The organism is Erwinia tracheiphila, from assembly GCF_021365465.1.
Taxonomy (GTDB): Bacteria; Pseudomonadota; Gammaproteobacteria; order Enterobacterales; family Enterobacteriaceae; genus Erwinia; species Erwinia tracheiphila.
In genome coordinates this window covers 4,781,419-4,839,089 of sequence record NZ_CP089932.1, presented here as the reverse complement: position 1 = coordinate 4,839,089, position 57,671 = coordinate 4,781,419, and the positions used below count along the sequence as shown (strand labels likewise).

Below are 57,671 nucleotides of genomic sequence, written 5' to 3'. Positions count from 1 at the left end.
ACCATTGGAAACTGGAAAAACGATCTGATGGACCCGTCGCGCGCGGCGGCCTCGGTTAGCTCTGAACGCGATAAGATCTTTGCACACTGTTATGGCCTTTACGATCGGCATCTGAAATCCTGCAATGTGCTGGATTTCGACGATCTTATCCTGCTACCCACCCTGCTATTTCAACGCAACGAAGAAGCGCGTGAGCGCTGGCAGCAGTGCATTCGTTATCTGCTGGTGGATGAGTATCAGGATACCAATACCAGCCAGTATGAACTGGTTAAGCTGCTGGTTGGAACACGAGCCAGATTTACCGTTGTCGGCGATGACGACCAGTCTATCTACTCCTGGCGCGGTGCCAGACCCCAGAATCTGGTGCTGTTGAAAGAGGATTTCCCTGCATTGCAGGTGATCAAGCTGGAGCAAAATTACCGCTCATCGGAACGTATTCTGAAAGCGGCCAATATTTTGATTGCCAATAATCCTCACGTATTTGAAAAGCGGCTGTTCTCCACGTTGGGCTATGGCGCGGAACTGAAAGTGGTGACGGCCAATCATGAAGAGCATGAAGCTGGGCGGGTTACGGGAGAGCTTATCGCTCATCACTTTATCAATAAAACGCAGTACAAAGATTACGCCATTCTTTATCGTGGTAATCACCAGTCGCGCGTGTTTGAAAAAATGCTGATGCAAAACCGCATTCCATACCGCATCTCAGGTGGCTCTTCTTTCTTCTCACGACCAGAAATCAAAGATTTACTGGCTTACCTACGTGTCCTTACCAATGAGAATGATGACAGTGCGTTTATGCGCATTGTTAACACGCCGAAGCGGGAGATTGGTCCCGCGACGTTACAAAAATTGGGTGAATGGGCGCGACAGCGTAATAACAGTCTGTTCAGCGCCAGTTTTGATTTCGGGTTGCAGCAAACCCTGACCGGACGCGGTCTCGAATCGCTCCAGCGCTTCACGGGCTGGCTGCGTGAAATTGCCGCTCTGGCAGAGCGAGAGCCGGTGAACGCCGTGCGTGATCTTATTTGCGGCATTGATTATGAAAGCTGGCTGTTTGAAACCTCAACCAGCCCGAAGGCCGCTGAAATGCGCATGAAGAACGTTAACACGCTGTTTCAGTGGATGACGGAGATGTTAGAGGGCAGCGATATTGATGAACCGATGACGCTGACGCAGGTCGTTACGCGCTTCACTTTGCGCGACATGATGGAGCGGGGTGAAAGTGATGAAGACGCGGATCAGGTGCAGCTCATGACGCTTCATGCGTCGAAAGGCCTTGAGTTCCCCTACGTGTACCTTGTGGGGATGGAGGAAGGTTTACTGCCGCATCAGAGCAGCATTGATGAGAATAATGTTGAAGAAGAACGCCGTCTGGCCTACGTAGGAATTACGCGGGCGCAAAAGGAGTTGACGTTTACGCTGTGCCGGGAACGTCGGCAGTATGGTGAGCTGGTGCGGCCTGAGCCGAGCCGTTTTTTACTGGAGCTGCCGCAGGACGACCTGCAATGGGAAACTGAACGTAAGGTGGTCAGCCCGGAGCAACGTATGCAAACCGGACAAAGCCGTGTCGCCGGACTACGGGCGATGCTGAATAAGGCAAAGAATAACGCTGTGAGTTAAGCCCGTCGTGCCGTCATACCGGCGCGATATTTGACCCTTTGCAGCAATAACCTGCCACTTTTCACTTTTCTCAATCAGATTCAATAACATTGGAGATTATTGAGACGATTTATTTATTATCTCCTCTGGAACCAGGTTGATTTTTTTACCACCTAAGTCACATTGCGACTCTAATGTGCTGCTTTCCGTCCCAGCATACATCCACAATCTACGTTCAGGACAGATTTCAGCTTCTTATGAGGATTGATCATGATGATACAAAACAGAGTGGTGGATTTGTCTGCGACGACGCTATCCCCTGCTGCGCCCAGTTCGGCTCAGGATCCGCTGAAAAAAAACCTGATCGGTTGTAGCGGTGCTGGTGCTTATTCGCCAGTTCCGAATTTGCCGATTTCGTATGGCAAACCGACATCCGCTTATTCCTTGCAATCGAACTTTGCCGGGATGAGTGGATGTCAGCCAACATTAACAAAGATTGCTGCTTTAGTGCGAGAAATCTTGCTGCAATTTCTTTCACGCCTGTTGCAAAATAACGCCTCTGCTAATGGTGTAGTGCAGCAATCATCTGGTTTGTCCCAGCAGAAAAGAAGTGGGCAAAATATGTCCAGCACAAACAACCCTGTCGATTTTTCCAAATTCTCCTTGATTCCCGTCAGCAGCTCCGGTACTGGAAATGACGCATTAACAGCGGGTGGGGTGAAGGCAACATCGCTGGTGTCGGCACCTGTAAGCAGCCGCTCCCCGGTAGAATATACCTCAGCAGGAACAACGACATCGTTTATCACGACGCCGGACAGCGTGGATGCTTCGGAAAGGGGCACTTCCAAGATTAAAGTAGTCTCTCTGGCGACCTCGACAACTTCTTCGTCCACCACGAAAACTGACACTTCAACAGATAATAAAAGTACCAGCAATAAGGCTCCGATGTTATCAACAACGCAGAGTGTGTCTGGTGCGGTTAACGGGGACGCTTCTTCTGGCTCGACGGATAAAGTGGCCTCGACTACCGCGATCTCTGCGGTTCCGGCCAGTAAGAGTAGCGGCCTTGTCGGTATGACGGGCTTTGCCAAAGCGGCGAATACCACGGGTGGCGCTGGAGGAAAGGTCGTGACCGTCTCTACGGTGGCGGAGCTTCAGAAAAGCCTGGCCGGAGATGAGCCAACCACTATCAAGCTGTCAAAAGATTTGTCCTCTGCCAATAAGGTTGTATTGAAGTTTGGTGCAAATAAGACGCTGGAAGGGACATCGGGAGGGACAGGACTCCACAATATTTATCTTGCCAGTGATAAAACTGCCGGTAACGATATTTTCCAGAATCTTAACTTCACCCATGATGATCGCTATCGTGCTAATGGCGATATCCCACTTTTTATCAGTAATGGGTCAGGTTACTGGATTGACCACAATACGTTTTCAGGTACCAAAGATAAAGATGCGACCGGACTGGATAAATTATTGTATGTAGGCGGTAAGGCAGATAATGTGACATTGAGCAATTCAGTCTTTAAGAATAATGAATATGGCGTGATTCTCGGCCAGCCGGACGATTCAGCTTCTGCAAAAGCCACCTATGGTGGTTATCCACGCATGACGATTGCGAATAATGTCTTTGATAACCTCGATGTGCGTGCGCCAGGGCTGATGCGTCAGGGCAAGTTCGATGTGTATAACAACACCATTAACAATTTCCATCTGGGTTACACTATAGCTTCCAATGCCACTGTGCTTTCACAGGCTAACTACTTCCGGGGGGGCTACGATGTGCATCATAAGAATAGTATCGCTGGGGTGCTGGACGACAAAGGCGATGCGGCGGGCTTTAAGGATATTGGCAGTAACGTCACGTTCAAACAATCCTCGTCCACTACTGACTGGGTGCCGACAGAATACAGTCGCAAGATAAAAACGCCTGAAGCGGCAAATGCTTACAATCTGGCCAATGCTGGGGCGGGTAAGGGCGGCTTCGCATGATAAGCAGGCCCGGGCCTGACAGTATTCAGTGAACGTTTAGCGTCCAGCGCACATAGCTTTGCCAGTGACGCTCCTGTTCAAGCAGTTCCGCTCTTAAAGGATGGGCGGGCAGCCAACCGGCAGGCAGTGTCACATGGAGAGCATCATTATCGGCATGAAGTTGTACGGCGGGTAAGGTGTCATCACGGCGTCGGCTGGCGAGGATAATTGCCAGCCTTAGCAGGCAGCACAGCTTTTCTGCTGTACGTGGCGGCACCGTGTTTTGCTGGCTAAACAGGGCCAGGTCGATGCTGTTTCCCTGATTTTGCAGTAAGGTAGCCAGCAGTTTTTTCTGCGCTGGAGTAAAGCCCGGAAGATCAAGGTGTCGTACAAGGTAGGCTGCATGCTGCGGCGCTTGCCTGAAGTCAACGCTGAGGCCAATTTCATGGAGCAGACAGGCGCTATTGAGCAATTCGCGACAGCGTTCATCCAGTTGCCAGCGCTGGCTCACCTGCCGGAATAGACTTTCAGCCAGCAGACGTACGCGTTCTGCCTGTTCAGCATCGATATTGAAACGCCGCTGGACATTATGCAGTGTGCGATTGCGAATATCATGTTCCGTGGGTAAATTCAGCATCCCGTAAACCATACCTTCACGTAATGCTCCGCCTGCCAGCGTCATGCTGGTAATGTTAAGTTCAACGAAAATAGCAATCAGGATTGACAGGCCGCTGGGAAAAACTAATGCCCGTTCCAGCGTCAGCCCTTCAATTTCCAACTCTTCAAGCTTTCCGCACTGGATAGCACGTTGTTTGAGCTGTTGAAGTTTGTTTAATGTGATTCGCTCGTCCATGCCCTGAGCGATCATGATTTCTTGCAGAGCCTGAACCGTGCCGGATGCGCCAACGCAAACCTGCCAGCCTTGCTCACGCAATGGGTCGACGGTTGGACGGATAATATCGCGCGCGGCCTGTTCGGCCTGGGAAAAATTATCTTTTGTCAGATAGCGGTTGCCAAAATAGCGTTCGAGCCAGGTGACGCAGCCCATTGACAGGCTAAACAGAGACGTGGTCTGTGAACCGCTGCCGGTGACCAGCTCGGTACTGCCACCGCCAATATCCACCACGAGGCGCTTATCTGAACCACCGGTGGTGTGTGCCACGCCTTGATAAATCAGGCGAGCTTCTTCTTCACCGCTGATAACATTCACCGGACAATTAAGAATCTGCTGCGCTTTTTGCAAAAAAATTGCAGCATTTGCCGCCAGACGCAATGTTGCCGTTGCGACCACGCGGATTCGTTCTGGCGGGATATCCTGTAACTGCTCGGAAAACAGGCGTAAGCACTGCCAGCCACGTTCCATCGCCTCATCAGAAAGTTGATTCTCGCTGTTAAGGCCTGCGGCCAGCCGCACTTTACGTTTGATGCGCACCAGAGTCTGGACATTGTCTGCCACTTCGCGCACTACCGACATATGAAAGCTGTTAGATCCTAAATCTATCGCAGCATAAAGCGATGATGCGCTTTGCATGGCAGTTTAACCTGAACGTTGACGATTGGCGTTGCGGGGTGCGCTGCGGCGATTATTGGTTCCACCACGACGTGGACCGTTACCTGAACGATTTCGTGTTAGCCGCTTAGGCGGCGGTAAATCATTCATGAGTGCATCGCTGTTATAACGGCTTACGCTGATACTGTGGCCGATATATTCTTCAATTGCGGGCAGATTCAGCGCGTATTCTTCGCACGCCAGGCTGATAGAGTGGCCATTTGCACCCGCACGTCCGGTACGACCAATGCGGTGAACATAGTCTTCACGGTCATCCGGCAGGTCATAGTTGAAGACGTGAGTAACTGCGGGAATATGCAGACCACGAGCTGCTACGTCAGTTGCCACCAGAATATCTACATCACCCTTGGTAAAATCATCAAGAATACGCAGGCGTTTCTTTTGAGCGACATCGCCGGTCAGCAATCCTACACGGTGACCATCAGCAGCCAGATGGCCCCAGATATCTTCACAGCGATGTCTGGTGTTAGCAAAGATAATGGCGCGTTCCGGCCATTCTTCTTCCAGCAAAGTTTGCAGAAGACGCATTTTTTCTTCGTTGGAAGGGTAAAAAAGCTCTTCTTTAATGCGGTGCCCGGTTTTCTGCTCTGGCTCAACTTCCACGTATTCGGCGTTGTTCATATTTTCAAAAGCCAGCTCGCGAACCCGGAAAGACAGCGTGGCAGAGAAAAGCATGTTGAGGCGCTGTTCAGCAGAAGGCATCAGACGGAACAACCAGCGGATATCTTTTATAAAACCGAGATCAAACATTCGGTCTGCTTCGTCAAGCACCACAACCTGGATAGCGCCTAAGTTGACGTGATTTTGTTTGGTGTAGTCGATAAGTCTGCCCGTGGTGCCAATCAGAATATCAACGCCACTTTCCAGCACTTTTAGTTGCTTATCATAGCCATTGCCGCCATAGGCCAGCCCGCATTTCAGGCCCGTCACCTGTGCCAGCGGCTCGGCGTCAGCATGGATCTGCACCGCCAGTTCACGGGTCGGCGCAAGAATCAGCGCACGTGGCTGGTTGACCTCGCGGTCTGCCACAGCCGGGCGAGAAAGAAGATGATGGAACGTTGACGTCAGAAACGCCATTGTTTTGCCAGTACCGGTTTGCGCCTGTCCCGCTATATCACGTCCTGAGAGCGTGAGAGGGAGTGCCAACGCCTGAATAGGCGTGCAATAATGAAAGCCTTTATTTTCAAGGGCCTCAATAACCTTAGGGTGCAGGGCGAAGTCGGAAAACTTCTGTTCGGTTAAGTGTGTTTTGCTCATAGTGTGGTAGAGTATCAGTTTACTATTGCTTTACGAAAGCGTATCCGGTGAAATAAAATCAAACCAGGTCGGCAAAGTTAACGCCTACCTGCCAGCCCTAATCTTTTGGAGTAAGACATGAGCAGCGATAGAATTGTTCACCTGGCCGACGACAGTTTTGAAACCGACGTATTAAAAGCAGAAGGTTTAACGCTGGTCGACTTCTGGGCAGAATGGTGTGGCCCATGCAAAATGATTGCCCCTATTCTCAATGAAGTTGCTGAAGAATACGATGGCAGACTGACAATCGCAAAACTGAATATCGACGAAAATCCAGGTACAGCACCAAAATATGGTATTCGTGGTATTCCAACCCTGCTGCTTTTCAAAAATGGTAAAGTAGTGGCGACGAAAGTTGGGGCGCTTTCCAAAGGCCAACTGAAAGAATTCCTCAACGCTAATCTGGAATAAGATTCTCTCCGGTGCCTGACAGCGAATCGGACTTGTCAGGTGCCTGCTATATTTTCGACTCACATCTGGACGTTTGTCATCAGGCATGTTAGTTTGAACTTATGTCTTTCGGGCGCGAATAAACTTTCTTGGATTTTTATGTTGAGCGCGATCTTAAAGCAGGTAAGATCAATGAATAGTGCACTTCATGCTTGCGCTTACCTGAATTTTGAATCTTAAAATTACTTCTTGTTGGACGCTGTATCTATCCTTATATTACAAAATTCAGCAACCTGACGGTTAGTATCATTAGTATTTCGGCCTCTTATCCATTACCGTCTCCTCGTTTCGGATGCACGTTTTCTTACACGTCATCGTTGGGAGACAGAATAAGAAAACTATTAGCAGGCATGGATTTTTTGCCATACCACTTACAACAAACATTTCGAGATTTCCCCCGAGTTTAAGAACCCACCATTATGAATCTTACCGAACTAAAGAATACGCCGGTTTCTGACCTGATTACCCTCGGCGAAAACATGGGGCTGGAAAACCTGGCGCGTATGCGTAAGCAGGATATAATTTTCGCCATCCTTAAACAGCATGCTAAGAGTGGCGAAGATATCTTCGGCGATGGTGTGTTGGAGATATTGCAGGATGGATTTGGATTCCTCCGTTCTGCAGACAGCTCCTACCTTGCCGGTCCAGATGATATTTACGTTTCTCCCAGCCAAATTCGCCGCTTCAACCTCCGCACTGGTGACACCATTTCCGGTAAAATTCGTCCACCGAAAGAAGGTGAGCGCTATTTTGCTTTGCTGAAGGTTAATGAAGTTAACTACGACAAACCGGAAAACGCCCGTAGCAAAATCCTGTTTGAAAACCTGACGCCACTGCATGCTAATTCACGCTTGCGTATGGAGCGTGGGAATGGTTCAACAGAAGATTTAACCGCTCGCGTGCTGGATCTGGCTTCGCCAATCGGTCGCGGTCAACGTGGACTGATCGTCGCCCCGCCAAAAGCGGGTAAAACCATGCTGCTGCAGAACATTGCACAAAGCATTGCCTACAACCATCCAGACTGTGTACTAATGGTATTGCTGATTGACGAGCGCCCGGAAGAAGTAACCGAGATGCAACGTCTGGTGAAAGGTGAAGTTATCGCCTCTACCTTTGATGAGCCGGCTTCCCGCCATGTGCAAGTTGCTGAGATGGTAATAGAAAAGGCTAAACGTCTGGTGGAGCACAAAAAAGATGTGATCATCCTGCTCGACTCCATTACCCGTCTTGCCCGTGCTTACAACACCGTTGTACCCGCTTCCGGTAAAGTTCTGACCGGTGGTGTGGATGCCAATGCCTTACACCGTCCAAAACGTTTCTTTGGTGCTGCGCGTAACGTGGAAGAGGGCGGTAGCCTGACCATCATCGCAACAGCGCTGGTTGATACCGGCTCGAAAATGGATGAAGTCATCTACGAAGAGTTTAAAGGTACGGGTAACATGGAACTGCATCTGGCGCGTAAAATCGCTGAGAAGCGTGTATTCCCGGCGATTGATTACAACCGTTCTGGTACCCGTAAAGAAGAGTTGCTCACCAGCTCGGAAGAACTGCAAAAAATGTGGATCCTTCGTAAAATCATCCACCCGATGGGCGAAATCGATGCGATGGAGTTCCTCATTAACAAGCTGGCCATGACAAAAACCAACGATGAGTTTTTTGACATGATGAAGCGTTCCTGAGGCTTTCAGTACGATCAGAAAATGGGGAAAAAGGGGGGCACCTCCTTCCATCTTCTGGGCTTTTTATCTGGAAATACTCAGAGCAACAGCAGAAAAAGCAATAAAACCCAATGAACGCCACGCACAGACGTGGTGTTTTTCTTTGGTGAGCTATACGATTACGCGACTGGAGAACAACAAGGTGCAACTCAGCATAAAAGACAGTCAGGGGCTGTTTTCATACTGAAGCACTATGGAAATCAGATTTGAGCAGATGTTAATGGCATGTAAATTGCCTAAAATTGTGCGAGATTCTTAGCAGAGAGCTGGTTAATGTGAATTTACTCAATATGAGTACGGAGCTTGCTTTAATTTTTTTGTTTTCACTCGTTTTTCTTTTCTTCGCCCGTAAAGTAGCAAAACGTATTGGCCTGGTAGATAAACCAAACTACCGCAAGCGCCACCAGGGCGTCATTCCTCTGGTGGGGGGCATCTCTGTTTTTGCTGGAATCTGTTTTGGTTTTATCATTACTAACTACTATATTCCCCATTTCCTGCTGTATCTGAGCTGTGCAGGTGTGCTTGTTCTGGTTGGCGCGCTGGATGATCGCTTTGATATCAGCGTAAAGATTCGCGCCTTCGTTCAGGCGGCAATTGCCGTGGTGATGATGAGTGTGGGCAAACTCTATTTGCTGAGTCTCGGTTATATCTTTGGTCCCTGGGAACTGGTGGTGGGGCCGTTCGGCTACGTATTAACGCTGTTTGCGGTCTGGGCCGCCATTAACGCATTTAACATGGTAGATGGCATTGACGGTCTGCTGGGTGGACTTTCCTGTGTGACCTTCCTTGCGATGGGCATCATCCTTTTGCTGGGTGGACAACAAAGTCTGGCAATGTGGTGCTTTGCCATGATCGCCGCGATTGTGCCCTATATCCTGCTAAATCTTGGCGCATTTGGTGGCCGTTACAAAGTATTTATGGGTGATGCGGGCAGTACGCTGATTGGTTTCACCATTATCTGGATCCTGCTTGAAGCAACCCAGGGTCAATATCATCCTATTACGCCGGTCACTGCGCTGTGGCTGATAGCCATTCCGCTCATGGATATGGTGGCCATCATGTACCGTCGATTAAGCAAAGGGATGAGTCCTTTTTCTGCCGATCGCCAGCATATCCATCACCTGATTATGCGGGCAGGCTTTACCTCAAAACAGGCCTGTTTTTTGATAACCCTTGCGGCAGCATTGTTGGCTGGAATTGGTGTGCTGTGCGAATCCCTGAGCTTTGTACCTGAATGGTTAATGCTGGCGTTTTACCTGGTCGCTTTTATGCTTTATGGCTACTGCATCAAACGGGCATGGCGAGTGGCGAGATTGATAAAAAGAGTAAAACGGCGATTGCGCCGGGTAAATTAGCCCCCATCGCGAGTCTGAAAAAACTCATTACCCTGAAAACAAGGAATACCAAGTATGATGCATCCTGACGTTGCAGATAACGAGCTGGATATCCGTGGGCTTTGTTGCGCGCTGTGGCACGGTAAGCGTTGGATCATCGGTGTGGCGCTCATATTTGCGCTATTGGCTTACATCTGGTCGCTGCTGGTCACGCCGCAATGGAGCACCACTGCCATCACTGATCGGCCAACGGTTAATATGATGAGTGGTTTCTATTCGCAGCAGCAATTTCTGAATAATCTTGATTCCCGAAATAACAACAATACCTTTATTGCGCCCTCGGTCAGCGATGGAGTTTATCGAGAGTTTGTCATGCAACTCTCGTCGTACGATACCCGTCGTGACTTCTGGTTGCAGTCGGATTATTACAAAAAACACCAAACTGGCAACGCCAGTAAGGACGCTATGTTACTGGATGAGCTGATTGCTGACATACAATTTCAGCCTGCTGACTCGGCCAAAAACCTCAATGATACCGTCAGGCTGGTGGCTGAAACGGCCCCTGATGCTAACAACCTGCTGCGTCAATATGTCGTTTTTGCCAACCAACGTGCCGCTGCCCATCTCAATGAAGAACTGGCGGGCGCATGGTCGGCTCGCACGGTGCAGCTGAAAGCGCAGGTTAAGCGGCAGGAGGCGGTGGCAAAAGCCATCTACGGTCGCCAGGTCAACAGTGTGCAGCAGGCATTGAAAATTTTGCAGCAACAAGGGCTTGAACAGGCGAAAAGCAATATGCCTTCTGAACAGCTACCAGACTCTGAACTGTTTTTACTGGGGCGAGCCGTGCTCCAGGCCCGGCTTGAGAATTTACAGGCCAGCGGGCCGGATTACGATATCGACTATGATCAAAATAAAGCCATGCTGAATACCCTGAATGTCGGACCGACGCTGGTGAACACGTTCAAGACCTGGCGCTATCTGCGTACGCCGGAAGAACCTGCAAAGCGCGACAGCCCGCGCTGCGTATTTTTGATGGTGATGTGGGGTGCGGTGGGTGCCTTGACTGGCGCAGGGACTGCGCTGGTGCGTCGGCGTCGCGCTTGAACGTTGGTAAATCAGGCATGACTAAACAGACGCGTGAAAGAGAGCAACAGTGAAAGTATTGACGGTATTTGGCACGCGCCCGGAAGCGATAAAAATGGCACCTCTGGTTCACGCACTCGCCCAGGACGACAAGATAGAAGCGCGGCTGTGCGTGACGGCACAGCACCGCGAGATGTTGGATCAGGTATTGCAGCTGTTTGCCATCGTGCCTGACTACGATCTCAACATTATGCGCCCCGGACAGGGCCTGACTGAGATCGCCAGCCGTATTCTCGAAGGGTTAAAAGCGGTATTTAACGAGTTTACCCCGGACGTGGTGCTGGTTCATGGCGACACCACCACCACCTTTGCTGCCGGCCTGGCCGCTTTCTATCACCGGATTCCGGTCGGCCATGTTGAGGCGGGTTTGCGCACTGGCAATCTTTATTCCCCGTGGCCGGAAGAGGCAAATCGTACACTGACCGGGCATCTTGCCTCTTATCATTTCACTCCGACCGAAACCGCAAGGCAGAATCTGCTGCGGGAGAACCTGCCGGCGGCCCGTATGTTTGTTACCGGCAATACGGTGATCGATGCCTTGTTTTGGGTACGTGACCGGGTATTAAGCGATAATGCCCTGCGAAACAGCCTGGCGGCGCGTTACCCTTTCCTCGACGCAAGCAAAAAAATGATTCTGGTCACCGGACACCGACGCGAAAGCTTTGGCGGTGGATTTGAGCGCATTTGCAGCGCCCTGGCGGAAATTGCGCATCGCCACCCTGATGCTCAGATTGTTTACCCGGTACACCTCAATCCAAATGTCAGCGAGCCAGTTAATCGTATTTTGCGGGACATCGACAACATCGTGCTTATTGAACCGCAGGAATACCTGTCGTTTGTTTACCTGATGCTACGTTCTTGGATGATCCTCACCGACTCAGGTGGTATCCAGGAAGAAGCGCCCTCGCTGGGCAAGCCGGTGCTGGTGATGCGGGACACCACTGAAAGGCCCGAAGCCGTTGAAGCAGGAACGGTCCGGCTGGTTGGCACCGACGTTAAGAAAATTGTCAGCGAGGTCACGCGCCTGCTGATGGATGAAGAAGCATATCAATCCATGAACCGTGCCCATAACCCCTATGGCGACGGACTTGCCTGCCAGCGCATTGTGCAGGCACTTAAAGATAATCGGGTTTCTTTATGAATTTCAGAACCATATCAGTAATTGGGCTGGGTTACATCGGCCTGCCTACCGCAGCAGCTTTCGCCTCACGGCAAAAAACGGTGATCGGCATCGATATCAACGCACTGGCGGTTGATACTATCAATCGCGGCGATATTCACATCATTGAACCTGACCTTGATCGGGTTGTGAAAGCAGCCGTGGAACAGGGTTGGCTGTGCGCGGCAACGCGTCCTGTGTCGGCCGACGCGTTTTTGATTGCGGTGCCAACGCCTTTTCAGGAAGGCCACCAGCCTGATTTAGCCTTTGTGAAAGCCGCTGCTGAGTCGATTGCACCCGTGCTGAAAAAAGGAGATTTGGTGATCCTTGAATCCACCTCACCCGTGGGCACCACCGAGCAGATGGCAGACTGGCTGGCGGCGGCGCGTCCTGATTTAAGCTTTCCTCAGCAGGTGGGTGAGCAGGCCGATGTCCATATTGCCTACTGTCCTGAACGCGTACTGCCGGGACGAATCATGATTGAGCTGTTCAAAAATGATCGGGTGATTGGTGGCATGAGTGATACCAGCGCAAAACTGGCCTGTGCGCTTTACAACATTTTCCTTGAAGGTGAATGTGTGGTGACCAACGCGCGTACAGCTGAGATGTGCAAGCTGACGGAAAACAGCTTTCGCGATGTCAATATCGCGTTTGCCAATGAACTGTCGCTGATTTGTGCCGAACAGCAAATCAATGTATGGGAACTGATCGCGCTGGCGAACCGCCATCCCCGTGTCAATATTCTCCAGCCGGGGCCCGGTGTGGGGGGGCACTGTATCGCGGTGGACCCGTGGTTTATCGTGGCTCAGAACCCTGCGGAAGCCCGTTTGATCCGCACCGCCCGAGAAGTTAACAATGCCAAACCGCACTGGGTGCTGGAACAGGTGAAAAACACCGTCGCGGCGTGCCTGGTTGCCAGTGATAAGCGCGCCAGCGAGCTGACCATTGCCTGCTTTGGGCTGGCATTTAAACCGAATATTGGCGATGTGCGCGAGAGCCCGGCGATGGAGGTGGCAGCAATGATTGCTGACTGGCATCCGGGCAGTACGCTGGTGGTCGAACCGAATATCCATCAGCTGCCGCAAGCGTTAATGGATAAAGCCACACTGGTGCCGCTGGACGATGCGCTTCAGCAGGCGGATGTGCTGGTGATGCTGGTGGATCATGCGCAGTTTAAAGCAACCGCCCGTGACCGCATTACCTCCCCGTGGCTGGTTGATACCAAAGGCGTCTGGCAGTGAGCCAGACATTTCCGGCACTAAAGGGGAAGTTAACGCTGCTCGACTGGGAAAATGCCTTCTTTGGCATCCATAGCGCCCTGCTGAGTCTGGACACGCACCAGCCCGCGATTGAGATGGCGCAGCTGCAGACGTATCCGCTGGTACAGGTGAAAGTGCTTTCCCAGCAGACAGCCGAGCTGGATGCGTTGAGCCGTCTGGGATTTCGCCTGATTGAGGGTGAAGCCGAGCTGGTGCTGGCAACGGGTGCTGGCGGCAGGCCGGAAGGGATACGCATCGCCAGAAAAGAGCATATCGCGGCCCTGCGCAGTGCGGCCAGTGAAGCCTTTGCCTGGAGCCGTTTTCGTGCGCCCTGGTATCAGCCCGGCGACAGCGGGCGATTTTACGCGCAGTGGGTCGATAATGCCGTGTTGGGTACTTTTGATGATCAGTGTCTTCTCGCGGTCGATGGACAGGGCGACCTGCAGGGCTTCGTGTCCCTGCGTGAATTGCCGGATGGCAGCGCGCGTGTCGGTCTGCTGGCCACGTTGCCGCATGCACAGGGGCTGGGTGTGGGACAACGTATGATAGAAGCGGCGACAGACTGGTGCCGCATCCGGCGTCTCAGCCGCCTGCATGTGGCCACCCAACTGGCCAACCTGCCAGCGCTACGACTCTACCTTCGCTGCGGTGGCGTCATTGAGCGCACCGCTTACTGGTTTTACAGGTAACCTTATGATCCCGTTTAATGCGCCACCGATCATTGGCACCGAGCTTGAATATATGCAATCTGCCATGAGCAGTGGCAAATTGTGTGGTGATGGTGGTTTCACCCGTCGCTGCCAGCAGTGGATGGAAAATAAATTTGGCAGCAATAAAGTGCTGTTGACGCCGTCCTGCACTGCCTCGCTGGAAATGGCGGCCATCCTGATCAATATTCAGCCGGGCGATGAAGTGATCATGCCCAGCTATACCTTTGTTTCCACCGCAAATGCCTTTGTACTGCGTGGAGCAACCATTGTGTTTGTCGATATCCGCCCGGACACACTCAACATTGACGAGCGACTGATTGAGGCAGCGATCACGGATAAAACCCGTGCTATCGTACCGGTTCACTATGCGGGCGTGGCATGTGAAATGGACGCAATCATGGCGCTCGCAGACAAGTATTCGCTGTGGGTGGTTGAGGATGCTGCGCAGGGCGTGATGTCCACTTACCAGGGCAAAGCGCTGGGCACGATTGGGCACATTGGCTGCTTCAGCTTTCATGAAACCAAGAACTATACGGCAGGCGGCGAAGGCGGCGCGACCCTGATTAACGCCCCGGCGCTGGTTGAGCGGGCGGAAATCATTCGTGAAAAAGGCACCAACCGCAGTCAGTTTTTCCGTGGGCAGGTGGATAAATACACCTGGCGGGATATTGGTTCAAGCTACCTGATGGCGGACCTGCAGGCTGCCTATCTGTGGGCGCAGCTGGAAGCGGCAAAGCCTGTTAATGAGCAACGTCTGCGGCTGTGGCAGAACTATTTCAATGCGCTGGAACCCATTGCTGCGACTGGCAGAATAACCTTGCCTTCGCTGCCGCCCGCGTGTCAGCACAATGCGCATATGTTCTACATAAAATTGCGCGACAATGAGGACCGTACGGCACTGATTAACTGGCTAAAGGAAGCTGAAATTCTTGCGGTGTTCCACTATATCCCGCTGCACGCGTCGCCTGCAGGTCAGCGTTTCGGTCGTTTCCACGGCACCGATCGCCACACCGGGTCTGAAAGCGAGCGTCTGCTTCGCCTGCCGCTGTTTTATAACCTTTATGACAACAATCAGAAGACGGTAATCAATTCCTTGTTGAGCTATTTTTCCTGATATGTCGCTGGCAAAAGCGTCAGTGTGGACGGCAACCTCCACGCTGGTAAAAATCGCGGCCGGACTGCTGGTGGTGAAAATGCTGGCGCTGGCCTTTGGCCCCGATGGTGTTGGCAGGGCGGGCAACTTTCGCCAGTTAATCACCGTACTGGGCGTGCTGGCGGGGGCCGGAATTTTCAACGGCGTCACCAAATACATCGCGGAATATCAGCAGCAGCCGCAGCGTTTAAGGGCTGCAACCGGTACGGCGTCGACAATAGTGTTGGTTTTTTCCTGCGTGCTGGCGGTGATTTTCCTGCTTTTCGCCGAACCCATCAGTATCGCGTTGTTTGCGCTCGGTGATTATCAGGACGTGGTGCGTATTGTTGCCTTTCTTCAGATGGGAATTGCCTGGGCTAACCTGCTGCTGGCTATCGTAAAGGGATTTCGCGATGCGCAAGGCAACGCGCTGGTGTTGATTTCCGGCAGTCTGGCGGGTGTGGCGGCATGGTTTGCCTGTTACTGGCTTGGCGGCTACGGTGGTGCGCTGGTGGGAATGGCGTTGGTGCCGGCGCTGGTGGTTATGCCTGCGGGAGTTATGCTGGTCAGGCGTGAACATTTACCGTTGCGCTTTCTTATGCCTGCGTGGGATGCAGAGGTTGCCCGTAACCTCAGTAAATTTACCCTGATGGCGCTCATTACCTCGGTGACGCTACCGGTGGCGTGGATTATGATGCGCAACCTGCTGGCCGAGCATAACGGCTGGGAGCAGGTTGGGTTCTGGCAAGGTGTGACCAGTATTTCCGATGCCTACCTGCAATTTATTACTGCCTCTTTCAGCGTTTACCTGTTACCAACATTGTCCCGGCTGACCACCAGACAGTCAATTTCGCAGGAAATCTTTCGGGCGCTGCGCTTTGTGCTGCCTGCGGTGGCGACGGTAAGCCTGGCCGTCTGGCTACTGCGCGATCTGGCGATCTGGCTGCTGTTTTCCAGCAAATTTACGGGGATGCGTGACCTCTTCATCTGGCAACTAACTGGCGATGTGTTCAAGGTAGGATCGTACGTTTTTGGCTACCTGGTGATAGCGAAAGCCTCGCTACGCTTTTATATCCTGACGGAGGTCAGCCAGTTTCTGCTGCTGACGCTGTTTGCTCGCTGGCTGATTCCACTTCACGGCACCACCGGTGCGGCACAGGCCTACATGGCCACCTACATCGCTTATTTCGCGCTGTGTTGCGGCGTATTTTTTCTTTATCGCAGACAAGTATGACGACAATGATTCATGTGCTCGGCTCCGCCATTCCCCATCATAATCAGACCGTACTGGCCTTTTTCAACGATATTCTGTCAGAGACCGTTCCCTGCTCTGAGCGTCGACAGTTTTGGGTAGTGGGAGAGGCTGCCAGCCAGTGGAACAAACTGGATATTCGCTGGTTTGCCGATAAGCAATCCGTTGCAAGAGCCGTGATGGCTCTTGCCCGCGTGGACCGCCAAATGCGTTTCTTTTTCCACGGACAGTTTAATCCTGTTTTATGGCTGGCGATGCTAACGGGCAAGCTGCGACGGTCGCAGGTTTTTTGGCATATCTGGGGCGCGGATCTGTATGAGCAGGCAGCTGGTTTGAAATTTCGTCTGTTTTATTTAATGCGTCGTCAGGCTTATCGGCATGTGGGACACGTCTTCGCCACGTGCGGCGACATTCACTATTTTCAGCAGCGCAACCCGGCGGTGCCTGCATCATTACTTTATTTTCCCACGCGTATGGCGCATATCGCCGTGCCTGCTGCACAAAAGCGTGACCGTTTGGCGATTCTGGTGGGCAATTCAGGCGACGTCAGTAATCGTCATATTCAGGCCTTACAGGACATTCACCAGCAGTTTGGTGCGGATGTTGACGTGATTGTGCCGCTGGGTTACCCGGAAAATAACGAGGCTTATATCAGTCGGGTGCGGGAGGTTGGCCAGGCGTTATTTTGCGAAGATCGACTGCATCTTTTGACTGAAAAACTCGACTTTCCGGCCTATTTACAGCTGATTGCCCGCTGTGATTTGGGCTACTTTATTTTTGAGCGTCAGCAGGGTATCGGTACGCTTTGCCTGCTCATTCAGGCCAATATCCCCTTTGTGATCAATCGTAAAAATCCCTTCTGGCAGGATTTGACCGCGCAGCAGGTCCCGGTATTATTCGCGGGCGATCCGCTGAATGTAACGGTTATCGAAGAAGCGAAGCGGCAGATGGCACTATTGGACAAAAGCGCTATTGCCTTTTTTGATCCTGCTTTTGTGGCGGGCTGGAAACAGGTGCTGGCGATGGCTGAAGGAGAAAAACCATGATACTGTCACAATTTGTCGGGCTGTTGGTGGTCTGGCTGCTGTCATTAGCAGGTATCCTGACGCTAACCTGGTGCGAGTTTCAACGAGTGCGTTTTAACTTCAACGTGTTCTTTTCCCTGCTGTTTTTGCTGACGTTTTACTCAGGCTTTCCGCTTACCGCGCTGCTGGTGTTCGGTTTTAATGTGCAGGTGGTGCCCGCGGAATTTTTACTGCGGGCGATGCTTTCGACCTCCGGTTTTTATGCAATCTATTACGTCAGTTACAAAACCCGTCTGCGGCCGGAAAGGCACGGCTCCTCACGCCCGGTTTTTAGCGTCAATCGCGTTGAGGCACATCTTACCTGGGGCATTCTGGCGCTGATTGCGCTGGGTACATTACTGATCTTTTTCAGGCATAACGGTTTTCTGTTATTCAAACTGCACAGCTACAGCCAGATATTTTCTGCGGACGTTTCCGGCGTGGCGCTTAAACGTTTTTTCTATTTCTTTATCCCGGCCATGCTGGTGATCTATTTTCTTAATCAGAACCTGCGGCGCTGGCTTTTTTTTCTGGTGGCAACGGTCGGCTTTGGCCTGCTGACCTACGCCGTCGTTGGTGGCACGCGCGCTAATATCATTATCGCTTTTGCGCTGTTTCTGTTTATTGGCATTATTCGAGGCTGGATTACGCTGTGGATGCTGGCAATGGCCGGCGTGGCGGGGGTGGTGGGAATGTTCTGGCTGGCGCTGCGGCGCTATAACCTGGACGTCAGCGGCGCGGAAGCGTTTTACACCTTTCTTTACCTGACACGTGACACCTTTTCGCCGTGGGAAAACCTGGGGCTGCTGTTACAAAACTACGACAAAATTGACTTTCAGGGGCTGGCACCCCTGGTGCGGGATTTCTACGTGTTCATTCCCGGCTGGCTGTGGCCGGATCGGCCTTCCGTGGTGCTTAACAGCGCTAACTATTTCACTTGGGAAGTCCTGAATAACCACTCGGGTTTGGCGATTTCTCCGACGCTGATTGGTTCTCTGGTCGTGATGGGCGGTGTCTGGTTTATCCCCCTCGGCGCGGTAGCCGTTGGCATGATTATCAAAGGGTTTGACTGGCTTTATCAGCTGGGGCGACGGGAATCGAGCCGCTATAAGGCGGCGGTGCTGCAGAGTTTCTGTTTTGGCGCTGTGTTTAACATGATAGTACTTACGCGCGAAGGGCTGGATGCATTTGCCTCTCGCGTGGTGTTTTTCTGCCTGATTTTTGTCGTGGCGGTGGTGGTGGCGAAGCTGCTTTTTTGGCTGCTCGACAGCGCGGGGCTAATCCGTCGTCGTAAGGTTTCGTTGCCGATACAGAACCGATCTTTTTGATTTATCGTTGTTGTGTATAAGGAATCGTTGATGGACGCCATTTCTGCTGTCTCGCAGTATCAAATCCGGGGCTTTATGCTGCTGGGGTTTAGCGACATGGCCGACATGCTGGACTATCTCTGCTCCCAGGGGGATATGAAAACCGGCATCTTGGTGGCGATTAACGCTGAGAAAGTGTTGACCGCCGAGCACCAGCCGGAGATTCATCAGCTTATCGATCGGGCGGAATATAAATATCCCGACGGTATCAGCATCGTGCGCTCCATTCGTAAAAAATATCCGCAGGCACACGTTTCCCGTATTGCCGGAGTCGACCTGTGGGAAGGGCTGATGGCGCGTGCAGGCAAGGAGGGAACACCGGTTTTTTTGATTGGTGGTAAACCAGAAATTCTGGCGCAAACGGTGGACAAACTGCGTCAACAATGGAATGTGAATATTGTCGGTTCACAGGATGGTTATTTTGCACCTGACGAGCGCAATGCCCTGTTTGCCCGCGTGGCGGCGAGCGGCGCGAAGATCGTCACCGTGGCGATGGGCTCGCCTCGGCAGGAAGTTTTTATGCAGGACTGCCAGATAACCTATCCCCAGGCTCTCTATATGGGCGTGGGAGGCACCTATGACGTTTTTACCGGACACGTAAAACGTGCACCGCTAATCTGGCAGAAAATGGGGCTGGAATGGTTGTATCGGCTGATTTTACAGCCTTCACGTTTGAGGCGGCAGCTCAGATTGCTGAAATATCTTCATTACCACTGGCGCGGTAAGCTGTAATTTTGTTTTTTGGGCACTGCCAGGGCGCTAAAAAACCGGGGTCTTGGATGACGAATTGGCCGAAAACGTCTGGACTTTATGCAGAATGCACAAAGCGTAAGCAAACTCACTTTGTTATGAAAAAAGCACTGGACAGGATCGGCTCAAATCCGTAGTATGCCCATCCGCAATGGCGCTACGCGCCCGTAGCTCAGCTGGATAGAGCGCTGCCCTCCGGAGGCAGAGGTCTCAGGTTCGAATCCTGTCGGGCGCACCATTAAGTTGTGCGCAAGAGCTGCGGTGGTGGTTTTGCCGCGTTAGTAAAAGAAGTAGCAGTAATGGTGGCTATAGCTCAGTTGGTAGAGCCCTGGATTGTGATTCCAGTTGTCGTGGGTTCGAGTCCCATTAGCCACCCCAGATTTTGAATGGTATGCGAAGATGGCGGAATTGGTAGACGCGCTAGCTTCAGGTGTTAGTGTCTTAACGGACGTGAGGGTTCAAGTCCCTCTCTTCGCACCACAAAATCAGCCACACAGAAGAAGATGTTAACGGCGAGTAGCGCAGCTTGGTAGCGCAACTGGTTTGGGACCAGTGGGTCGGAGGTTCGAATCCTCTCTCGCCGACCACCTTTCAAAACCTTGCTGAAGCAGGGTTTTTTGCTTAAAGATTAAACCGTTTAGTAAAAGCAGTATCCGGCGAGTAGCGCAGCTTGGTAGCGCAACTGGTTTGGGACCAGTGGGTCGGAGGTTCGAATCCTCTCTCGCCGACCATTTTCAGAAAAGGCCAGCCTTCAGGTTGGCCTTTTTGCATCCTGAGCCAAAAGAGGATGAGAACCTCCGAGGGAGGTTTGAGCCGAGCGCAGCGAGACAACGTTAGCATCATCCTCTCTCGCCCGGCGTTTTTATCAGCCGGCATTCCCGTTGCCCCGTCATTCCACCCCCTCGTTTATCATGCACTCCTGCTCACATTGTACGTCCGGCATAAAACAATATTGTGTTTCCGGGCATAGCCGTTTGTCTCAATTAAGAGACGTTCAATATATTGATTAATATATTATTTATTGAACTGCGTGATAAGTGTCTTCAGCTGGATACGTGGCTGAGAATTTCTGTCGCATATTTGCAACAGCAGAATGACCATAAGTGGGGTAAGGTTTCTTTATTTAGTTAAATAACAATGGATTATGTTTTCTTAAGGTGTTTTACCAATCTGGCATACGTTGTGCATTATTAAACAGGTAGATGCTCATTCCATATTTTATGTTTGCGAAAGCTTCATAAAGCCCGGAATGATGCAGAGCCCTTACGATACCTGTTGTCCAGCCGCCACTATCGTCGCAAGACCTTAATGGTACAAGGACACTACGTTGAGTCAGGTATCACCCAACTTGTCTTACCGACCTGAACGTTTACACCTGCCGGACTGGCGGGTGTTTTTTTATGGGCGATTCATCAATGCTCAAAACCCGCACTGCTCAGGTGGTGCAGTTTAAAGTCTGACTCAACCTGTGAGGCACACCTTTCTGCTGTATAAGCGTTGATTTAAATAGAGCAGTACAAAGGCAAAATCGCGTTGCAGGGCGGAATGCTTCGTGAAAAGTAATGAGAGGAAGCGGCCATGAACAGGTCACAAACCTGAAAACGTGTTTATTGGCTGTGTAAACATCGAATCCTGTCAAACAGGCCCACGAGACAACATATTGAGCTGGCAGTAAACAGCCGTCTTAAACAGCAAGCGGTATTGATTACAACTTAAGAAAATAATGTGTCGTCCGTGCTTCAAGGTCCGTAGCCGGATATACCCGGGCAGAACTAAAGCGTTTTGATAACCAAATCCGCAGGGCTTTGATTACAGTCTGAAAGCAGGTGAGTTGCCACGCAAAGAAGTTTCGGTCCGACTTGTAAAACGCACAATCAAACACGGCATGGCAACACCCCAAGGCTGATAACCCTGTTTTACAGGGTCTGGTACTCAGTGAGCCATAGCCGTTTGGGGTGTGTCAAAACCATGAAAGAAGCCTATGGCCTGTGCCGTCAGAAGACAGCAGGGCAGGAGCCTGTTGCTGACCAAGCCCACAGGGCGAGGGTTAACGCGGACAGTAAAAAGCCGGGCAATAAGCCCGGCCTGATTTTTCATAGCGGGTAAATTATGCGTTATTCTTCAGGGTCAGAAGTAGCCCGTCGCGACGCATTTCTGCGGCCTCTTCCGGCTTGTGCTGACGGTCAAGCGAATCTGCCAGCCAGGCGTAGTCAAATGCATCGGGACGCTGCCTGAGAGCTGCTCTGAACGCATCGCTGGCCTGTTGCCATTCGCCGTGTGTCATCAGCAACTGCCCAAGCGTGCTGTAAAGCAGTGGCATCGCGCCATGCTGCTTAATTTGGTGGTTCAACGTTTTTTCCAGTTGTTCTGGATTGCCGGTTTTCAGTCGGGGTATCAACAGAACCAGACGTTCGTCATAGTGACGCTTGAGGCCTGTCAAAACGATTTCCTGAGCGGTTTCATGATCGTCGCAAACGATAAGATGGTCAGCCATTGCCACCTGTAGCGCCGTATCGTGGCGGGTTTTACGGCTCTGGCTTTGCCACCAGCGCTTCAGCCCCTCACTGCCCTGTTCTGCCATCGCCTGGTTCATCAATCCCAACCAGGCCTCTTGCTGTAACGTCTGGCAATGCGCTTCATCAAAGACCTGAACCTTATTCATTGCTGGCAGAATATCCAGCAACGAATTCCAGGCACCGGTCCGCACGTAAGCCTGTTCAGCCAGGCGCAGCACTTCAGGATGGCGCGGTGCCACTTCCAGCAGGCGATCAATGCCATGACGGGCAGCATGGTCTTCATTGCGAGCAAGCTGGATACGTACCCGGGTGATCTCTACCGGCAACTGATCGTTACCGGCCAGCTCCGCCGCTCTGGCAAGATGCTGATTGGCGCGGCTCTCGTCACCACGCTGTTGTGCCGCCTCACTGGCCAGAAGGTAGTTCACCACCGGCTGTTCGGCATGATCGGCATTTTTTGATAGCAGTTTTTCAACCTGACGGTGATCCCCTTCGGCCAGCTTCATTAATGCGGCATGGGTTTGCTTGCGGGCGCGGTTACGTTTTCTGCCGAGAAACCAGCCACGCGTGCGAACGCCGGTTCTTAACAGACGCCGCAGTAGCCACTCAACCAGCAGGATGACGATCAATGTGAGGATAAGAATAATGGCAAGCCCGGTTACGCTGGTTTCAATATTCCATTGGCTGGTCTGAATCAGGACATAGCCCTGGTGACCGGCCAGTATCGGGCCGAGAACGATACCCGCCATCAGCAATAAAAAGAGTATCATAACCTTAAGCATGCTTATTCTCCCTGCTGCTGCTGTCCGGCACCGGGCTGGGCCAGCAGGTTGCGCACGCGCGTTTGCATCAGTTTGTCCAGCATTGGCTGGCTTTGCAGCGCATCCGGTAAATCCATAGCGATACTTTGCTGGCTGAGTTCCTCCAGCTGGTTGAGATAGGCCCTGGTGGCGGGATCGTGGCTATCAAACCAGGCGCGAACCCATGCTGAGACGGTATCAATAGACTGTTTATAAATCTCGTCCTGGTGGCGCGGTATCGCCTGAGCAGCAACCAGCAGCCGTGAACGGATATTTTCGCGTAGGTAGATTTCCTGGTTAGGTGCCAGAAGCGGCTCGGTGGTGGTATCGCGTCGACGGATGGTAATAAAGTCATCCATAAAGTTATGCCAGCTTTTTACCAGATTCTGCCGCCACTCACGTATTGAGGAAGAGAGCTCACTGCTGTCGGCATCCATGGGCGAGCCACTGCTGTCGTTATCTGCCAGGCGAAGATTATCGACGCCGTTAGATAGCTGATTAAGTTTCAGGATCACGCCATCGTAATCGACCTGACTGATGGCTGACAGCGAACTGATATCGTGAGTTAAGGCCCGACGCACTTCAATCAGACTGGGGTCGTTCATTTCTGCCAGACTGTTATCGGCACTTTTCAATAATGCCGTCGCCGTTGTCACATCCTGATCGATCCACAGCTTACGTCCGGCAAGCTTCACCAGATAATCTGCCTGGGCAAGAAGCCAGGTGTGCGCATCATTACCGGAAATGGTTGCCACTTTTTCTTTTAGCTGGTCGAGCTGCTGGCTCATAGCGGCCTGCTGTTGATGGGCGGTATCCAGTGCGCTGGTTTGTGCCGCGAACTGCTGCTGAAACGTTTGTTTGTTACTGACGGATTGCTGCTGCAGTTCTGCTAGCTGATTGGCCAGCGTCTGATTGGCGGCGGTCAGTGCTGCGGTCTGCTGTTTACCGTGAATATACAGCCCCACGCCCGAGGCGAGAGCAATAGCAATCGCCAGAACCGCCAGCGCGGTCGCTTTATTGCGAAGCTGGCGGTCTGGTGTTGGTGCTGAACTTTCTTCCGTCCGGGTATTCTCATCAACCAGGACAGAGGAATCTTTTTGTTCCGTCATTGTGACTTATCCCATAATTTAAATTTATTGAAGCGCCCGCAATAACGCGTTGTTATCGGCACCCTCGGCCACCCTGACCGCATTCCAACCCAATTCCCTGGCACGGGTGGCCAGACGTTCACTGACGACAATCACTTGGCAGTGCAGTAGCCATTCTTCACGATCGTTATCAGGAAACAGTGAATAAAGTTGCTCCAGCATCTCTCCGCTTGTCACCACCAGCGTGGTGATGCCGAGGCTACGCCAGCGGCGTCCTTCTGTTTCACCCTGATAATACTTTTCACAACGTTTATAGCATTCAACAAACTTTACATTAGCGCCGCGCTGTTGCAAGGTTTCGGCCAAAAGTTGACGCCCGCCATTACCGCGCAGGATCAGCGCTTGCTTCCCCGCCACCTGCTGCAAAGAAGGTAATTGTATCAACACTTCACTGGTTTCACTTTTCTCGGGCCAGGTCACGTTGCGTCCGCTGGCAGCATGGAAAGCCAGTCCGGTTGTACGACCTATAGCATAATAGTTCAGGCCAGCAGGCCAGCGCATACCAGCTTGCGCCAGTACCGCTTTTGCATAGTGAATGACGTGCTGCGAAACAATAAACACCAAATCATTGGGCTGCAACTCACTCAGCTGATTAGGTAATCTGTCCAGCTCACCGCCCGGCGTAAACTCAATGAGCGGCATGGACCATGCGTCTTTTCCCGCCTCGCGTAGGCGATTTACCAATTTTTCAGCGGCAGGCTCGGGGCGGGTTACGAGGATAGTCATTCAGGTGGGTTTCCCTGGTAAACGTCGGCAAGAATTTCACGTCCACCGTTATTAAGAAGTTCTTCCGCCAGTGAAATACCCATTTTCTCTGCGTCTTCGCGCGGGCCACGGCGTTCACCACGGATCATTGCTTTACCGTCAGGAGAACCAATCAGCCCGCGTAACCAAAGTCGATCATCCTGAAGCACTGCAAAGCTGCCAATTGGCACTTGACAGCCACCCTCAAGGCGGGTGTTCATGGCGCGCTCGGCTTTCACCCTGACGGCGGTATCGTCGTCATTCAGGGCGGCGAGTAGCGCAATCGTCTGCGCATCATCCAGGCGGCATTCAATACCCACCGCACCCTGGCCTACTGCTGGCAATGATTCTTCTGCGGGCATGGCGTGAGCTATGCGATCGGATAAGCCTAAACGTTTCAGCCCGGCGACGGCCAGAATAATGGCATCGTAATCACCGGCATCGAGTTTAGCGAGCCGCGTGCCGACGTTGCCACGCAGTGAGCGAATAATCAGGTCGGGCCGACGGGCACTGAGCTGGCACTGGCGGCGCAGGCTGGACGTGCCGACAATCGCACCCTGAGGTAGTGCATCGGCCGAGCGGTAGTGATTGGAAACAAAGGCATCCAGCGGCTCTTCCCGCTCGCAGATGGTCACAAGGCCCAGTCCTTCAGGAAACGCCACTGGCACATCCTTCATTGAATGCACGGCGATATCGGCGCGATCAGACAGCAGCGCCTGCTCAAGTTCTTTAACGAATAATCCCTTGCCGCCTACTTTTGCCAGGGGGGTGTCCAGAATCACGTCGCCTTTAGTGATCATCGGGACCAGTTCCACCCGAAGCCCTTGATGAAAGGCCATCAAACGTTGCTGAACATAGTGTGCCTGCCACAATGCAAGCGGGCTTTGCCTGGTGGCAATTCTTAATATTTTGTCTGGCATGCTGATTACCGTTTTATCGTGTAATGATTATCCTAACATTTACAGGTTGAGGCTGTCAGTTTCCACAGGTGGGAGGGCTATACGGGTGATATTCGGGCATAGCCGGAGAAAGCTGTTTTTAAAACATGGCAGGCTTTGGTGTAGCGCAACTTTCTTTACGGTCAACCCGCCAGATGTTAGATTGATCACGTTTCCAGCAGTAATTCGCACAATTATTCTTAAAACCATGCGGCGAATATGGAAAAAGGGTTATTCGTAAGCACTGGATCAATCAGGCGAGAAGTCTTGTACCTCTACATAGAGACACTGAAACAGAGACTGGATGCCATCAACCAGCTGCGCGTAGATCGTGCGCTTGCTGCCATGGTGCCTGCGTTTCAACAGGTTTACAGTCTGCTGCCAACCTTATTGCATTTTCATCATTCACTGATGCCGGGTTATCTTGAAGGTAACGTTCCACATGGCATCAGCTTCTTCACGCCTGATGAAAACCAGACGTTCTGGCTAAATGATTTACTTAAGCAAACGGATTACCGTCCCGCGCGTGCGTCAAAGGGGGAAATGCCAATCACTGGTGTTTACTCCATGGGCAGCACCTCTTCCGTCGGTCAGAATCTCACCTCAGATCTTGATATCTGGGTTTGCCATCAATCATGGCTGGATAATGAAGAACGCCTTTACCTGCATAGGAAATGTACCCTGCTGGAAAAATGGTGTGCCTCAATGGGCGTCGAAGTCAGTTTCTTCCTGATCGATGAAAATCGGTTTCGTCATAATGAAAGCGGTAGCCTCGGCGGTGAGGATTGCGGTTCGACGCAGCATATTCTGTTACTGGATGAGTTTTATCGTACCGCCGTTCGTCTGGCGGGCAAACGCATTTTGTGGAATATGGTGCCCGGCGAGGAAGAAGAGCATTACGACAACTATGTGATGTCGCTCTACCAAAAAGGTGTGCTGACACCCAATGAATGGCTGGATTTAGGTGGGCTGGATACGCTATCAGCCGAAGAATATTTTGGTGCCAGCCTGTGGCAACTTTATAAAAGCATCGACTCGCCTTACAAAGCGGTACTGAAAACATTGCTGCTGGAGGCCTATTCCTGGGAATATCCGCAGACGCGCCTTTTGGCGATGGATATTAAACAGCGCCTGCACGATGGTGAAATTGTATCTTACGGCCTCGATCCTTACTGCATGATGCTGGAAAGGGTGACACATTACCTGACCAGTATTGAAGATACTGCCCGCCTCGATCTGGTCCGCCGTTGCTTCTATCTGAAAGTACGGGAAAAACTGTCGGAGTATTGCGAAGAATCTGGCTGGCGACGTGAAATCCTCACGCAGTTGGTCAAAGAATGGGGCTGGAGCGCGGAACGCGTGGCAATCCTTGACGGGCGGGCAGGTTGGAAAATCGAGCGCGTCAGGGAAGCGCATAATGAGCTGCTCGATGCAATGATGCAAAGTTACCGTAACCTGATACGCTTTGCACGTCGTAACAATCTGAGCGTCAGTGCCAGTCCGCAGGATATTGGGGTACTGACCCGTAAACTGTACGCCGTATTTGAAGCGTTACCCGGTAAGGTGACCCTGGTGAATCCACAGATATCGCCGGACCTGTCTGAACCGAACCTGACTTTTATTCATGTGCCACAGGGCCGTGCCAATCGGGCAGGATGGTATCTTTACAACCAATCCCCTGATATGCAGTCGATTATCAGCCACCAGCCGCTGGAATATAACCGCTATCTTAACAAGCTGGTGGCATGGGCCTGGTTTAACGGGCTGCTGACCAGCAAAACCCGTCTGCATATTAAAGGCAATGAAATCTGCGATCTGGCCCGTTTGCAAGAGCTGGTGGCTGACGTCTCACAGCATTTCCCGCTGCGTTTACCCGCGCCGACGGCAAAAGCGCTTTATAGTCCGTGTGAAATCCGCCATCTGGCGATCATCGTCAATCTGGAGCACGATCCCACCGCCGCTTTCCGTAACCAGGTGGTGCATTTTGACTTTCGCAAGCTGGATGTGTTCAGCTTCGGCCAGCAGCAGGAATGCCTGATTGGCAGCATCGATTTGCTCTACCGTAATTCATGGAATGAAGTCCGCACCCTGCATTTCAGCGGCGAGCAGGCGATGATCGAAGGGCTGAGAACCATTCTGGGTAAAATGCACCAGGATGCGGCACCGCCGGATGCGGTGGAGGTGTTTTGTTACAGTCAGCATCTGCGCGGGCTGATTCGCACCCACGTCCAGCAGCTGGTTTCGGAATGCATTGAGCTTCGCCTCTCCAGTACCCGCCAGGAGCCGGGAAGGTTTAAGGCGGTGCGCGTTGCCGGTCAGACTTGGGGACTGTTCTTTGAGCGGTTGAGTGTGTCTGTGCAGAAGTTAGAGAATGCCGTCGAGTTCTACGGGGCTATCTCCAACAACAAGCTTCACGGATTATCGATAAAGGTGGAAACTGATCACGCGAAGCTGCCTGCGGTGGTAAATGGCTACGCCAGTGAGGGAATTATCCAGTTCTTTTTCGAAGATACGCAGGACGATCACGGTTTTAATATCTACATTCTTGATGAAACCAACAGAGTGGAGATTTATCACCATTGTGAAGGAAGCAAAGAGGAGTTGGTGCGCGATGTCAGCCGCTTTTACTCTTCATCACATGATCGCTTTACCTATGGTTCCAGTTTCACCAATTTTAATCTTCCGCAGTTTTATCAAATCGTGCAGGCTGACGGTCGTTCTCAGGTCATTGCGTTCCGCAGTCAGACGCTGGCGCAGCTTTGCGCCACCCTGCCAGAAAACAATCCTGACACTGATCTCAATCAGCACTACCAGATGCACTGAGCGTCGTGCTGCCTGAGAGGGTTATGCCTGCCCTGCAAGCGGAGCTTATTCATCCTGTCATGCCCAATCACTTTAAGTGGTATAGGTTCATCGCTATGCAATCGCCATTTCCTGTTGCTTTTGGCACTTCACCTGCGATGATAGACAACCAACAGGCATCAATAATGAGCAGAACAAGCATGAACAGAACGATTTACCGGATGGCGCTGTTGCTGGCTGTAACCAGCCTTGCCGGATGTGGACTTAAAGGACCGCTCTATTTCCCTCCGCCGGAACAACCGCAAAAACAAACATCGACTGGCAGTAAATCGTCGGCCACAAAAGCGCAGCAGCCAGCGGCGACGGCCACAGGTTCGGACCACTCAGCGGCTCAGTAATGATAAAGCAGCCTTCGGAGCCAAAAATGCAGTTCTCCAAGATGCACGGTCTGGGCAATGACTTTATGGTGGTTGACGCCGTGACGCAAAACGTCTATTTCTCCCCCGAACTGATCCGCCGCCTCGCGGATCGCCATCTGGGGATCGGTTTTGATCAACTTCTTATCGTCGAACCACCTTACGATCCTGACCTCGATTTTCACTATCGCATTTTTAATGCTGATGGCAGCGAAGTGGCGCAGTGTGGCAATGGTGCGCGATGTTTCGCGCGTTTTGTGCGTCTGAAAGGGTTGACCAACAAAAGTGATATTCACGTCAGCACGCATACGGGGCGTATGGTTCTTAGCGTGACGGAAGATGAGCTGGTGTGCGTCAATATGGGGGAACCCAATTTTGAGCCGCAGCAGGTGCCATTTCGGGCGAACAAAGCTGAAAACCTGTATCTGATGCGTGCGGCTGAACAGACGGTGATGTGCGGCGTGGTCTCAATGGGCAATCCACACTGCGTATTGCAAGTGGATAGCGTGCAAGCCGCCCAGGTTGAAACCCTGGGACCCGTTCTGGAAAGTCATGAGCGTTTTCCGGAGCGGGTGAACGTTGGCTTTATGGAAGTGGTTAGCCGCGAGTATATCCGGCTGCGCGTCTACGAGCGCGGCGCGGGTGAAACCCAGGCCTGCGGTAGCGGAGCCTGTGCCGCCGTTGCGGTGGGAATCCAGCAGGCGCAGCTGGCGGAAAAAGTCCGTGTTGATCTGCCCGGCGGCAGACTGGACATCGCCTGGAAAGGCGCGGGTCAGCCGCTGTACATGACCGGTCCCGCCACGCACGTTTATGACGGATTTATTCATTTATGAAAAATGTCGGAGAACAGCAGGCAAGGGGCATGCTGCTGGACGACAGTGTCGTCAGCGACTATCTGCTGCAAAATCCAGACTTCTTTATTCGTAATGCGCGTCAGGTTGAGCAAATGCAGGTACCGCATCCGGTGCGTGGTACTGTCTCTTTGGTGGAGTGGCAGCTTGGTCGCCAGCGTCATCATATTGCTCAACTTGAAGAAGAGATCACCCTGCTGATGGAGCAGGCCAGCGCCAACCAGCAGCTGTTTGAGCGCTTATTATCCTTGCAGGCTCGTCTGGCTGAGGCTTCCAGCCTGCATGATATGCTGAATCGTTTGCATCGCTGGGCGCGCGAGCTGGGCCTGGCAGGTGCCAATTTGCGGCTGTTCAGCGACAAATGGCGCATTGGTGCCCCCTCGGATTTCACCCAGCTGGCTCTGCCAGGTCAGGCCTTTGAGCCAGTGCGCATTCAGCGTCTGGGCAAAAAGCGCCACTATCTGGGCAACCTCAATGGCCCCGAACTGCTACTGCTGTTGCCCCAGGCCAGAGCGATTGGTTCTGTTGCTCTGTCGCTAATGGGTGAACAGGGGGATCTGGGCGTGCTGATTTTCAGCAGCCGCGACAATCAGCATTATCAGCCCGGCATGGGCACCGTGCTGCTACAGCATCTGTCGCTAATGCTGCCGGAGCTGCTGTTACGTTGGGTTGAGCGCGCATGAGCATTTGCTCTCCTCTCACCTCAGCCGTGCAGGGCTTTCTGCGTTATCTCAGGGTTGAGCGTCAGCTCAGTCCGCTGACGCAGAGCAACTATCAACGCCAGCTTACCGCCTGTGTTCTGCTACTGGATGAGATGAAGCTTTCTGCCTGGGATAAGCTGGATGCGGCCCAGGTTCGCTCGCTGGCTGCCCGCAGCCGCCGTGCCGGATTAAAATCCGCCAGTCTGGCCCTGCGGCTCTCCGCGTTACGCAGCTTTCTTGACTGGCAGATAAGTCAGGGTGCGCTGAAGGCGAACCCGGCCAGAAGCGTTGCCACGCCGCGCGCGCCGCGCCATCTGCCCAAAAATATTGATGTGGATGAGGTCAACCGTCTGCTGGAGATCGATATCAACGATCCTCTTGCGGTGCGCGACAGGGCGATGCTGGAAATCATGTATGGTGCCGGCCTGCGTCTTTCGGAACTGGTCGGCATTGATACCGGGCATCTCGATCTGGCTTCCGGCGAAGTCTGGGTGGTCGGTAAAGGCAGTAAAGAACGCCGCCTGCCAATTGGCCGCACGGCGGTGCAGTGGGTAGAGCACTGGCTGGAAATGCGCGCGCTGTTTGCACCAAAGGACAATGCGGTGTTTCTCTCAAAACAGGGCAAACGCATCTCGCAGCGCAATGTGCAAAAGCGCTTTGCCGAATGGGGAGTAAAGCAGGGGGTTTCCAGCCATATTCATCCCCATAAGTTGCGCCACTCCTTTGCCACTCATTTGCTGGAATCCAGCGGCGATTTACGCGCCGTTCAGGAGCTGCTGGGCCATGCCAGCCTCAGCACCACGCAAATCTATACCCATCTTGATTTCCAACATCTGGCATCGGTTTACGATGCTGCTCATCCCCGTGCGAAACGAGGAAAATCCTGATGCACTTTTACCGCCCGCTGCGGCCCATTGCCGCAATGACGTTTGACCTGGATGACACGTTGTACGACAACCGTACGGTGATTTGCCGTACCACGAAGGAATCCCACACTTTTCTCCAGTCATATCATCCGGCGCTGCGCGATTTCAGCCTGCAACACTATCAGCAATTGCGTGACGGCCTGTGTAAGCAGGAGCCGGAGATTTATCATGACGTCACCGAATGGCGGCGTCGTACGGTTGAACTGGCGATGTTAAATGCGGGTCTCAGCAGCCAGCAGTCTTACGAAGGATCGTACAAGGTGATGGCCCACTTTTCTTACTGGCGAAGCCAGGTTGAGGTGCCGGATGATACGCACAGCACCCTGAACGCCCTTGCAGGGCGTGTCCCTCTGGTTGCGATCACCAATGGTAATGCACAGCCGCATCGGTTCGGCCTGGATAAATACTTCCAGTTTATTTTACGCGCCGGGCCGGATGGCCGTGCCAAGCCTTTTCACGATATGTATCATCTGGCCGCCTCGCGTCTGAAGCTGTCGCCGCAGCAGATTTTGCACATTGGCGATGATCTGACCACGGATGTGGCTGGTTCTGTACGCAGTGGCATGCAGGCCTGCTGGATTAATCTGCACAAAGGTAACCTGATGCACATTGCCGACAGCCGCCTGTTGCCTACACTTGAAATTTCGCGGTTGGCATCGTTAACTGCGCTGGTATAATGTGCTGGTTAAATATCCAGCGGAGTAACATCACTCTCCCATTTATCGACGGTGCCTATGGACGTTTCTGACCTGCTCGACAGCCTGAATGACAAACAGCGCGATGCCGTTGCCGCGCCGCGTAGCAACCTGTTAGTGCTGGCGGGCGCAGGCAGTGGCAAAACTCGCGTACTGGTCCACCGCATCGCCTGGCTGCTGGCGGTGGAGAACTGCTCTCCCTCGTCCATTATGGCGGTGACCTTTACCAACAAGGCCGCGGCTGAAATGCGCCATCGCATCGGTCAGCTGGTTGGCACCAGTCAGGGTGGCATGTGGATTGGCACTTTCCACGGGCTGGCTCATCGCCTGCTGCGTGCGCACCATCTTGATGCTGGTCTGCCGCAGGATTTCCAGATTCTTGATACGGAAGACCAGCTGCGCTTGTTAAAGCGCCTGATAAAAGCGATGAACCTTGATGAGAAACAGTGGCCAGCGCGTCAGGCCATGTGGTACATCGGCGGTAAAAAAGATGAAGGCCTGCGGCCAAAACATATCGAAAGCTACGGCAATCCGGTCGAGCAGATCTGGCTGCGAATTTATCAGGCGTACCAGGAAGCCTGTGACCGCGCCGGGCTGGTGGATTTTGCCGAGCTGCTGCTGCGCGCCCATGAGCTGTGGCTGAATAAACCACATATTCTCAATCATTACCGCGAGCGCTTCAGCAATATTCTGGTGGACGAATTCCAGGACACCAACAACATCCAGTACGCATGGATTCGGCTGCTGGCTGGCGAAACGGGCAACGTGATTATTGTTGGCGATGATGACCAGTCGATTTATGGCTGGCGCGGTGCGCAGGTGGAAAACATTCAGCGCTTTCTCAATGATTTCAACGGCGCGCAGACCATCCGTCTTGAGCAGAACTACCGCTCGACCAATAACATTCTTAAGGCCGCTAACGCCTTGATCTCGAATAACAACGGACGACTGGGCAAAGAGCTGTGGACCGATGGCAGCGACGGCGAGCCGATTGCTCTCTATTGCGCGTTTAACGAGCTGGATGAAGCGCGTTTCGTGGTTAACCGCATCAAAGTGTGGATGGAAAACGGCGGCGCGCTGAATGATTGCGCCATCCTTTATCGCAGTAACGCTCAGTCGCGTGTGCTGGAGGAGGCACTGCTGCAAACCAGCATGCCTTATCGCATCTACGGCGGAATGCGCTTCTTTGAACGCCAGGAAATCAAAGACGCGTTGGCTTACTTGCGGCTGATTGCTAACCGCAATGACGATGCCGCCTTCGAGCGGGTGGTTAATACGCCCGTGCGGGGTATTGGTGATCGCACTCTGGACGTGGTGCGCCAGACGGCGCGTGAGCGTAAGTTAACGCTATGGCAAACCGCGCGCGCCTTGCTACAGGAGAAAGTGCTGGCTGGCCGTGCCGCCGCGGCACTGCAACGTTTCACTGAACTGGTGGATTCTCTTGCATATGAAACCAGCGAGCTGCCGCTGCACGTGCAAACCGATCGGGTGATCAAGGATTCCGGCCTGTGGCTGATGTATGAGCAGGAGAAAGGCGAAAAAGGTCAGGCCCGCATCGAAAACCTTGAGGAGCTGGTTAACGCCACGCGGCAGTATAGCTATCAGGACGAAGACGAAGATTTAATGCCGCTGCAGGCGTTTCTGTCCCATGCCGCGCTGGAGGCGGGGGAAGGTCAGGCGGATAAATGGCAGGACGCGGTGCAGCTGATGACGCTGCACTCGGCGAAAGGCCTTGAATTTATGCAGGTGTTTATCGTTGGTATGGAAGAGGGCATGTTCCCAAGCCAGATGTCGCTGGAAGAAGGCGACAGGCTGGAAGAAGAGCGCCGTCTCGCCTATGTCGGCGTCACTCGTGCGATGCAAAAACTGACCCTGACCTATGCTGAAACCCGCCGCCTGTACGGTAAAGAGGTGTATCACCGTCCGTCGCGCTTTGTTGGGGAACTGCCGGAAGAATGCGTGGAAGAAGTACGCCTGCGGGCCAGCATCAGCCGCCCGGTCAGCCATCAGCGCATGGGTACCCCCATTGCGAAGAACGACAGCGGCTTTTCGCTGGGCCAGCGTGTGCGCCATTCCTCATTTGGTGAGGGTACCATTGTTAATCTGGAAGGCAGCGGCGAACACAGCCGTTTGCAGGTGGCTTTTCAGAGGCAGGGGATTAAATGGCTGGTGGCTGCCTATGCGAAGCTGGAAGCGGTCTGAGTCATGATGCTGGCGACATCCTGTGCGATTGACGTTCTGTGCCTCATGCCGGGTGCCTGATTGCATAGCCAGACTTAACCGTGGCAGTGCAGGTGAGATGGCTTAACATGATGTGACGCGAGAGCGGCGTCAGCCTGGTCTGTCCACCCGCGAAGGCGACAAAGCATGGCGAGCAGTGCTCTCAGTGTTTCGGTTTGTTCTGCCAGGTTACCGACGACGCGCTGATTAATGCGGTGAGCGCAAACGGTAAATGTGAGCGCCGCGCGTCGGTAACCTGGCCAGTAAAATTATTTCAGGTAGCGATCACCCGGCTGTGCGCGTGCGTACCACGCTATCACTTCCGCCGTTCCGGCTCCGTCCTCTGGCGGTGCCCAGTGCATGCAGTCCTCTTCCGTCAGCGCCTGGTAAGGGCCATGCTTCACTTCAAAAATCACCCCGCCTTTATCCAGTGAAAGCACCGCGTGCCAGGTAAATGCTGGCATTTCCTGTAGTACCACCTCTTCGCCCAGCACGGTGCGATCGGTCACTTCACCCGCATCATTAAACTGCAACACCACAAAGCGCCCTTTCAGCGGGGTTAACAGTTCCCAGGTTTGTGGATGGCGGTGCGGACGGATATATGTGTCTGGCTCCATCGCAATAGCCAGACGTTGTACGGGATCGCTAAGTTCTTCGTGCAGGGTGCGGTGCGAACGCAAACGCGGCACGCTGCCTGCCTGCTGGCTCATGCTGTTTAGGTCGGATTGGGAAATATGTTTCATTCTGATCCTTATTAACCGGGGTTGTTATTGACGCCATTTTCGGCACAGCGTAACATGCGTGCACCATTACCCTAAGAGGACATTTGCCTTGGGCACACCCAGTAGATGCTGGCTCACAGACCTGGAAAACAGGTATAACTCCTAAGGCTATCCTCTTCTGCTGATAGCCTTCGTGGTTGTTGGCGACATCAATTTTTGTCGCTCTGAGTCAGATCGACCGAATCCTCCGTGTTCAGGCGCGAGTCCCGTGTTATTGCGATTTGGGAGTAGAGCCATGTTGAGCGCATTCAAACTTGATCACAGCCGTCTGGCCCGCCTTGAACTGGATGAACCTGCCGATGAACTGGTTAGTTCGGTTTGGGTTGATTTGATCGAACCAGAGGAAAACGAGCGCGAGCGCGTTCAGAGAGAGCTGGGCCAGAGCCTGGCAACCCGTCCTGAGCTGGAAGATATCGAAGCCTCTGCCCGCTTTTTCGAAGACGAAGATGGACTGCATATTCACTCTTTCTTCTTCTATGAAGATGCTGATGATCATGCCGGAAATTCAACGGTCGCTTTCACCATTCGTGAGGGGCGTCTTTATACGCTGCGCGAGCGTGAACTGCCCGCTTTTCGTCTGTACCGGATGCGTGCGCGTAACCAGACGCTGATCGACGGTAATGCCTGGGAGCTGCTGCTGGATCTGTTTGAAACAAAAATTGAACAGATGGCCGATGAAATCGAAAACATTTACAGCGATCTGGAAAAACTTAGCCGGGTGATTATGGAAGGGCAACAGGGCGATGAGTTCGACGCCGCCTTATCGACGCTCGCAGAGCTGGAAGATATCGGTTGGAAAGTGCGTCTGTGCCTGATGGATACCCAGCGGGCGCTGAATTTCCTGGTGCGTAAGGCCCGACTGCCGGCTAATCAGCTGGAGCAGGCGCGGGAAATTCTACGCGACATTGAATCCCTTTTACCGCATAACGAATCGCTGTTCCAGAAAGTGAACTTCCTGATGCAGGCGGCGATGGGCTTTATCAATATTGAGCAGAACCGCATTATCAAAATCTTCTCGGTGGTTTCAGTGGTGTTCCTGCCCCCCACGCTGGTGGCGTCAAGCTATGGCATGAACTTCGAGTTTATGCCTGAGCTGAAGTGGAGTTTTGGCTACCCCGGTGCCATTGGGCTGATGATCCTTGCAGGCCTGGCACCTTACGCCTACTTCAAGCGTAAAAACTGGCTATAAGCTTGGCTGACGCCTGCTTCGCCGCAGCGTGTAAAGGGCATCAAAAATAAACAAGGCCAGCGCTGCCCAGGTAAAACTGAACGTCATCGCTTTATCTGAAGTCATCTGTTCACCGTAGAACACCACTGCCAGCAGAAACATTAACGTTGGGCCGAGGTATTGAAAGAACCCCACGGTGGATAAACGCAGCCGTGCGCAGGCAGCGGTAAAGAACATCAGCGGAATGGTTGTTATAATGCCTGCCGCGAACAGCAACAAGTTGAGCGACAAAGGATTCTGGCTGAGATGACTGGTGCTGCTGTCGGCAATTCCAAACAGATAAATCGCCGCAGCGGGCAGTAGCCAGCTTGTCTCAATCAGCATTCCGGTTTTGGCATCCACACCAATTTTCTTGCGCAGCAAACCATATATGGAAAAGGTGATGGCCAGTGCCAGCGCGATAATGGGTACGGAACCAAACTTCCAGAGCTGCACCAACACGCCGCAGGTTGCCAGTGCAACAGCAAGCCATTGTAATCGGCGAAAACGTTCGCCCAGAACGACCATGCCCACCACCATGTTAAACAGAGGATTAATAAAGTAGCCCAGACTGGCCTCCAGCATGTGATGGTTATTGACTGCCCAGATAAAAATCAGCCAGTTAGTACAGATCACCGTAGCGGAAACCGCCAGTAATAAGACTTTTTTGGGTTGTCGGATAACAAGCCTCACCTGTGGCCAGTTGCGGGTCAGGCAGACCAGAATCAGCATAAAGAAAAATGACCAGATCACCCGGTGAGTCATGATCTCCCCGGCGTTGACCTGCTGGATAAGTTTAAAATAGGTGGGCGCGATGCCCCAGATCACATAGGCAGCCAAAGCAAAAAATATACCCTGTCGCGTTTGTTGTGCATCCATGAAACGTCTTTCCTTACATCAGTGATTAATCAGCCGACCAGACAGGTGACCGTCGTGCTGGCGAGGTGGGCATTGGCATCATTATGCAGTTCCACTCTTGCCACAGCGACTTTATTACCGCCACGCAGCAGGCTGCTTGTGGTGATGAACCGTTCTCCACGTCCTGGACGAAGATGATCAACGCGCAGGTCGATGGTGTCCATCCGTGACAGGCGATGGCGCAACCCATCTTCGGTTATCTCCGCCTGACGCAGTAGCGCTCTGTTGACACAAACCAGCCCGGCCGCCACATCCAGCACCGAGACGATAACGCCACCATGAAGAATGTGCTGCGCGGCATTGGCGACCATCTGCCGCTGGTGGGTAAAGGAGAGCCGGGCGGGCGCTATCGGGCGTCAGCTTTTCCAGTTTCAGGCCGGGCATGTTGTTAAATGGCATGTCATTAACAAAAATCTCACCAACCAGGCGTTGTATCCTGTCCTGGTTCAGGGGAATGTCATGGGGCATAGGGTTCCTTATGCGGCGAAATTCGCATGGTTGCATGCAATCAGGCCGCTATCTTATGCGCATAGAGATGCTGTTTCCACATTGTAAAAGCATCGCTAATGCCGTTTTATTTTTGAGTGTAGAATGGCGAGCTTTTTACACGCAACACCATTTCTTCTCTGGAGAATTTTATGTCAATGCTGAAAGGATTGCTGGTTGCAGCACTCCTGTTGCCCACATTGGTTCTGGCGCAAGAAGCTACAGTTATCCAGGTTCATGACCAGCCTGCGGTGCGTGGCAGTATTATTGCCAATCTGTTAGAAAACCATGATAACCCGTTTGTTCTGTACCCTTATGAAAGCAACTACATCCTGTATACCGACACCGATAATATTAATAAAAAAGTCATACAGAGCTACAACTGGTCCGATAAGGCAAAACATGATGAAGTTAAATTTCAGTTAAGCCTGGCATTCCCATTGTGGCGTGGCATCCTGGGTGATAATTCCATCCTCGCTGCGTCCTATACGCAGGACTCCTGGTGGCAACTTTCGAACCGGGGTGGCTCTTCTCCTTTTCGTGAAATCGACTATCAGCCACAAATTTTCCTTGGTTGGGCAACGGATTACAGCTTTGCAGGCTGGACGCTACGGGATGTGGAAATGGGCCTCAACCATCAGTCCAATGGACGGTCGGAGCCTACTTCGCGCAGCTGGAACCGTGTCTATGCCCGATTTATGGTACAAAACGGCAACTGGCTGGTTGAAGTCAAGCCCTGGTACCGCCTGCCTGAAAACGAAAATAATGATGATAACCCTGATATCACCAAATACATGGGATACTATCGGCTGATCGTTGGCTATCAAATAGGTGAAAGCATTTTTAGCCTGCAGGGTAGCTACAACTGGAACAGCGGTTACGGTGGTGGGCAGCTGGGCTGGAGCTATCCAGTTAGCGAACACGTTCGCTTCTATACGCAGCTATTTAGTGGCTATGGCGAGTCGCTCATTGACTATAATCACCGCCAGACCCGGCTCGGTATTGGCATAATGCTGAATGACCTGTTTTAATGCTTTTCTGGCGGCTGAATTCCTCAGTCCGCCATCGATGGATTTGGGGAAGATGTGTCTACGGCTGTTGTGATTGATCGGGAAACACTGGTAGAAAAGGTTTTGCAGGAAACCTTCGGCTACCAGCAATTCCGTCCGGGCCAGCAAACCATTATTCAGGCTTCGCTGGAAGGACGCGATTGCCTGGTAGTGATGCCAACCGGTGGTGGCAAATCGCTTTGCTATCAGATCCCTGCACTGGCGCGGGATGGGCTGACGTTGGTGGTATCACCACTGATCTCACTGATGAAGGATCAGGTCGATCAGTTACTGGCCAACGGTGTTTCTGCCGCTTGCCTGAACTCCACTCAGACGCGGGAAGAACAGCAGGGCGTGATGGCTTGTTGCCGTACTGGCAGGATTAAATTGTTATACATCGCACCTGAACGACTAATGATGGATAACTTTCTCGATAGCCTGCTGCACTGGAATCTGGTCATGCTGGCGGTGGATGAAGCACACTGCATCTCTCAATGGGGCCATGATTTCCGCCCGGAATACGGCGCACTTGGGCAGCTACGCCAGCGTCTTCCCTATGTGCCCGTAATGGCGCTGACCGCCACGGCCGATGAAACCACCCGCAATGATATTGTTCGCCTGCTGCAACTGCACGATCCCTTAATTCAAATCAGCAGCTTTGACCGCCCCAATATCCGTTACACGCTGGTAGAAAAATTCAAGCCTACCGAGCAGCTGCTTCGCTATGTGCAGGACCAGCGGGGCAAGTGCGGCATTATTTACTGCAACAGCCGCGCGAAAGTAGAGGATACCGCCGCACGTCTGCAAAGCCGTGGCCTCAGCGTAGGGGCTTACCATGCCGGAATGGATAATGTGCATCGTGCTCAGGTGCAGGAAGCCTTTCAGCGTGATGATTTGCAAATCGTGGTGGCGACGGTGGCCTTTGGTATGGGGATTAACAAACCAAACGTGCGCTTTGTGGTGCATTTTGATATTCCGCGCAATATTGAATCCTATTATCAGGAAACCGGCCGTGCCGGGCGCGATGGCCTGCCTGCTGAAGCAATGATGCTTTACGATCCGGCCGATATGGCCTGGCTGCGCCGCTGTCTGGAAGAAAAACCCGGGCCGCTGCAACAAATTGAAAGCCACAAGCTGAATGCGATGGGCGCATTCGCGGAAGCGCAAACCTGTCGCCGTTTGGTGCTGCTGAATTATTTTGGCGAAGGCCGTCAGCTTGCCTGCGGCAACTGTGATATTTGTCTTGACCCGCCACGCCGTTATGACGGCCTGGTGGAAGCACAAAAAGCGCTGTCGAGTATCTATCGTGTCGGGCAGCGTTTTGGCATGGGCTATATTGTTGAGATTTTACGTGGGGCCAATAGCCAGCGTATCCGTGATATGCAGCATGACAAGTTACCGGTTTATGGTATTGGTCGCGATCAAAGCCACGAACACTGGATCAGCGTGCTGCGCCAGCTGATCCACTTAGGTCTGGTTACACAGAATATTTCTATGCACTCTGCGTTACAGTTGACTGAAGCAGCGCGTCCGGTGTTGCGGGGCGAAACGCCGCTAATGTTGGCTGTGCCGCGTATGGTCAGCGCCCGACCGCGTTATAACAGTCAAAAATCCTTTGGTGGCAACTATGATCGCAAACTGTTTGCCCGATTGCGCAAGCTGCGTAAAGCCATTGCTGATGAGGAAAACATTCCGCCTTATGTTGTGTTTAACGATGCCACTTTGATTGAAATGGCAGAACAAATGCCCCTTACTGCATCAGAAATGTTGAGCATTAATGGCGTGGGGCAGCGCAAGCTGGAGCGTTTTGGCAAACCTTTTATGCTGGTTATCCGTGAGCATGTGGATGCTGAGGATTAGTTTTAATTTCAAGGAGCCAATATGTTAATGCTTTTTCTTACCGTTGCACTGGTTCATTTTGTTGCACTGATGAGTCCCGGACCGGATTTTTTCTTCGTTTCACAAACGGCGGCAAGCTGCTCTCGTAAAGGCGCTATGTTGGGGGTACTGGGCATTACTATGGGTGTGCTGGTCTGGCCTGGTGTGGCGCTGCTGGGCCTGAATCTGATTCTGCAAAAGATGGCATGGTTGCATCAGATCATCATTGTGGCGGGCGGGCTGTATTTATTGTGGATGAGCTGGCAACTGTTGCGTTCTGCTCGTTAGCGTCACAGAAATTCGCCTTTGTCACCGGAAGACGCTGCCGTGAATTCTTACGCTGGGCGCAGCTTTTCTCGTGGCCTTTTGACCAATCTGGCTAATCCAAAAGCGGTGGTTTACTTTGGCAGTGTGTTTTCACTCTTTGTAGGGGAAGACGTTGGCGCTGCACAGCGTTGGGGGCTGTTTTTGTTGATCGTGATGGAAACGCTGGCCTGGTTCTCACTGGTCTCCTGGCTGCGATGCGCCGGGGTTATCAGCGTATGGCAAAATGGATTGATGGCCTGGCAGGCGTGTTGTTTGCCGGATTTGGTATTCACTTAATCCTGTCGCGGTAATCTCAGGGCAGGTGTATGAACTAAGCATAATCCTGAGCGCTTCAGGATTATGCGCCAGGTGTTCAGGCAATGCGTCTGGCCGAAGCCAGCAGTGCGCCCACCGCCATAAACATGCCGCCAAAAATCCGATTGAGCAATTTCATCTGGCGTGGTCCTTTAATCCAGCCCGCAATGCGCGTAGCTAATGTTGCATAGCCAATCATCACCACTATATCCACCGCCACCGTCGTGGTGCCCAGTACCAGATATTGCATAGTCTGAGGCTGGTGCGGAATGACAAACTGTGGGAATAGTGCAGCAAGAAAAACAATGCTTTTGGGATTGGTCAGGTTAACCAGCACCGCCCGCTTGAACAGCCGACGACGAGGCATGGCTTTTGCCACTGCCTGCAAGTCGATAGCGCCGCTGGTTCGCCACTGTTGGATTCCCAGCCAGACCAGATAAGCGGCACCTGCCCATTTAAGAATTTCAAAGGCGAGGATTGACTGTGAGAACAGCGCACCAAGGCCAATTCCTACCAGCACAATATGGGCTGCAAGACCCACCTGCAAACCTGATATGGACGCAACCGCGCCGTGATAGCCGTGGCTGATGCCGGTGCTCATGGTGTTGATGGCGCCGGAGCCGGGCGAAAGACTTAAAATGCTGGTGGTCAAAAGGTAGGTCAGCCACCATTCGATGGTCATGGGTAACGCTCCCTGAACAGGCAGAAGTGTGACACAATACGCCATTGTGGACGGTTGCGCTACGGCGCTGACAGGGCGGTGAAGCCGCGGCGCTCAGGTCGGAGACAAAAAGCCAATGGAAAAGCACAACAGCGGCTGGAGTACGCGGGAAAAGGCCTTTGCGGCATTCGCCAGCGGTCCGCTGCTGGATTTCTGGCGACAGCGGGAAGAAGATGAATTTATCGGCCTGGGTAACGTGGTTATCCGCTACGCCCGTTTCATCTCACCGCAACATGACAAGGTTATTATGCTTTGCCCCGGGCGAGTGGAAAGCTATGTGAAGTACCCTGAACTGGCCTGGGACCTCTTTCACGGCGGCTATGATGTTGTGATTATCGATCACCGTGGACAGGGGCGATCCGAACGCTGGTTACAGGATCATCATCGGGGGCACGTTGAATCATTTAGCGATTACGTTGACGATCTGGAAACGCTTTATCATAAAGCAATCGCTAACCGGCCATATCGTCGTTGCTTTGCACTCGCTCATTCAATGGGGGGCGCGGTTCTGACACTGTTGCTGGCAAGATTATCTGGCGCATTTGATGCCGCGGTGCTGTCATCCCCTATGTTTGGTATTTTACTGCCTGTGCCGCCCTGGCTGGCAGAACGCATTCTGGACTGGGTGGATAAACGCCCTGCGTTGCGCGAAGGCTATGCGATCGGTACTGGAAAGTGGCAGTCGCGCCCCTTCAGTATTAATCAGCTAACGCACAGCCGGGAGCGTTACCGACGTAATTTACGATTTTACGCCGATGACCCCGGACTGCGGGTTGGGGGACCGACCTGGCGTTGGCTTCGGGAAAGCGTTCTGGCGGGAAAACGTATTTTACGTCTCGCAAAAGAGATTTCCACACCGCTGCTGCTCTTTCAGGCTGGCGCGGAGAACGTTGTGAACAATCACGCTCAGGATTTATTTTGCCAGATGATGACCGCAGCCGGGCAGCCCTGTGAAGGGGGAAAACCGACGGTTATCCCCGGTGCACGTCATGAGATCTTATTTGAAAAAGACAGCATGAGTACCGAAGCAATCGAAGCTATTTTGGCTTTTTTTGATCGGCATTCCTGAAGTTTCATCACTCAGATATAACTTATTAATGGGAAACAAAGGTTCCCTGCTTACAAACCAACCAGAGGTTTTATGTACCCTATTGTTGCTTCCGATCTTGATGGAACCCTGCTGTCCCCCGACCACTGTTTATCCGCTTATGCCCGCGAAACACTGCAACAGATGACCCGCAAAGGGGTGAATTTTATCTTTGCCACCGGTCGGCATTATATTGATGTTGCCCAGATGCGTGACAGTCTGGCTATTGATGCTTTTATGATCACTTCCAATGGCGCGCGCGTGCACAACACCGCCGGGGAGCTGGTTTTCAGTCATAACCTGGATGAAGATATCGCCTGTGAGCTCTATGCCATGCATTACAGCAATCCGGATATATTCACCAACGTTTATCGTGACGAAGAGTGGTTTTTAAACCGTCATTGTCCTGAAGAGATGGATTTTTTCCGCGAATCTTATTTTAACTATCAAATCTATGAGTCAGGTTCATTGCCTGGGGACGGCATCAGTAAGGTGTTTTTTACCTGTGGTAATGCAGAACAGCTTATTCCTTTGGAAGAGGCGTTAATTGCCCGCTGGGGAGACAGGGTGAATGTCAGTTTTTCACTACCAACCTGTCTCGAAGTAATGGCTGGTGGCGTCTCTAAAGGTCATGCGCTGGATGCGGTGGCGCAATCGCTGGGCTATTCTCTTCAGGACTGTATCGCTTTTGGGGATGGTCTGAATGATAAAGAGATGCTGAACATGGCGGGCAAGGGCTGCATTATGAACAACGCAGATCAGCGGCTAAAGAATTTATTGCCTGAACTGGAGGTGATTGGCAGTAACGCTGATAACGCTGTGCCTAACTATCTGTGCAAACTATATAACGTTTGAACATGCCGTTTCCGCCCCGGCTGCACGGGGCGGAGCGCGTTTACTGCTGTAAAAAATGCACGGCTTTATCCGGGAAGTCGTTAAACAAACCGTCTGTTCCTGCTTTGTTGTAGAGCACGTCGTACAGCCGATCAATGTTCTCAGCCCAGTCAGGCAACTGGTCTGCACGCACGGTATAGGCATGTACCACCAGGCCATTTTGGTGGGCTTCTTTGACCATGTCTGTCAGGCGAATATCTTTCTTGTCCGAACCTGCGGACACCAGCATGTGATAATCCGGCCCGATGCCGTCCACATATTCTGACAGGGTTTTCATCGCGCCGGGTTTAAACATCCAGTCGTAGCTGTAATTGATCCATTTGCCGTTTTCCTGCTCTTGGGTTTCCTGCCAGTCAGTGTGGGCGATCAATTGCACCAGTTTCAGGTTCATCCCACGGGCTGGTTCCAGTTCGGTTTTGATCCGTTTAATTTCGTTATTGTCGAAACATTGCAGATAAACCTTATCGTTTTTACTGGTGTAACCATATTTTTTCAGCGTATCGAGGACGTTGGCTGAGATATCCTTACCCTCACGACGATGGAACCACGGTGCTTTTATTTCAGGATAAATGCCAATATTTTTGCCGGTGGAGTGGTTTAAACCCTGAATGAATTCAATTTCTTCGCTAAAAGTGTGCACCCGGAAATCAGATTTTCCCATGGGAAAACGGCCGGGAAACGTCTGAACGCGCTGGCCGTTTTTCATGGTAAAGCCTTCAGTGAACTTCAGCGTTTTAATCTCCGCCAGCGTGAAGTCAATGGCGTAAAAACGCCCATCTTTCCTCGCCCTGTCGGGATAACGGGATGCTACGTCCGTCACGCGGTCAAGAAAATGGTCGTGCAGAACCACCAGCTGATCATCCTTCGTCATCACCAGATCCTGTTCAAGGAAGTCAGCGCCCTGGGCATAGGCCATCGCTTTTGCCTCTAGCGTGTGTTCTGGCAGATAACCGCTTGCCCCGCGGTGGGCAATCACCATCTTTGTCCCGTCTGCAGCAGCAGCGCAGAGTGAAAATGCCATCAGCAGAAAAAATGCGCGTATCTTAAGCATGAGATGCCTCCTTTGCCTGCTTGTTTTCGCTAATCATTGTGAGCACCAGCAGGAGCACAGCCAGAAGACTGCCGCCAATCATAATAATGAACCCGCCGCCCCAACCAAAAAAATCCACGGTATAACCGACAATAGTACTGGCGGCGACCGACCCGCCCAGATAGCCAAAGAAACCGGTAAAACCTGCGGCGGTACCCGCCGCTTTTTTGGGCGCGAGTTCCAGAGCATGTAGCCCGATTAGCATCACCGGACCGTAAATGAGAAAGCCAATGACGACCATACAGGTCATATCAATACTGGGATTTCCGGGGGGATTGAGCCAGTAGACCACCGTTGCCGCCGTGACCAGCAGCATAAAGAAAACGCCTGTTGCGCCACGATTGCCGCGAAAAACCTTATCGGACATCCAGCCGCACAACAGTGTGCCGGGGATGCCAGCGTATTCATACAGAAACCAGGCCCAGGACGATTTATCGATAGTGAAGTGCTTGACCTCCTTGAGATAAGTTGGAGACCAGTCAAGGATGCCGTAACGCAGCAGGTAAACAAAAACGTTGGCGAAGGCGATATACCACAACAGCTTGTTGGGCAAAACGTACTGCATGAAAATTTGCTTTGCGGTTAATTCCTGCTCATGCTCCGCGTTGTAATCAGCCGGATAATCCTGCTTATATTCTTCAACGGGGGGCAGGCCACAGGATTGTGGCGTGTCGCGCATCAATGCAAAAACCCCTATGGCCACCGCAATGGCAGCAAATGCGGGCATATACAGTGCCGCTTTCCAGTCGTTAAACCACGCCATTCCCAGCAGGAAAAGCAGCGGTGGTAAACCGCCTCCAACATTATGCGCACAGTTCCATAACGAAACTATCCCTCCACGCTCCTTCTTTGACCACCAGTGCACCATAGTGCGGCCACAGGGAGGCCAGCCCATTCCCTGAAACCAGCCGCATAAAAACAGCAGGATAAACATTACCATAATACTGGACGTTGCCCACGGGACAAATCCCATGATCAACATGACGGCGGAGGCAAGAATTAATCCGGCAGGCAAAAAGACACGCGGATTCGAACGATCCGAAACAGACCCCATGATAAATTTGGACAAGCCATAAGCGATGGAAATACCGGAAAGTGCGAACCCAAGGTCGCCGCGTGAGAATCCTTGTTCAACAAGGTAGGGCATTGCCAGTGCAAAATTTTTTCGCACCAGATAATAGGCGGCATAGCCAATAAAGATCCCTGCAAATACTTGCCATCGAAGCTTACGATAAAGGGGATCGATTTTTTTTGGATCAATTTTCGGTTTATGCGATGCAGGTTTAAAAATACTGATCATGGCGCCTCCAATGGAGCGGTTTATTTTCTTTCTTTACCCCCGCTGGCAAAGACCACCGTAAACAGTCAGGCAGGTAATGCGGGGTATAATTTTCGCGCAAAGAATAATGCGAAATATCATTGAGATATGTGAAGGGCGGCGCAAAGGTTAGATTTTTTATAATAAAAAACGGCATGTTTCTGATCCGTGTGCCGATCCGGTACTCTTAATGAAATTTTCATTAATTTATTTGTGTATTTAAGTTAATTTTTGGTCGTGACGCAGACTTGCTGATCACGTATGCTTTGCGCTTTGGATGTAACATATGGCTAAAGTTGATGTCGTCTGCCCTCAGTGCAATGAAACTCATGCTGTACGATGTAACGGACATTCAGCATCCGGTGCCCAACGTTACATCTGCAAGCATTGTTCAAAGACCTTTCTGCTCAATTTTAGCTACCCCGGTGCCAAACCAGACACACACCAGACCATTGTTAATATGGCCATGAATGATTCCAGATGTCGCGATACCGCACGGGTTCTCGGTATCAGCCTCAATACGGTTCTGCGGCACGTAAAAAAATTTCGCCAAAGCAGGTAGCTGAGAATATCGACCCCGAAACGGAGGTTGTTATCTGCTGTGAAGCCGGTGAAAAATGGCCTTACGTGCGGTGTAAAAGCAATCCCCGGTGGTTGTTCTATGCTTATGACCGTATCCGCAAACGTGCTCTGGCCCACGTCTTCGGCCCGAGAAATGCCCCGACCCTGCGACGATTGCTGGCCCTGTTAAGCAAATTTAACCTTGCCTTTTATATGACAGATGCCTGGCCGGTTTATAAAGTTCGGTTAAGTGCAACAGGCCACGTGGTGAGCAAGAAATATACCCAACGGACAGAACGGCATAATCTTAATCTTCGCACACATATCAAACGACTGACCCGCAGAACAATTTGCTTTTCGAAGTCAGAGGAAATGCACGATAAGATCATCGGTTGGTATCTTACTCTTCATCATTATCAATAAATCTGCGTCACGACCTAATTTTTTGTGTTTATCCTATTTTTTATTGTGCAAATGTAAACCAAAAAATGCTCTTAACTTCAGTGGTTTTCGCTACAATACCTCTTCTTTTTATTGCCGGATTTTAATCGGGATCTTACTCATTGTGACCACAATTCTGTGGGCTTTTTCATTTAGCCTGATAGGCGAATATCTGGCGGGGCGGGTCGACACCTGATTTTCGGTGCTTATCCGCCTGCTGCTGGCCGCAGTGGTATTTTTGCCATTTCTGCGCTGGTGGGGGTATCGCGCCTCCACGCTGTTTCTGTATATGGCGGTAGGAGTGTTGCAGTTGGGGATTATGTACCTGATCAGTTTCCAGGCCTGTCTTTACCTGAGCGTATCTGAATTGCTGCTGTTCACCGTCATGACACCTTTGTATATCACGCTGATTTACGATTTGCTCAGTGGACGCGGTATTCGCTTTGGTCATGTGCTGAGTGCGTTGCTGGCGGTGGCGGGTGCGGCTATTATCCGCTACGGCAAAGTGAGCGACCATTTCTGGTTTGGTTTAATGCTGGTCCAGCTGGCAACTATCTGTTTTACCGTGGGAATGGTGGGCTATAAACGTCTCCAGGAAATGCGTCCGATGCTGCAGCATACCGCTTTTTCCTGGTTTTATATTGGGGCAGTGAGCGTTGCGATTGTCGCGTGGTTATTGTGGGGTAACCCGAAAAAACTGCCGACCACCACCCTTCAGTGAGGGATATTAGCCTGGCTCGGCGTTGTTGCTTCAGGGCTGGGATATTTTATGTGGAACTATGGTGCCACGCAGGTGGATGCCGGTACACCGGGGATCATGAATAATATGCATGTCCCCGCTGGCTTGTTGGTTAATCTGGCTATCTGGCAACAAAAGCCGCACTGGCTAAGTTTTATTATCGGCACGGCGGTTATTTTTGCGTCTTTGTGGGTACACAGGCACTGGGTAGTGAAGAAAAACAGTGTGTAAATATTGCCCGTGGCCGGGAGTAACGGGTTCCCGACCCACCGCACGCCAGTATATTTCTTATTTGTGGCAGGGAAAATCAGTTCTCGCATTAATTAATAAGGACGCTATGTTGAAAGTGTCTTTGCTGGTCGTCGAACCGGAGCAATACAGCTATTTTTGCCAGAACATCATTAAAAAATAGTGTTTTATTACGTTGCCATCAGGGTAAATATCAGCAGGTAGTGTGATGTGATTAGCGCTTGCGGCTTATCGGGTGGCTGCTCTACCCGTATCAGTTTATTTTTCTGCCCGCCGGGCCGCTCCACCTGTTACGGTTAAAAACGTTGTGCTGTTGATTCCCTTGTCTGCGATGCTGATACTATCCCCAAGGGCTACCGTTGCCGTCAATACGTGGGTAAACGCCCTTTCGATATTGGTCAGATTATTGATGTTACTGCTGAAACACGTGCAGGTGAATTGCCAACATTATGTTTTCTACGGGAAAATAACAGAACATCGCGCAGAACAGCTGCAGGCGCATCTTGCGCCCCGGCGAATTTATTCTCGTCACGCGGACATTTTGTAAGCGGTGATATCTTTGGGAAAATGATGGGTGTGGCCGATGTTGACTACAATGTCATAAAGAACCCCTCGCCGTAAAGATATTGCTTACCTCTGGCGAGTATGAACCCATGCTGGTCTGCATCAAAACTGAACAGGGTGCTGGATCGGAAGCATCCTGCTCAATGATCTGATGCCATTAACCTGCGGGATGAAGTCCTTAATTGACAGGGACAATATGGCGACAGGTCGTTATTTCGCCACCGGACTTTTAACAGGAGGCCGTATATTGAGCGTCAGTCCCTTCAGAAAATTACGTAAAATCTGATCGCCACATTCGCGATAATTTTTATGGCCGGGCTTGCGAAATATGGCTCCCATTTCTGACTGCCTTACAGCAAAGTCTGCCAGTTTAAGAATATCAACGATATCGGTCGTTTTTAGATCGAACGCCACTCGGAGTTTTTTCAGAATGATGTTATTGGTCATCTTACGTTCAATGGAAGGTGCCGGGGCATCTTCATTTTTACCGCGTCTGTTGAAAATCAGCCCATTCAAAAAATAACACATAATCACGTCCGGGCAGGCGCGAAATCCGGGTTCTTCCTCTTTTTTCAGGAAGCTTTGCATTTCCGCTTCGCTGACCTCGCTCTCTGTCTGCGCAACAATAGCGACCATTTGGGTATCATTCAGATTCAGCATATAGCGCACGCTGCGCAGAACATCGTTATTAGTCATAAAACTCTCTTGAGATAACGGGTTGCATTCGGCGCATTATAAAGACATATCGACACATAACCAGAAGAAACACGCCATCTTCCAGTGGGTCGCTGGCTTAAAGCGGTGGTGTACCTGGTTGAGAGGCGTCTCTCACCCCGGGAAGATGTTCGCAGGCATGTTGGCGGGCAGAACGGATAAAAGCGTCCATAACTGGCTGGCGCTGTTCTCCATCGCGCACGGCCGCATACAAACGGCTCCACAATCCATCGCCCAGCGGTTTGGTGACCACCAGCCCCTGGTGCTCGAAGCTCTCTACCACCCAGTGTGGCAGCGCCGCAATGCCCATGCCGGCAGAAACCATCTGAATCAGAAGTAGCGTGTTATCGACGCTTTTTAGTACCGGGGTGATGCTGGCGGGTTGCAGAAAATGCCGCCAGATATCAAGGCGTTGCCGCTGGACGGGATAGATCATCAGCACTTCATTTGACAGGTCGTCAGGCGAAATATGCGCAATCTGCGCCAGCGGATGATCCGGTGCGAGCACCAGACGTACCTCGAAATCAAACATGGGTGAATAAAACAGCGCACTGCGCGGCAAAATATCGGAGGTCAACACGACATCCAGTTCACCCTGCTGGAGTGCAGGCTGAGGATCAAAGGTCACGCCGGATTTGAAGTCCATCGCTACCTGCGGCCAGCTTTGGCGGAAGTTGTTCAGCGCCGGGGTAAGCCACTGAATGCAGCTGTGGCACTCGATAGCGATTCGCAGCGTGGCCTGATGCGGCTCATGGCAAGCCTGTAGCGCATGTTGGATTTGTGGTAACACCTGCTCGGCGAGCTGAAGCAGAATGTCGCCCTGAGGAGTAAACCGAAGCGGCTGGCTTTTACGCACAAATAAACGGAAACCCAGACGCTGCTCCAGGTCGCTGAATTGATGCGATAAAGCTGACTGTGTCTGATGAAGCTGTGCCGCTGCCGCTGCCAGCGATCCGGTATTTCGCAGTGCCTGCAATGTTCGCAGGTGTTTAAGTTCGATCATGAGAGTCCTTCACAACGACGATGAACAAATTGCGCTTGTGGTCAATACAGTACCTACGGATTATAGATGTGTAAACATCTGGACGTCTAAAAGCCCAATGGTCAGCACCGCGGGCGGTAACTGAGGAAAGAACTAATGACAATACTTAACCATACGCTTGGCTTCCCACGTGTTGGCCTGCAACGCGAACTCAAAAAAGCCCAGGAAAGCTATTGGGCAGGTAACACGACGCAGCAAGCGCTACTGGCCGTTGGGCGTGAATTACGCGCTCGCCACTGGCAACAGCAGAAAGACGCTGGCGTGGACCTGGTACCGGTTGGCGATTTTGCCTGGTATGACCATGTTCTGACAACCAGCTTGCTACTCGGCAACGTACCCGCTCGCCATCAGAATAAAGATGGATCGATCGATCTGGATACATTATTTCGACTGGGCCGCGGCCGTGCCCCGACCGGTGAGCCTGCCGCCGCCGCCGAGATGACTAAATGGTTCAATACAAACTACCATTATATGGTGCCAGAGTTTACCAAAGGTCAAAAATTTAAACTGAGCTGGACACAAATCCTGGAAGAAGTAGATGAAGCCCTGGCGCTGGGCCATAGAGTGAAACCCGTGCTTCTGGGGCCGATCACTTATCTCTGGTTGGGCAAAGTAAAAGGGGAGCAATTTGATCGCCTGAGCCTGCTTAATGACATTTTACCGGTTTATCAGCATGTGTTGGCTGAACTGGCAAAGCGTAATGTTGAATGGGTTCAGATCGATGAGCCTGCACTGGTACTCGAACTGCCACAAGAATGGCTTGCTGCTTTCAAACCGGCCTACGATGCATTACAGGGAAAAACCAAACTTCTTCTGACCACGTATTTTGAAAGTATCGGGAGCAATATCGACACCATCCGTGCGCTACCGGTACAGGGGCTGCACGTCGATCTTGTTCACGGCAAAGACGATATTGTCCTGCTAAACAGTAAACTCCCGGCAAGCTGGCTACTGTCCGTTGGCGTAATTAATGGTCGTAACGTCTGGCGTGCGGACCTGAGCCGTTGGTTTGAACGTCTGCAACCGTTAATTATTCAGCGTCAGCAGCTGTGGATTGGTTCATCCTGTTCTTTGTTACATAGCCCGATTGATCTGAGTACAGAAACCCGCCTGGATGATGAAGTCAAAAGCTGGTTTGCTTTCGCGCTGCAAAAATGTCATGAACTCTCCTTATTGAGCAATGCACTGAATAACAACGATCCACAGTCGCTTGAGGCATGGAGTGCACCAATCCGCGCGCGCTGCTACTCTGGTCGCGTAAATAATGCTGCGGTGAGCAAGCGCCTGGCTGAAATCACGGTCAAAGACAGTCTGCGTGACAGTCATTATCCCGTGCGCGCCAGGGTTCAACGTGAACGCTTCCAGCTGCCCGCGTGGCCCACCACCACCATTGGCTCGTTTCCACAAACGGCAGAGATCCGCAGCCTGCGTCTGGATTTTAAGCAGGGGCGTCTGGACGGCAGTCGTTACCGTACCGGCATCGCTGAACATATCAAACAGGCGATTATTGAGCAGGAACGTTTGGGGCTGGATGTTCTGGTGCATGGTGAGGCTGAACGTAACGACATGGTGGAGTATTTCGGCGAAAACCTGGACGGTTTTGCTTTCACACAGAATGGCTGGGTTCAAAGTTATGGTTCACGTTGCGTCAAGCCACCGATCATTATTGGGGATGTCAGCCGCCCGCAAGCGATTACCCTCGAGTGGGCAAAATACGCACAGTCGCTGACCGATAAGCCGGTGAAAGGAATGCTGACCGGCCCGGTTACAATCCTTTGCTGGTCTTTCCCACGTGAAGACGTTTCCCGTGAAATTATCGCAAAGCAAATTGCTCTGGCGCTGCGGGACGAAGTTGCGGATCTGCAACAAGCCGGTATTGGTATTATCCAAATTGATGAACCCGCGTTGCGCGAGGGTCTGCCTTTACGCCAGTCAGACTGGGCAGCGTATCTGGAATGGGCAGTGGATGCTTTCCGCCTGAATGCGGCGGTGGCGCAGGACGACACGCAGATCCACACCCATATGTGTTACTGCGAATTTAACGACATCATGGATTCTATCGCAGCACTGGATGCGGATGTTATTACCATTGAAACCTCCCGGTCGGATATGGAATTGCTGGAGTCATTCAAACAGTTTGATTATCCGAATGGCATTGGTCCGGGCGTATATGACATTCACTCACCGAACGTGCCGGATATAGCCTCCATGGAAGCATTACTGCTAAAAGCAGCGAAGCGTATTCCCGTGGAACGTCTGTGGGTTAACCCTGACTGTGGTTTGAAAACACGCGGCTGGACAGAAACACGTCAGGCACTGGCTAATATGGTGAAAGCGGCGAAGAACCTGCGTGAAACTAAAGTTTGAAAGTTGAGTTTGATTTGATGCAGCTGACTTTCTTTCTATCCCGGTACATAACCCTGCAGGCAGGGTTATGTACAAAATATCGCTGGTTTTTTCAGGCTCAAAATTTGTGGGGTAGCAAACATTTTACAGAACATGTAGCACCCTGACGGAGCGGCGTTAAAGCCGCCCTCTGTAAAAGCTGATTCTACGGATGCACGCCATGTTGTCTGAACCATGCCAGCATGCGCTGCCAGCCATCCTTCGCTGATTCTGGATGGAAACTGGGACGATAGTCGGCATTAAAGGCGTGGCCGGCCTCCGGGTAGACGATGATTTTAGAAGTGGCGTTCGCTGCCCGCAGCGCCTGACGCATCGTTTGCACTGATTCCTGAGGGATCTCTTCATCCTTGCCACCGTATAACCCCAACACGGACGCATTGAGATCAACAGCAATATCAACTGGTTGCTTTTGTTGCTGCATTGTCTTCTCGCCGACCAGTTTGCCATACCATGCAACGCCCGCCTTTAACTGCGGATTGTGTGCAGCATACAGCCACGTAATACGACCACCCCAGCAGAAACCCGTTATGGCCATGTTACGCATATCGCCACCGTGTCGTGATGCCCAGTTTGCAACATGATCGAGATCGGCAAGGACCTGGGTATCAGGCACTTTACTGACCAGCTCTTTCAGCAGCATTGGGATATCGGAATAAGTAGCCGGATCACCCTGACGAAAATAGAGTTCAGGTGCGATTGCCAGGCGGCGGCAAATGTCGCGTATGTGTTCATGAACACCAAAAATTTCTTGCACAACCAGAACCACCGGCAGCAGGCCGTTGGCATTTCGCGGTTTAGCATGATACGCGGGCATATTTTCGCCCTGAGTAGGAATGGATGTTTCCCCTGCATGAAGGGTGTCACTGCCAGTGATAATAGTGCTTGATGCGACAGGTGAAACCGCGGGAGCGAATCCATCATGATGCATTTTTTGAGTCGTATTATCTTCGGCAGTCATCGTTCTCTCCGTGCATGAATTAGCCCAATCAGCTAACTATAGCTAGGATTATAGCCCGGACAGGTAGCGGATTTCTCAACATCTTTATCACCGCCATTAATGCTGGCGAAAGGTCCGGCTGTGATCGATTCCAGAATAATGACGCTTTAATGTGATGCAAGTCGCTTGTATTGGTTATGTTGCAGTAATTTTCATTGTTTATAGTGATTTTTTTCACATATTAGCCGATGGATTTCCGATACTCTGCTGCCCTTAATCGACCATCCTTCATCCCCACAGGAGCATGTAATGTCACAATCAGACGTTTTTCACTTAGACCTGGCACGGGCGGATCTTCAGGGGGCGAGCCTGGCGATCGTGCCGGGCGATCCGCAACGGGTAAAGAAAATCGCGGCGCTTATGGATAATGCGGTACACCTGGCGTCACATCGTGAATTTACCACCTGGCGTGCTGAAATCGATGGTAAAGCGGTTATCGTTTGCTCAACAGGCATTGGTGGTCCTTCTACATCTATTGCAGTAGAAGAGCTTGCTCAACTTGGCATACACACTTTTCTTAGAGTAGGCACTACCGGTGCGATTCAGCCCGGTATTAATGTGGGTGATGTGCTGGTCACCACCGGTTCTGTCCGTCTCGATGGTGCCAGTCAACACTTTGCACCGCTTGAATTTCCCGCTGTTGCTGACTTTGCCTGTACTACCGCGCTGGTTGAGGCGGCGAAGGATGTCGGTGCCACTACTCACATTGGTATCACCGCCTCTTCCGACACTTTTTATCCAGGCCAGGAGCGCTATGACACTTTTTCTGGCCGCGTGGTCAGTCGCTTTCAGAACTCGATGAAAGAGTGGCAGCGGATGGGCGTGCTCAACTATGAAATGGAATCAGCGACGCTACTGACCATGTGTGCCAGTCAGGGATTGCGGGCAGGAATGATCGCCGGCGTCATTGTTAATCGTACCCAACAGGAAATCCCAAACGCAGAAACAATGAAAAAAACCGAAAGTGATGCGGTACGTATTGTTGTTGAAGCGGCCCGCCGTCTGATTTGAGGAATTGGTCAGGTACAGTCTGCGACGGACTGTGCCTGCGTTGGTGTCTGACTAATGCTCCGAGGCAATAGCCATTTTATGCCCGCCTGTTCGCTAATCGTTGATGCGCATAAGGCTCACAGCCGTGCTGGATATGATATTTTTTATTTAATACTGTCAGCTTGCTTAATTACTGTTTTGATTTTATCTGTGAGGTTTTATCAAATTTTTCGGTCGTGACGCAGACTTGCTGATCACGTATGCTTTGCGCTTTGGATGTAACATATGGCTAAAGTTGATGTTGTTTGCCCTCAGTGCAATGAAACTCATGCTGTACGATGTAACGGACATTCAGCATCCGGTGCCCAACGTTAGATCTGCAAGCATTGTTCAAAGACCTTTCAGCTCAACTTTAGCTACGCCGGTGCCAAACCAGACACACACCAGACCATTGTTAATATGGCCATGAATGGTTACGGATGTCGCGATACCGCACGGGTTCTCGGTATCAGCCTCAATACGATTCTGCGGCACTTAAAAAAATTTCGCCAAAGCAGGTAGCTGAGAATATCGACCCCGAAACGGAGGTTGTTATCTGCTGTGAAGCCGGTGAACAATGGTCTTACGTGCGGTGTAAAAGCAATCCCCGGTGGTTGTTCTATGCTTATGACCGTATCCGCAAACGTGCTCTGGCCCATGTCTTCGGCCCGAGAAATGCCCCGACCCTGCGACGATTGCTGGCCCTGTTAAGCAAATTTAACATTGCCTTTTATATGGCAGATGCGTGGCCGGTTTATAAAGTTCTGTTAAGTGCAACAGGCCACGTGGTGAGCAAGAAATATACCCAACGGACAGAACGACATAATCTTAATCTTCGCACACATATCAAACGACTGACCCGCAGAACAATTTGCTTTTCGAAGTCAGAGGAAATGCACGATAAGATCATCGGTTGGTATCTTACTCTTCATCATTATCAATAAATCTGCGTCACGACCAATTTTTCGCACAGCCTAAGAGAAGCCTGTCAACCAAAAAAAATCCAAAGTTATAATTTCATTACGATGCGGCTTTACGCTATGTCATTTTTTCGTAATATTTTTTGAGATAATGGAGGAGAGTCATTAACTTGTTAACCTCTTTTTCAAGAACAGGATGAGAAGTAAAATACAATTTTCGTTTAGGGATGAATGATTGCTATCGAAAGAATAATCATATGACTATTATTAACTTTTCTCTATTTTTTAAATCTGCATGAATGTAATTTTTCTAAAACGAGATGATTTTAATATTTACTTAGTGGCTATTTTTTACGGTAATCGTAGTCACTTGAAAAGTAGATAAATAGAAAAAATAGCATTGAGAATAGATGTTTTTATTTGACCCTACTTCTGACTCTACGAGTTATTTTACAAAGTGAGTTTAAAGAGAGATAACTCACTTTAATGTTATCGATTGACTCACAGAGCTTCATATTGTCAGAGACGAAAAGAATTATCCCGTCAATTTGCGCTCATTCTTCTTAATTCTGATTGCACCTCGCATTTTAAGATGTAATTCCTTTGCCACTATGTTTTATCGTGATTTTATCTGGACATCTATACAGTATCGCTCTACCTTTCCGTAGTTCAGACACTGAGGAGGAAAACAGTGTGGATGCAACAATCATTTATGGTGTCTGTTTCAGTTTAATTGGCCTGCTGGTGGGATGGCTTATCGCCTGGTTCAGAGGCCAGCAACGCGCCGCACGGCAGGAAACAGAACAGCAGTTGTTACAGCAAGCGACCCAACAGCTGAGTCAGGTGCGCGACAGGCTGATGCAACAACTCGAAGCTTCACAGCTACAACAGAAGCAGAACGAGTTAGAGCTGCGCCAGCTTTACGCTTCACTTTCTGTTGCTCAGGAAAAACTGGTTCATCTGGATCACTGGCGTAAAGAGGCCGAACAGTTGACACGTGAACTGCGTCATCAGTTGGAAATCAACAGCATACAGGAAGCAGAGCTTCGTGAAGCCACCATTCGTCTTGAAGAGACGCGCATGGCTGCAGACGAAAAACAACGTCTGTTGACCAACAGCGAACAGCGCCTCAATGCGCAATTTGAAAACCTCGCTCATCGTATTTTCGAAAACAGTGGGCGGCGGGTTGACGAGCAAAACCGACAAAGCCTCAACGGATTGATTGCACCTCTACGGGAGCAACTGGAAGGATTTTGCCGTCAGGTTCAGGAGGGTTTCGGTCAGGAAGCGCGGGAACGTCATACGCTTTCTCATGAAATCCGCAATTTGCAGCAATTGAATGCGCAAATGGCACAGGAGGCTATAAACCTCACCAAAGCGTTGAAAGGTGATAATAAGACGCAAGGGAACTGGGGAGAGGTTGTGTT

The 57,671-nt window shown here is 51.6% G+C and carries 45 protein-coding genes, 5 tRNA genes and 5 pseudogenes (2 of these 55 only partly in view); 40 read left to right on the top strand and 15 right to left on the bottom strand.

Annotated features, from left to right (window positions below; translation table 11 throughout):
* Both rep and LU633_RS25005 read left to right on the top strand, forming a co-directional pair.
* On the top strand, window positions 1-1,620 hold the 3' portion of the coding sequence (gene rep, locus LU633_RS25010; protein ID WP_016192351.1) for a DNA helicase Rep. 411 nt of this gene lie to the left of the window's left edge; only the last 1,620 of its 2,031 coding nucleotides appear in the window; its start codon lies off the left edge, out of view; the stop codon is at window positions 1,618-1,620.
* A gap of 249 nt (window positions 1,621-1,869) precedes the next feature.
* Window positions 1,870-3,591: a pectate lyase family protein gene (locus LU633_RS25005; RefSeq protein WP_046372101.1), complete on the top strand. Its 1,722-nt coding sequence runs from the start codon at window positions 1,870-1,872 to the stop codon at window positions 3,589-3,591.
* A 25-nt stretch (window positions 3,592-3,616) separates the two neighbouring features.
* Here the strand turns inward: LU633_RS25005 and gppA are convergent, their stop codons facing one another.
* Together gppA and rhlB are read right to left on the bottom strand one after the other, a co-directional pair.
* Window positions 3,617-5,101, bottom strand: coding sequence for a guanosine-5'-triphosphate,3'-diphosphate diphosphatase (gppA, locus tag LU633_RS25000; protein ID WP_016192349.1), 1,485 nt, complete (start codon window positions 5,099-5,101; stop codon window positions 3,617-3,619).
* 6 nt (window positions 5,102-5,107) lie between these two features.
* Complete coding sequence (gene rhlB / locus LU633_RS24995; RefSeq protein WP_016192348.1) at window positions 5,108-6,397, bottom strand: ATP-dependent RNA helicase RhlB; 1,290 nt, start codon at window positions 6,395-6,397, stop codon at window positions 5,108-5,110.
* A gap of 117 nt (window positions 6,398-6,514) precedes the next feature.
* Here rhlB and trxA point away from each other — a divergent pair, with 117 nt between their 5' ends.
* The 18 genes and pseudogenes from trxA (at window position 6,515) to LU633_RS24910 (ending at window position 20,505) form a co-directional block, all read left to right on the top strand.
* Window positions 6,515-6,847 carry a thioredoxin TrxA gene (trxA, locus tag LU633_RS24990; RefSeq protein ID WP_016192347.1) on the top strand — a complete coding sequence of 111 codons (333 nt, stop codon included), beginning with the start codon at window positions 6,515-6,517 and terminating at the stop codon, window positions 6,845-6,847.
* A 101-nt stretch (window positions 6,848-6,948) separates the two neighbouring features.
* Window positions 6,949-7,023, top strand: a pseudogene (locus tag LU633_RS26400) (hypothetical protein); the annotation flags it as partial.
* 282 nt (window positions 7,024-7,305) lie between these two features.
* Window positions 7,306-8,565 carry a transcription termination factor Rho gene (gene rho, locus LU633_RS24985; protein WP_016192346.1) on the top strand — a complete coding sequence of 420 codons (1,260 nt, stop codon included), beginning with the start codon at window positions 7,306-7,308 and terminating at the stop codon, window positions 8,563-8,565.
* Between the two features lie 314 nt (window positions 8,566-8,879).
* Window positions 8,880-9,959: a UDP-N-acetylglucosamine--undecaprenyl-phosphate N-acetylglucosaminephosphotransferase gene (wecA, locus tag LU633_RS24980; protein ID WP_040465773.1), complete on the top strand. Its 1,080-nt coding sequence runs from the start codon at window positions 8,880-8,882 to the stop codon at window positions 9,957-9,959.
* A gap of 54 nt (window positions 9,960-10,013) precedes the next feature.
* Window positions 10,014-11,042: an ECA polysaccharide chain length modulation protein gene (gene wzzE, locus LU633_RS24975; RefSeq protein ID WP_016192344.1), complete on the top strand. Its 1,029-nt coding sequence runs from the start codon at window positions 10,014-10,016 to the stop codon at window positions 11,040-11,042.
* Between the two features lie 49 nt (window positions 11,043-11,091).
* Window positions 11,092-12,222, top strand: coding sequence for a non-hydrolyzing UDP-N-acetylglucosamine 2-epimerase (gene wecB, locus LU633_RS24970; RefSeq protein ID WP_016192343.1), 1,131 nt, complete (start codon window positions 11,092-11,094; stop codon window positions 12,220-12,222).
* Complete coding sequence (gene wecC, locus LU633_RS24965) at window positions 12,219-13,481, top strand: UDP-N-acetyl-D-mannosamine dehydrogenase (RefSeq protein ID WP_016192342.1); 1,263 nt, start codon at window positions 12,219-12,221, stop codon at window positions 13,479-13,481. Before wecB ends, wecC begins: the two co-directional genes overlap by 4 nt.
* Window positions 13,478-14,188, top strand: coding sequence for a dTDP-4-amino-4,6-dideoxy-D-galactose acyltransferase (gene rffC / locus LU633_RS24960; protein WP_016192341.1), 711 nt, complete (start codon window positions 13,478-13,480; stop codon window positions 14,186-14,188). Before wecC ends, rffC begins: the two co-directional genes overlap by 4 nt.
* Window positions 14,189-14,192: 4 nt before the next feature.
* Window positions 14,193-15,323, top strand: a complete 1,131-nt coding sequence (gene rffA, locus LU633_RS24955) for a dTDP-4-amino-4,6-dideoxygalactose transaminase (RefSeq protein ID WP_016192340.1) — start codon at window positions 14,193-14,195, stop codon at window positions 15,321-15,323.
* A 1-nt stretch (window position 15,324) separates the two neighbouring features.
* Window positions 15,325-16,575, top strand: coding sequence for a lipid III flippase WzxE (gene wzxE / locus LU633_RS24950; protein WP_016192339.1), 1,251 nt, complete (start codon window positions 15,325-15,327; stop codon window positions 16,573-16,575).
* The gene (locus tag LU633_RS24945) at window positions 16,572-17,639 is read left to right on the top strand and encodes a TDP-N-acetylfucosamine:lipid II N-acetylfucosaminyltransferase (RefSeq protein WP_016192338.1); all 1,068 of its coding nucleotides are present in this window, start codon (window positions 16,572-16,574) and stop codon (window positions 17,637-17,639) included. The genes wzxE and LU633_RS24945 overlap by 4 nt, the downstream gene beginning before the upstream one ends.
* On the top strand, window positions 17,636-18,985 hold the full coding sequence (gene wzyE, locus LU633_RS24940) for an ECA oligosaccharide polymerase (RefSeq protein ID WP_016192337.1): 1,350 nt from the start codon (window positions 17,636-17,638) through the stop codon (window positions 18,983-18,985). Before LU633_RS24945 ends, wzyE begins: the two co-directional genes overlap by 4 nt.
* 30 nt (window positions 18,986-19,015) lie before the next feature.
* A complete protein-coding gene (wecG, locus tag LU633_RS24935; RefSeq protein WP_016192336.1) occupies window positions 19,016-19,756 on the top strand; it encodes a lipopolysaccharide N-acetylmannosaminouronosyltransferase in 741 nt (246 codons plus the stop codon).
* A 179-nt stretch (window positions 19,757-19,935) separates the two neighbouring features.
* Window positions 19,936-20,012: transfer RNA gene (locus tag LU633_RS24930), tRNA-Arg, on the top strand.
* A 64-nt stretch (window positions 20,013-20,076) separates the two neighbouring features.
* Window positions 20,077-20,152: transfer RNA gene (locus tag LU633_RS24925), tRNA-His, on the top strand.
* Window positions 20,153-20,167: 15 nt separating this feature from the next.
* Window positions 20,168-20,254, top strand: a tRNA-Leu gene (locus LU633_RS24920).
* A gap of 30 nt (window positions 20,255-20,284) precedes the next feature.
* Window positions 20,285-20,361 (top strand) — tRNA-Pro (locus tag LU633_RS24915).
* Between the two features lie 67 nt (window positions 20,362-20,428).
* A tRNA-Pro gene (locus tag LU633_RS24910) sits at window positions 20,429-20,505 on the top strand.
* 1,376 nt (window positions 20,506-21,881) lie between these two features.
* On the opposite strand, the gene hemY is transcribed toward LU633_RS24910, so the two are convergent.
* Genes hemY through hemC form a run of 4 tightly spaced genes read right to left on the bottom strand, consistent with a single transcriptional unit; the run spans window position 21,882 to window position 25,902 of the window.
* Window positions 21,882-23,072 (bottom strand): protoheme IX biogenesis protein HemY, encoded by a 1,191-nt coding sequence (gene hemY / locus LU633_RS24905; protein WP_016192335.1) that lies wholly within the window; start codon window positions 23,070-23,072, stop codon window positions 21,882-21,884.
* A gap of 2 nt (window positions 23,073-23,074) precedes the next feature.
* Window positions 23,075-24,199 (bottom strand): uroporphyrinogen-III C-methyltransferase, encoded by a 1,125-nt coding sequence (gene hemX / locus LU633_RS24900; protein WP_016192334.1) that lies wholly within the window; start codon window positions 24,197-24,199, stop codon window positions 23,075-23,077.
* Between the two features lie 24 nt (window positions 24,200-24,223).
* Window positions 24,224-24,964, bottom strand: a complete 741-nt coding sequence (hemD, locus tag LU633_RS24895) for a uroporphyrinogen-III synthase (RefSeq protein ID WP_016192333.1) — start codon at window positions 24,962-24,964, stop codon at window positions 24,224-24,226.
* The gene (hemC, locus tag LU633_RS24890) at window positions 24,961-25,902 is read right to left on the bottom strand and encodes a hydroxymethylbilane synthase (RefSeq protein ID WP_016192332.1); all 942 of its coding nucleotides are present in this window, start codon (window positions 25,900-25,902) and stop codon (window positions 24,961-24,963) included. Before hemC ends, hemD begins: the two co-directional genes overlap by 4 nt.
* A gap of 285 nt (window positions 25,903-26,187) precedes the next feature.
* On the opposite strand from hemC, the gene LU633_RS24885 reads away from it, so the two are divergent.
* The 7 genes from LU633_RS24885 to uvrD all read left to right on the top strand — a co-directional run bounded on the left by LU633_RS24885 (window position 26,188) and on the right by uvrD (window position 34,513).
* Window positions 26,188-28,743 carry a class I adenylate cyclase gene (locus tag LU633_RS24885; protein WP_016192331.1) on the top strand — a complete coding sequence of 852 codons (2,556 nt, stop codon included), beginning with the start codon at window positions 26,188-26,190 and terminating at the stop codon, window positions 28,741-28,743.
* A gap of 164 nt (window positions 28,744-28,907) precedes the next feature.
* Window positions 28,908-29,120 (top strand): LPS translocon maturation chaperone LptM, encoded by a 213-nt coding sequence (gene lptM / locus LU633_RS24880; RefSeq protein WP_016192330.1) that lies wholly within the window; start codon window positions 28,908-28,910, stop codon window positions 29,118-29,120.
* Window positions 29,121-29,146: 26 nt separating this feature from the next.
* Window positions 29,147-29,971, top strand: a complete 825-nt coding sequence (gene dapF, locus LU633_RS24875) for a diaminopimelate epimerase (RefSeq protein WP_016192329.1) — start codon at window positions 29,147-29,149, stop codon at window positions 29,969-29,971.
* Complete coding sequence (locus LU633_RS24870; protein ID WP_016192328.1) at window positions 29,968-30,672, top strand: DUF484 domain-containing protein; 705 nt, start codon at window positions 29,968-29,970, stop codon at window positions 30,670-30,672. The genes dapF and LU633_RS24870 overlap by 4 nt, the downstream gene beginning before the upstream one ends.
* Window positions 30,669-31,577 carry a tyrosine recombinase XerC gene (gene xerC, locus LU633_RS24865; protein ID WP_016192327.1) on the top strand — a complete coding sequence of 303 codons (909 nt, stop codon included), beginning with the start codon at window positions 30,669-30,671 and terminating at the stop codon, window positions 31,575-31,577. The genes LU633_RS24870 and xerC overlap by 4 nt, the downstream gene beginning before the upstream one ends.
* Entirely contained in the window at window positions 31,577-32,293 is a 717-nt protein-coding gene (gene yigB / locus LU633_RS24860; RefSeq protein ID WP_016192326.1) for a 5-amino-6-(5-phospho-D-ribitylamino)uracil phosphatase YigB, read from the top strand. Before xerC ends, yigB begins: the two co-directional genes overlap by 1 nt.
* Window positions 32,294-32,350: 57 nt before the next feature.
* Window positions 32,351-34,513, top strand: coding sequence for a DNA helicase II (gene uvrD, locus LU633_RS24855; protein WP_016192325.1), 2,163 nt, complete (start codon window positions 32,351-32,353; stop codon window positions 34,511-34,513).
* Between the two features lie 287 nt (window positions 34,514-34,800).
* Here the strand turns inward: uvrD and LU633_RS24850 are convergent, their stop codons facing one another.
* Window positions 34,801-35,274, bottom strand: coding sequence for a WbuC family cupin fold metalloprotein (locus LU633_RS24850; RefSeq protein WP_016192324.1), 474 nt, complete (start codon window positions 35,272-35,274; stop codon window positions 34,801-34,803).
* Window positions 35,275-35,332: 58 nt separating this feature from the next.
* Between LU633_RS24850 and ysgD the strand changes: the two genes are divergently transcribed.
* Together ysgD and corA are read left to right on the top strand one after the other, a co-directional pair.
* On the top strand, window positions 35,333-35,419 hold the full coding sequence (ysgD, locus tag LU633_RS26395) for a YsgD/CorL family protein (protein WP_407647050.1): 87 nt from the start codon (window positions 35,333-35,335) through the stop codon (window positions 35,417-35,419).
* A gap of 129 nt (window positions 35,420-35,548) precedes the next feature.
* Window positions 35,549-36,502, top strand: a complete 954-nt coding sequence (gene corA / locus LU633_RS24845) for a magnesium/cobalt transporter CorA (protein ID WP_016192323.1) — start codon at window positions 35,549-35,551, stop codon at window positions 36,500-36,502.
* On the opposite strand, the gene rarD is transcribed toward corA, so the two are convergent.
* The gene (gene rarD / locus LU633_RS24840) at window positions 36,497-37,399 is read right to left on the bottom strand and encodes an EamA family transporter RarD (protein ID WP_016192322.1); all 903 of its coding nucleotides are present in this window, start codon (window positions 37,397-37,399) and stop codon (window positions 36,497-36,499) included. The two genes, corA and rarD, sit on opposite strands and share 6 nt — an antisense overlap.
* Window positions 37,400-37,428: 29 nt before the next feature.
* Window positions 37,429-37,906: pseudogene (locus LU633_RS24835) on the bottom strand (thioesterase family protein).
* 170 nt (window positions 37,907-38,076) lie between these two features.
* Between LU633_RS24835 and pldA the strand changes: the two are divergent.
* The 3 genes and pseudogenes from pldA (at window position 38,077) to rhtC (ending at window position 41,468) form a co-directional block, all read left to right on the top strand.
* Complete coding sequence (gene pldA / locus LU633_RS24830; RefSeq protein ID WP_016192320.1) at window positions 38,077-38,955, top strand: phospholipase A; 879 nt, start codon at window positions 38,077-38,079, stop codon at window positions 38,953-38,955.
* A gap of 54 nt (window positions 38,956-39,009) precedes the next feature.
* Window positions 39,010-40,833, top strand: coding sequence for an ATP-dependent DNA helicase RecQ (gene recQ, locus LU633_RS24825; protein ID WP_016192319.1), 1,824 nt, complete (start codon window positions 39,010-39,012; stop codon window positions 40,831-40,833).
* 21 nt (window positions 40,834-40,854) lie between these two features.
* Window positions 40,855-41,468 (top strand): annotated as a pseudogene (gene rhtC, locus LU633_RS24820) (threonine export protein RhtC).
* A 62-nt stretch (window positions 41,469-41,530) separates the two neighbouring features.
* On the opposite strand, the gene rhtB reads toward rhtC, so the two are convergent.
* Window positions 41,531-42,154 (bottom strand): homoserine/homoserine lactone efflux protein, encoded by a 624-nt coding sequence (gene rhtB / locus LU633_RS24815; protein WP_016192316.1) that lies wholly within the window; start codon window positions 42,152-42,154, stop codon window positions 41,531-41,533.
* A 115-nt stretch (window positions 42,155-42,269) separates the two neighbouring features.
* Between rhtB and pldB the strand changes: the two genes are divergently transcribed.
* Both pldB and yigL read left to right on the top strand, forming a co-directional pair.
* Window positions 42,270-43,262, top strand: coding sequence for a lysophospholipase L2 (gene pldB, locus LU633_RS24810; RefSeq protein ID WP_016192315.1), 993 nt, complete (start codon window positions 42,270-42,272; stop codon window positions 43,260-43,262).
* 72 nt (window positions 43,263-43,334) lie between these two features.
* Window positions 43,335-44,135 carry a sugar/pyridoxal phosphate phosphatase YigL gene (gene yigL, locus LU633_RS24805; protein ID WP_016192314.1) on the top strand — a complete coding sequence of 267 codons (801 nt, stop codon included), beginning with the start codon at window positions 43,335-43,337 and terminating at the stop codon, window positions 44,133-44,135.
* Window positions 44,136-44,175: 40 nt separating this feature from the next.
* Here the strand turns inward: yigL and glpQ are convergent, their stop codons facing one another.
* Together glpQ and glpT are read right to left on the bottom strand one after the other, a co-directional pair.
* Window positions 44,176-45,195 carry a glycerophosphodiester phosphodiesterase gene (gene glpQ / locus LU633_RS24800; RefSeq protein WP_232426909.1) on the bottom strand — a complete coding sequence of 340 codons (1,020 nt, stop codon included), beginning with the start codon at window positions 45,193-45,195 and terminating at the stop codon, window positions 44,176-44,178.
* A 22-nt stretch (window positions 45,196-45,217) separates the two neighbouring features.
* Window positions 45,218-46,564, bottom strand: a complete 1,347-nt coding sequence (gene glpT, locus LU633_RS24795) for a glycerol-3-phosphate transporter (RefSeq protein ID WP_016192312.1) — start codon at window positions 46,562-46,564, stop codon at window positions 45,218-45,220.
* A gap of 304 nt (window positions 46,565-46,868) precedes the next feature.
* Here glpT and LU633_RS24790 point away from each other — a divergent pair.
* Window positions 46,869-47,566 (top strand): IS1 family transposase gene (locus LU633_RS24790; protein ID WP_233481962.1). Its coding sequence is split into 2 segments (ribosomal slippage): window positions 46,869-47,118 and window positions 47,118-47,566, totalling 699 coding nucleotides; the frame shifts between segments, so codons are not numbered across the junction.
* Window positions 47,567-47,684: 118 nt separating this feature from the next.
* Window positions 47,685-48,554 (top strand): annotated as a pseudogene (locus LU633_RS24785) (carboxylate/amino acid/amine transporter).
* A gap of 792 nt (window positions 48,555-49,346) precedes the next feature.
* Here the strand turns inward: LU633_RS24785 and LU633_RS24780 are convergent.
* Together LU633_RS24780 and metR are read right to left on the bottom strand one after the other, a co-directional pair.
* Window positions 49,347-49,832: a YehS family protein gene (locus LU633_RS24780; RefSeq protein WP_016192309.1), complete on the bottom strand. Its 486-nt coding sequence runs from the start codon at window positions 49,830-49,832 to the stop codon at window positions 49,347-49,349.
* Window positions 49,833-49,929: 97 nt separating this feature from the next.
* The gene (metR, locus tag LU633_RS24775; protein WP_016192308.1) at window positions 49,930-50,853 is read right to left on the bottom strand and encodes an HTH-type transcriptional regulator MetR; all 924 of its coding nucleotides are present in this window, start codon (window positions 50,851-50,853) and stop codon (window positions 49,930-49,932) included.
* A 135-nt stretch (window positions 50,854-50,988) separates the two neighbouring features.
* Here metR and metE point away from each other — a divergent pair, with 135 nt between their 5' ends.
* On the top strand, window positions 50,989-53,259 hold the full coding sequence (gene metE, locus LU633_RS24770) for a 5-methyltetrahydropteroyltriglutamate--homocysteine S-methyltransferase (protein WP_016192307.1): 2,271 nt from the start codon (window positions 50,989-50,991) through the stop codon (window positions 53,257-53,259).
* 184 nt (window positions 53,260-53,443) lie between these two features.
* On the opposite strand, the gene LU633_RS24765 is transcribed toward metE, so the two are convergent.
* Complete coding sequence (locus tag LU633_RS24765) at window positions 53,444-54,256, bottom strand: dienelactone hydrolase family protein (RefSeq protein WP_016192306.1); 813 nt, start codon at window positions 54,254-54,256, stop codon at window positions 53,444-53,446.
* Window positions 54,257-54,544: 288 nt separating this feature from the next.
* Between LU633_RS24765 and udp the strand changes: the two genes are divergently transcribed.
* From udp to rmuC, 3 genes and pseudogenes are all read left to right on the top strand, one after another.
* Window positions 54,545-55,306 (top strand): uridine phosphorylase, encoded by a 762-nt coding sequence (gene udp / locus LU633_RS24760; protein WP_016192305.1) that lies wholly within the window; start codon window positions 54,545-54,547, stop codon window positions 55,304-55,306.
* 264 nt (window positions 55,307-55,570) lie between these two features.
* Window positions 55,571-56,268 (top strand): annotated as a pseudogene (locus LU633_RS24750) (IS1 family transposase).
* A gap of 669 nt (window positions 56,269-56,937) precedes the next feature.
* On the top strand, window positions 56,938-57,671 hold the start of the coding sequence (gene rmuC, locus LU633_RS24745) for a DNA recombination protein RmuC (protein ID WP_016192304.1). The gene runs 769 nt beyond the window's last position; the window shows 734 of its 1,503 coding nt (coding positions 1-734); its start codon is at window positions 56,938-56,940; its stop codon lies beyond the right edge, outside the window.

Coding starts and splice junctions, on each gene's coding strand:
- LU633_RS24850 (WP_016192324.1), bottom strand. CDS start 35,274: ATGAAACATATTTCCCAATCCGACCTAAACAGCATGAGCCAGCAGGCA.
- corA (WP_016192323.1), top strand. CDS start 35,549: ATGTTGAGCGCATTCAAACTTGATCACAGCCGTCTGGCCCGCCTTGAA.
- udp (WP_016192305.1), top strand. CDS start 54,545: ATGTCACAATCAGACGTTTTTCACTTAGACCTGGCACGGGCGGATCTT.
- metE (WP_016192307.1), top strand. CDS start 50,989: ATGACAATACTTAACCATACGCTTGGCTTCCCACGTGTTGGCCTGCAA.
- dapF (WP_016192329.1), top strand. CDS start 29,147: ATGCAGTTCTCCAAGATGCACGGTCTGGGCAATGACTTTATGGTGGTT.
- rarD (WP_016192322.1), bottom strand. CDS start 37,399: ATGGATGCACAACAAACGCGACAGGGTATATTTTTTGCTTTGGCTGCC.
- uvrD (WP_016192325.1), top strand. CDS start 32,351: ATGGACGTTTCTGACCTGCTCGACAGCCTGAATGACAAACAGCGCGAT.
- xerC (WP_016192327.1), top strand. CDS start 30,669: ATGAGCATTTGCTCTCCTCTCACCTCAGCCGTGCAGGGCTTTCTGCGT.
- glpT (WP_016192312.1), bottom strand. CDS start 46,564: ATGATCAGTATTTTTAAACCTGCATCGCATAAACCGAAAATTGATCCA.
- LU633_RS24945 (WP_016192338.1), top strand. CDS start 16,572: ATGACGACAATGATTCATGTGCTCGGCTCCGCCATTCCCCATCATAAT.
- trxA (WP_016192347.1), top strand. CDS start 6,515: ATGAGCAGCGATAGAATTGTTCACCTGGCCGACGACAGTTTTGAAACC.
- glpQ (WP_232426909.1), bottom strand. CDS start 45,195: ATGGCATTTTCACTCTGCGCTGCTGCTGCAGACGGGACAAAGATGGTG.
- hemD (WP_016192333.1), bottom strand. CDS start 24,964: ATGACTATCCTCGTAACCCGCCCCGAGCCTGCCGCTGAAAAATTGGTA.
- wecG (WP_016192336.1), top strand. CDS start 19,016: ATGGACGCCATTTCTGCTGTCTCGCAGTATCAAATCCGGGGCTTTATG.
- LU633_RS24765 (WP_016192306.1), bottom strand. CDS start 54,256: ATGACTGCCGAAGATAATACGACTCAAAAAATGCATCATGATGGATTC.
- metR (WP_016192308.1), bottom strand. CDS start 50,853: ATGATCGAACTTAAACACCTGCGAACATTGCAGGCACTGCGAAATACC.
- hemX (WP_016192334.1), bottom strand. CDS start 24,199: ATGACGGAACAAAAAGATTCCTCTGTCCTGGTTGATGAGAATACCCGG.
- pldA (WP_016192320.1), top strand. CDS start 38,077: ATGTCAATGCTGAAAGGATTGCTGGTTGCAGCACTCCTGTTGCCCACA.
- wecC (WP_016192342.1), top strand. CDS start 12,219: ATGAATTTCAGAACCATATCAGTAATTGGGCTGGGTTACATCGGCCTG.
- LU633_RS24780 (WP_016192309.1), bottom strand. CDS start 49,832: ATGACTAATAACGATGTTCTGCGCAGCGTGCGCTATATGCTGAATCTG.
- hemY (WP_016192335.1), bottom strand. CDS start 23,072: ATGCTTAAGGTTATGATACTCTTTTTATTGCTGATGGCGGGTATCGTT.
- lptM (WP_016192330.1), top strand. CDS start 28,908: ATGAGCAGAACAAGCATGAACAGAACGATTTACCGGATGGCGCTGTTG.
- hemC (WP_016192332.1), bottom strand. CDS start 25,902: ATGCCAGACAAAATATTAAGAATTGCCACCAGGCAAAGCCCGCTTGCA.
- rhlB (WP_016192348.1), bottom strand. CDS start 6,397: ATGAGCAAAACACACTTAACCGAACAGAAGTTTTCCGACTTCGCCCTG.
- rho (WP_016192346.1), top strand. CDS start 7,306: ATGAATCTTACCGAACTAAAGAATACGCCGGTTTCTGACCTGATTACC.
- wzzE (WP_016192344.1), top strand. CDS start 10,014: ATGATGCATCCTGACGTTGCAGATAACGAGCTGGATATCCGTGGGCTT.
- yigB (WP_016192326.1), top strand. CDS start 31,577: ATGCACTTTTACCGCCCGCTGCGGCCCATTGCCGCAATGACGTTTGAC.
- LU633_RS25005 (WP_046372101.1), top strand. CDS start 1,870: ATGATGATACAAAACAGAGTGGTGGATTTGTCTGCGACGACGCTATCC.
- pldB (WP_016192315.1), top strand. CDS start 42,270: ATGGAAAAGCACAACAGCGGCTGGAGTACGCGGGAAAAGGCCTTTGCG.
- rhtB (WP_016192316.1), bottom strand. CDS start 42,154: ATGACCATCGAATGGTGGCTGACCTACCTTTTGACCACCAGCATTTTA.
- gppA (WP_016192349.1), bottom strand. CDS start 5,101: ATGCAAAGCGCATCATCGCTTTATGCTGCGATAGATTTAGGATCTAAC.
- wzyE (WP_016192337.1), top strand. CDS start 17,636: ATGATACTGTCACAATTTGTCGGGCTGTTGGTGGTCTGGCTGCTGTCA.
- LU633_RS24870 (WP_016192328.1), top strand. CDS start 29,968: ATGAAAAATGTCGGAGAACAGCAGGCAAGGGGCATGCTGCTGGACGAC.
- yigL (WP_016192314.1), top strand. CDS start 43,335: ATGTACCCTATTGTTGCTTCCGATCTTGATGGAACCCTGCTGTCCCCC.
- rffA (WP_016192340.1), top strand. CDS start 14,193: ATGATCCCGTTTAATGCGCCACCGATCATTGGCACCGAGCTTGAATAT.
- wzxE (WP_016192339.1), top strand. CDS start 15,325: ATGTCGCTGGCAAAAGCGTCAGTGTGGACGGCAACCTCCACGCTGGTA.